Raw genomic sequence first — 56,982 nt, 5'->3', positions numbered from 1 at the left:
TGGTGCTGCGCGACGGCACTGTGGACGGGGCGCCCTGGCGCTTCGCGGTGCTCTCCGACGCCCAGTTCGTCGCCGCGAACCCGGACAGCGACCTGGTCGCCCAGGCCCGCCGTACGCTGCGCGAGGTCCGCGCCGCCCGGCCGGACTTCCTGATCATCAACGGCGACTTCGTGGACACCGCCTACCCGGCCGACTTCGCCCTGGCCAAGCGCATCCTGGACGAGGAACTGGGCGGCGAGGTGCCGTACCACTACGTGCCCGGCAACCACGAGATCATGGGCGCGCCGATCGACAACTTCCGGAGCGTCTTCGGGGACACCTCGCGCGTCTTCGACCACCGGGGCACCCGGTTCCTCACGCTGAGCACCGCCACCGGTTCGCTGCGCGGCGGCGGGTTCGACCAGGTGGAGCTGCTGCGCCGGACGCTCGACCAGGCCGCCGCCGACCGCTCGGTGGGCTCGGTGGCGGTGTTCTTCCACCACCCGCCGCGCGACCCGAGCCCGGCCAAGGCCAGCCAGCTCGGCGACCGCAAGGAGGCGGCACTGGTCGAGCAGTGGCTGGCCGACTTCCAGCACCGCACCGGCAAGGGCGCGGTCATGGTCAACGGCCACGTCGGCACGTTCCACGCCGACCGGGTGGACGGCGTGCCGTACGTGATCAACGGCAACTCGGGCAAGGATCCGTCCACCCCTGCCGCGCTCGGCGGGTTCACCGGCTGGACCGAGTTCGGGGTGGACCCGGTGACGCCGGGCGAGGCCGAGCGGGCCCGCCGTGACCCGCTGGCCGAGGGCCCGGAGTGGGTGAGCGCGGAGATGCACGCGCACGTCGACCGGCTCGCGCTGACCGCACCCGCGCAGGTGTCCCGGCGTACGCCGGCCGACGTCACGGCCACGCTCACCCAGCCCAGCGGCCGGCAGGTGCCGGTGGCCGCGCCGGTCAGCGCCGACTGGTCCGGTTCGCCGAACCTGCACATCGGCGGCGCGGCGGGCGTACGCCCCTGGCACGCCGCCCGCTTCGACCCAGTTACCGGCAAGCTGACCGCCCTGCGCCCCGGCGCCCAGGTCCAGCTGACGGTCACGGTGAACGGAGTGAAGGCCGAGACCCAGGTGACCACGACCCGGTAACCCCCGGGCCCCGCCCCGGTGATCATGAAGTTGGCTCGGACAAAAGCGACAGGAAATGCCGCTAACTTCATGATCGTCGGGGGCGGGCCGGGGTCGGGCCGGGCCCCGGGTGGGAGTGGGTGGGGTGGGGGTGGGAATGCTGACGGGTGGGCCGGCGTTGGAGGTGGCGGACCTCCTGTGCCGGGTGGAAGACGCCCGTGGCAGACTGGTCAATCGGCCACCGGTTCCGGTTCACGCCCGAGCCCGTCGTGACGACGGGGAGCACCGACGGCGACCCGGCGACCACCGACGAAAGGACCGAGGCGACATGAAGCCCAACATCCACCCGGAGTACGTGACCACCGAGGTCCGCTGCTCCTGCGGCAACTCCTTCACGACCCGCAGCACCGCCAAGGGCGGCGCCATCAGCGTCGAGACCTGCAGCGCCTGCCACCCGTTCTACACCGGTAAGCAGCGCGTGCTGGACACCGCCGGTCGGGTCGCGAAGTTCCAGCAGAAGTACGCCAAGGTTCAGGCCAAGAAGGCCAAGTAGCTCCGTCGACGACGCCCGTGTCCGGCTCCTGCCGGGCACGGGCGTTCGTCCGTTTCCGCCGGTTCTTGCGTGAAGGAGCACCCGCAGCATGAGCAGTGAGCGCCTGGCCGCCCTCCTCGACGAGTACGCCGAGCTGGAGAAGCGGCTGGCCGACCCGGCCATCCACGCCGACCAGGGCGCCGCCCGGCGGGTGGGCCGGCGCTACGCCGAGCTGGTCCCGCTGCACAAGGCGGCCGGCGAGCTGGAGCAGGCCCGCGCCGACCTGGCCGCCGCCCGCGAGCTGGCTGCCGAGGACCCGACGTTCACCGGCGAGGCGGACACCATCGCCGCCTCCCTGCCGGCGCTCGAGGAACGGCTCGCCGAACTGCTCATCCCGCGCGACCCGCACGACGCCAAGGACGTGATCGTCGAGATCAAGGCCGGCGAGGGCGGCGAGGAGTCCGCGCTGTTCGCCGGTGACCTGCTGCGGATGTACACCAGGTACGCCGAGCGGCACGGCTGGGTCACCGAGGTGATCGACGCGCAGGACTCCGACCTGGGCGGCGTCAAGGACGTCTCGCTGGCGATCAAGAGCAAGGGCGTACCGGAGGGCGGCAACGGCGTCTGGTCCCGGCTCAAGTGGGAGGGCGGCGTGCACCGGGTGCAGCGCGTCCCGGTCACCGAGTCGCAGGGCCGCATCCACACCAGCGCCGCCGGTGTGCTGGTGCTGCCGGAGGCGGAGGACGTCGACGTCACCATCGACCCGAACGAGCTGCGCATCGACGTGTTCCGCTCCTCCGGGCCCGGTGGGCAGTCGGTGAACACCACCGACTCGGCGGTCCGGATCACCCACGTGCCGACCGGCATAGTGGTCTCCTGCCAGAACGAGAAGTCGCAGCTGCAGAACCGGGAGCAGGCCATGCGCATCCTGCGCGCCCGGCTGCTCGCCGCCGCCCAGGAGCAGGCGGACGCGGCGGCGTCGGACGCCCGCAAGGCGCAGGTCCGCACCGTGGACCGGTCCGAGCGGATCCGCACCTACAACTTCCCGCAGAACCGGATCACCGACCACCGCATCGGCTACACCGCGTACAACCTCGACCTGGCGCTGGCCGGCGAGCTGGACGGGGTGCTCGACGCGCTGACCGAGGCGGACCGCGCGGCCCGGCTGGCCGGCGAGACCGAACTGTCCCGCCGCTGACCGCTTGGGGTGTTAAGCGGGGGCCCCTCCTCTACCGGAGGCGTTAACAGGGGGCCCTTCCTTACCGCTCAGCTCGCCCGCAACCGCGCCTTGGCGCGCAGCATCTCCCGGTCGGCCAGCTCGAACGCGGTGCCGAGCGCCTCCCGCACGCTCACCGTGGTGCTGCCGTCCACCTCGGCGAAGCCGATCGTCACCCCGACCGGCGTGCCCGGCACCAGGGACTCCCAGTCCTCGGTGCGGACCGCCGCCTCGATCCGGCGGGCCACCTCGACCGCCTCCGGCATGCCGGTGTCGGGCAGCACCACGACGAACTCGTCGCCGCCGTAGCGGGCCACGAAGTCGCCCCGCCGCATCACCCGGTTGATCACCCCGGCGACCCGTTGCAGCACCAGGTCGCCGGAGTGGTGGCCGTGGCGGGTGTTCACCGCCTTGAACCCGTCGAGGTCGCAGACGCCGATCACCACCCGCTCGCCCCGGGACACCACGGCGCCCAGGTAGCGCTCCAGCCGGCGCCGGTTGGGCAGGCCGGTGAGCGGGTCGGTGAGCGCCTCGCCCTCGTACCGGGCCGCCTCGCGGCGCATCTCCTCGTGGTCGATCCGGGCGGCGATGCCGTCGATGTAGACGTCCCGCAGCCGGTCGCTGCGCCGCGCCGCCAGCCGGAACGCGTGCCGGTCGGCCCGGTGCGCGCCCGCGTGGTCGCCGGCCCGGGCGAGCGCGATGCTGCGCAGCCGGGGCGGCTCGGCCGCGCCGAGCGTTTCGTCGGAGACCCGCAGCGCGTCCAGCCGGGTGACCGCCTCGATCGGGCGGCCGGCCGCCACCGCCAGGCAGACCTGGCCGAGCTGGCGCAGGTCGCGGGCGCGTGCGCTGTCCCCGCCGTGGCCGAGCAGCCGGTTCGGGTCGGCGTCCCCGGCGGACTCCACCCGGTCGCCGAGCGCGGCCCGGCGGGCGGCGGCGTAGCCGTACGCGGCGAGGCTGCTCGGGCGCAGGTTGCCGGCCCGTCCGCCGCGCAGGAACCGGGCCAGGTCACCGGCGACGTCGCGCAGTACGCGCAGGCAGCCGTCGCTGTCGCCGTTGTGGTCGAGCGCGACCGCGTTGCGCAGCCGGATGCCGGGCGCGGCGAACGTCTCCTCGGGGATGCCGACGCTGAGCCCGACCTCCCGGGCCCGCTCGATCGCGCCGAGCGCGTGACCGTGGAAGCTCAGGTACGAGTACGCCATCGCGAGGTCGTGCCAGCCCCAGGCGGTGTCCCGGTCGGGGGTGTCGTCGGCGCCGAGCGCGCGGGCGGCCCGGACCAGGTGCATCACGCACCTGTCCAGCGCGCCCTGGTGGTGGGCGGCGAGCGCGGCCAGCGCGTTGAGGTGCCCGTGCAGGTAGGGCTCGGCCAGGTCCCGTACGGCGGCGGAGGCGTCCTCGACGGCCCGGGTGAACTCGGCGGTCCGGCCGAGATTGATCAGCGCGGACAGGCGTTGCACGAGCGCGTCGGCGCGGGCGTACGGGTCGTCCGTGGTGCGGATGACGCGGTCGAGCAGGGCGCACGCCTCCGCGGACCGGCTGGCCTCCTGGAGTGACCGAGCGCGTCGGAGAGCGTCAACCTGGTCCTCGACCTGGTCGAGCCAGCCCACTCGCGACCTCCCTGCGGTGTGCGCCCGGACGCACCCGCTCGTGAGGTGAGCCGCGACGCCTCATGATTATTGCGTGACCGCACTCCCGCAACACCCGTCCGAAGGGACAGAACGCGAACGCCCCTCGCTGGTGATCAACCGGGTGGCGCGCGCGCTCGCCGCGGCGGGCGTCGAGGCGCCCCGCGCCGAGGCCGAGCAACTCGCCGCGTACGTCCTTGACGTGCCGCGCGGCCGGCTGGCGCTCGCCGACGGTTTCACCCCGGCGCAGCGCGACCGCCTCGACGAGCTGGTCGGGCGGCGGGTGACCCGCGAGCCGTTGCAGCACCTGCTCGGCTCGGCCGGTTTCCGCCATCTGGAACTGGCGGTCGGGCCGGGCGTATTCGTGCCCCGGCCGGAGACCGAACTGCTGGCCGGCTGGGGGATCGAGCGGGCCCGGGAGCACGCCGCGCCGCTCGTGGTGGACCTGTGCAGTGGTTCCGGCGCGATCGCCCTCGCGGTCGCGCATGAGGTGCCCGCGGCGCGGGTGGTGGCGGTGGAGCGGTCCCCGGCCGCGCTGGCGTGGCTGCGGCGCAACGCGGCGGACCGGGCCGCCGCCGGGGACCGGCCGGTCGAGGTGGTGGCCGCCGACGTGACCGATCCGGACCTGCTGGCCGGCCTGGCCGGGCGGGTCGACGTGCTGCTGTGCAACCCGCCGTACGTGCCGAGGTCGGTGGCGGTGCCGCCGGAGGTGGCCGGGCACGACCCGGACGAGGCGGTGTTCGGCGGCGCGGACGGGCTGGACGTGATCCGGCCGGTGGTCGGCCGGGCCGCCGCGTTGCTGCGCCCGGGCGGCGCGATCGGCATCGAGCACGACGACACGCACGCGGCGGCGGTGCCCGCGCTGCTGCGCGGCGACGGCCGCTACGACCGGGTCGAGGAGCACCGGGACCTCGCCGGGCGGCCGCGCTGGGCGAGCGCGTCCCGGCGGGCGGACGGCACCCACGCCGAGCCCGCCCGGGCGTGGCAGACTGACTCCTCGTGATGCTCTACGACTGTCGGTCGCCCGCCGACCGGGACCGCGGCATCGCCGCTGCCATCGAGGCGGTCAAGAACGGGGAACTCGTCGTCCTGCCGACCGACACGGTCTACGGCATCGGGGCGGACGCCTTCACCCCGTACGCGGTGAAGGCCCTCGCGGACACGAAGGGTGCCGCCCGGCAGGCGCCCCCGGTGCTCATCGGTTCTCGGCACACGCTCGACGGCCTGGTCTTCTCGCTGCCCGGCGCGGCCCGCGACCTGGTCGAGGCGTTCTGGCCCGGTGCGCTGACCATCGTGGTGGAGCACTCGCCGAGCCTGGCGTGGGACCTGGGCGACTCCAGCGGCACGGTGGCGGTGCGGATGCCGCTGCACCCGGTGGCGCTGGAGGTGCTGCGGGAGACCGGGCCGATGGCGGTCGCCTCGGCCAACAAGATCGGCCAGCCCGCCGCGCTCACCGCCGAGGAGGCGCGTGACCAGCTCGGCTACGGCGTCCGGGCGTACCTGGAGGCCGGGCCGGCGGTGGACCCGGTGCCGAGCACCATCGTCGACCTGACCGGCGACGTGCCGCGGGTGCTGCGCGAGGGCGCGGTGACGATGGCGAAGCTGCGCGAGGTCGTGCCCGACATCCTCGACGAGCGGGGGGTCTGAGTGCCGCCCTTCACCGTCCTGCACGTCTGCATGGGCAACATCTGCCGGTCGCCGATGGCCGAGCGGCTGCTGCTGCTCGCGGTCCGGGAGCGGCTGGCCCGCCTCGACGTCGACCCGGCCGGGTCGGACGCGCTCGTGCACAGCCACAGCGCCGGCACCGGCGGCTGGCACGCGGGGGAGGAGATGAACCCGCCCGCCGCGCGGCAGGTGATCTCGCGCGGCGGTGACACCGAGGGGTTCGCCGCCCGGCGGCTGCGCTCCGACCTGATCGACGCCGCCGACCTGGTGCTCACCGCCACCGCCGACCAGCAGGAGTACGTGGTGGCGCTGCGGCCGGACGCCGCCGCGCGCACGTTCGTCCTCGGTGAGTTCGGCCGCCTGCTCGGCGCGCTGGACCGGTCCGCCCTGCCGCCGGCCGAGCCGACGCCGGACGCCGTGTACGCGCGCGGCACCGCGCTCGTCGCGGCCGTCGACGCGGCGCGGCAGAACGCCTCCGCGCTGCCCACAGACGACCTGGACGACCCGTGGGGCCGGGGCGACCAGTGCTTCAGCCGGGTCGCGGACGAGATCGAGGAGACCGTGCAGCCGCTGGCTGCCGTCCTGCTCCCCTGATCGCGGTTCATCCTTCCTCGCGAACTTCCTGCGCATTTCGCGGAAGATGGCGGCGAAAGCGGCCATTCCGGTCATTCTGAACGGGTCCGTACGGCCGGCTCCTGCGGGGAGAGCTGATGAACCGGGCCTATCTCGACAAGCTGTTCACCGTTGTGCTCGCCGGCGTGCTCGCCGGACTGGCCCTGGCCGCAGCCGCGCTGCCGGCCGCGCTGGTCTTCGGGCTGGGCGTGAAGAACCTGATGCCGTACACCGCGTTGCCGGAGGCGCTCAAGACGCCGCAGCCGGCACAGCGGTCCAACCTGTACGCGAACGACGGGCGGACGCTCATCACCTCGTTCTACGTCGAGGACCGGGTGGACGTGCCGGTCGGCGACGTGGCGCCGGTGATGCGCGACGCCATCGTGGCAGCCGAGGACGTGCGCTTCTACGAGCACCACGGCGTCGACGTGCGCGGCGTGGCGCGGGCGTTCACGGCCAACCGCCGGGAGGGCACCCGGCAGGGCGCCTCCACGCTGACCATGCAGTACGTGCGCAACGCGCTCGCCGGTGATCCCCGGCTGACCGAGGAGCAGCGCGCCGCCGCCACCGAGATCACCGTCGGGCGCAAGATCCGCGAGATGCGGTACGCGCTGACGCTGGAACGGCAGGTCGGCAAGGACGAGATCCTCGGGCGCTACCTGAACATCGCGTACTTCGGCGCCGGTGCCTACGGCATCGCCGCCGCAAGTAAGCGCTACTTCTCCACCACCCCGGAGCGGCTCACGCTGGCCCAGGCCGCGCTGCTCGCCGGGCTGGTCCGGTCCCCGGCCGACGACCCGATCAACGGGGAGGCCGACTCGGCGCTGCAACGCCGGGCGTACGTGCTGGACCGGATGGTGGAGACCGGCCGGGTGAGCGCGCCGGACGCCGAGGCGGCGAAGGCCACCGAGCTGGCCCTCAAACCCAACACCACGCCGAACGACTGCGCGGCGGTGCCCGCCGACCACAACGACTGGGGCTTCTTCTGCGACTGGTTCACCCAGTGGTGGAACGCCCAGCCGGCGTTCGGCGAGAACGTGGACGAGCGGCAGCGGACGCTGCGCCGGGGCGGCTGGAAGATCGTGTCCTCGCTCGACCCGGACGTGCAGGCCAAGGCCAGCGAGCAGGTGCGGGCGATCTACCCGGAGACGATCGCGCGGGCGGCGCCGACAGCCGTGGTGCAGCCGGGCACCGGCCGGGTGCTGGCGATGGCGGTGAACCGCACCTACGGCACGGCCGCGAACCCGGACGGGCAGCAGAACTACCCGAACACGGTCAACCAGCTGGTGGCCGGCGGTGGCGGCATCACCGGCTACCAGGCGGGCTCGACGTTCAAGCTGTTCGCGCTGCTGGCCGCGCTGGAGTCGGGTCTGCCGCTGGACACCGAGTTCGACGCGCCGCGCGTCTACGTGACGCAGTACCCGGTCGGCGCCGGCCCGGCGAGCTGCGGCGGCCGGTGGTGCCCGGCGAACGCCAACACGTACTGGATGGACGGCGACCGGGACATGTGGGACGCGTTCGGCCGGTCGGTGAACACGTACTTCGCGTGGCTGACCGAGCGGGTCGGCGCGGACCGGGTGGTCGAGATGGCCCAGCGGCTGGGCATCGTGTTCCGCGCCCCGGCCGACGCCAAGATGGCCCGGGAGGGTGCCAAGAGCTGGGGACCGTTCACGCTCGGCGTCTCCGCCACCACGCCGCTGGACCTGGCCGGCGCGTACGCCGCGGTGGCCGCCGAGGGCACCTGGTGCCGGCCCACGCCGGTCACCTCGATCACCGACCCGGGCGGCCGCAAGGTGGCCGCCGGGAACACCGACTGCCGGCAGGTGCTCGACACCGAGGTGGCCCGCGCGGCGGCGGATGCCAGCCGCTGCCCGGTCGGCGACCAGTCGATGTACCGGCGCTGTGACGGCGGCACCGCCGAGGAACTGGCCCCTGGCCTGCGCCGGCCGGTGGCGGGCAAGACCGGAAGCTCGGAGCGGAACGCCACCGAGACGGTCGTCGCGTTCACCCCGCAGCTGTCGGTGGCGACGATCGCCGCGAACCCGGACGACCCCCGGGACGCGGTCGGCGGCGGCGTGCAGAAGCGGCAGATCGCCGCCGTGGGCCGCATCCTCGCGTGGTCGCTGCGCGACGAGCCGGTACGCGACTTCGTCCCGCCCGGCCAGGCCGTCGCCTTCCAGCACACCAGCCCTCGCACCGGCGACTGACCACCCCACCCCACCCCACCCCACCCCGTCCCCGTCCCCGTCCCCGCGCGATCTTGCACTTACCGCCCCGGCAAGAGGTGCATAACGGGCGCACCCAGGGTCGCAAGTGCAAGATCGCGGGAGCGGGGACGGCGGGGGAGGGCGGTCAGCCCGGGTGTTCGGCGCCCCGGGCGATGTTGCGGGCCATGCCGCCGAAGACGACGGCGTGGAACGGGGCCACCGAGGCCCAGTAGAGGTGGCCGGGCAGGCCGCGCGGGAGGAACACGGCACGCTGGACGTACCTGCTGCGGCCGTCCCCGTCCGGCTCGGCGCGCATCTCCAGCCAGGCCCGCCCGGGCAGCCGCATCTCGGCGCGCAGCCGCAGCAGCTCACCCGGGACGATCTCCTCGACCCGCCAGAAGTCCAGCGCCTCGCCGACCTGCAGCCGGTGCGGGTCGCGCCGGCCGCGGCGCAGCCCGACGCCGCCGACCAGCCGGTCCATCCAGCCGCGCACCGACCAGGCCAGCGGGAACGAGTACCAGCCGTGCTCGCCGCCGACGCCCTCGATGACCCGCCACAGCGCCGACGGCGGCGCGTCCACCGTCCGCTCCCGCAGATCGGTGTACGCGGTGCCGCCGGACCAGTGCGGGTCCGACGGCAACGGCTCGGCGGGCGCGTCCGGCCCGCTCGCGTTCGACCAGCGCGTCTCCACCTGCGCGTCCCGCACCTTCGTCAGCGCCAGCGCGACCGCCTGGTCGAAGCCGATCAGCCCGTCCGGCGGGTCCGGCACGTACCGGGCGATGTCGTGCTCGTGCGCCACCGCCTCGTGCACCAGGCTCTCCACGAGCGGCCGGGCGATCGCGTTCGGCACCGGCGTGATCAGGCCGACCCAGTGCGAGGAGAGCGACGGGGTGAGCGGGCGTACCGGCAGGATGACCCGGCGCCGCAGCCCGGCGACCCGGGCGTACCGCTGCATCATCTCGGCGAACGTCAGCACGTCCGGGCCGCCGATGTCGAAGGCCCGGTTCACGTCGGCCGGCAGGTGCGCGCAGCCGGCCAGGTAGCGCAGCACGTCCCGGACCGCGATCGGCTGGATCCGGTTGCGCACCCAGCGCGGGGTGACCATCGCCGGGAGCCGCTCGGTCAGGTAGCGCAGCATCTCGAACGACGCCGAGCCGGACCCGATGATCACCGCGGCGCGCAGCACCGCCGTGGGCACGCCGCTGTCCAGCAGGATCCGCGCGACCTCCGCCCGGGACCGCAGGTGCGCCGAGGGCAGCCCCTCGCGCTCCGCCGGCTCCGGCCCGCCGAGATACACGATCCGGCGTACGCCCGCGGCGCGCGCCGCCTCGGCGAAGTTCGTCGCCGCCTCCCGGTCGGCCGCCTCGAACCCGCGCTGGCCCAGCGAGTGGACCAGGTAGTACGCCACCTCCACGCCCTCGAACGCGGCCGGCAGCGTCTCCGGCCGGCGCAGGTCACCCTCGACGATCTCCGCCTCGGCCGCCCACGGCACGTCCCGCAGCCGCCCGGCGGTCCGGGCCAGGCAGCGTACGGTGTGCCCCTCGGCCAGCAGCCGGGGCGCGAGGCGTCCGCCGATGTAGCCGGTAGCACCGGTGACGAGGCATCTCACGGCCTCCAGTGTGCGGCTCCGTAGACTCCTTCGCTGTGGAGAACGCGAGGGACACCTTCTGGGGACCGGACTTCCAGCAGCTCAGCACCGTCGACCCGGAGATCGCCGAGGTGGTGCTGGGTGAGCTGGACCGGCTGCGCGGCGGCCTGCAGCTGATCGCCAGCGAGAACCTGACCTCGCCCGCGGTGCTGGCCGCGCTGGGCTCCACGCTCACCAACAAGTACGCCGAGGGCTACCCGGGGCGGCGCTACTACGGTGGCTGCGCCGAGGTGGACCGGGCCGAGGAACTGGCCGTCTCCCGGGCGAAGGAGCTGTTCGGCGCCGAGCACGCGAACGTGCAGCCGCACTCCGGGGCGAGCGCCAACCTGGCCGCGTACGCCGCCCTGGTGCAGCCGGGCGACACGGTGCTGGCGATGGACCTGCCGCACGGCGGGCACCTGACCCACGGCAGCCGGGTGAACTTCTCCGGCAAGTGGTTCCACCCGGTCGGCTACACCGTCCGGCGGGACACCGGGAGGATCGACTACGACGAGGTGCGCGACCTGGCCCGCGCGCACCGGCCGAAGATGATCATCTGCGGCGCGACCGCGTACCCGCGCCTGATCGACTTCGCCCGCTTCCGGGAGATCGCCGACGAGGTCGACGCGTACCTGATGGTGGACGCCGCCCACTTCATCGGCCTGGTGGCCGGCGGCGCGATCCCGTCCCCGGTGCCGTACGCCGACGTGGTCACCGCGACCACCCACAAGGTGCTGCGCGGCCCGCGCGGCGGCATGATCCTCTCCCGCGAGCCGCTCGCGGCCCGGGTCGACAAGGCGGTCTTCCCCTTCACCCAGGGCGGCCCGCTGATGCACGCCGTCGCCGCCAAGGCGGTCGCGCTGCGCGAGGCCGCGCAGCCCGAGTTCCGCACGTACGCCGCCCAGGTGGTCACCAACGCCCGCGCGCTCGCCGACGGGCTGGCCGCGGAGGGGCTGCCGCCGGTCTCCGGCGGCACCGACACCCACCTGGCCCTGCTCGACCTGCGCGAGACCGGCGTGACCGGCGCCCAGGCCGAGGCCCGCTGCGACGCCGCCGGCATCACGCTCAACAAGAACGCGATCCCGTACGACCCGCAGCCGCCCTCGGTCGCCTCCGGCGTCCGGGTGGGCTCGCCGAGCGTCACCACCCAGGGCATGCGCGAGGGGGAGATGCGCCGGATCGCCACGCTGATCGGGCGGGCGGTGCGGACCGATCCGGAGTCCCCCGGCGGCGGCGACGAGCTGACCCGGATCGCCGCCGACGTGACCGAGCTGGTCACCGAGTTCCCGGCGTACCCCCGTGGCTGAGCCCGGGACGCACGCGGCGGAGGCGGCCGCGGACCGCGGCTGGCGACTGCGCCACCTGCCGGTGCTGCTGGCGGCGGTCGCGGTGCTCGCTGCTGCCGCGGCGGTGGCCGGCGGGGTGTGGCGTGGCGCGGACGGCGCGCTCGGCGCGGCGGCCGGGGTGGCCGTCACGGCTGCCAGCTACACGCTCACCACAGTGGTCCTGGCCTGGGCGGACTCCAAGGACCCGCAGCTCGTGCTGCCGTTCGGCCTGGGCCTGTACGTCGCCAAGATCACCGCGCTCGGCGGCGTGATGGTGCTGGTGGCGTCGACCGGCTGGCCGGGACTGATCCCGTTCGCGCTCGGCATCGCCGCGGGTGTCGTGGTGTGGACCGGTGTGCACGTCTGGTGGCTCACGACCGTCCATGCCCGACGGATGCCGCGCTGAGGCGTCCCACCCTTCGGGCGACGCGCGGTTCTGTCCGCGATCGGTCATTCTCTCAGTGGCGGGGGAGGAGTACCGTGCCTCCAGACGACTTCGCCCGCCCGTGTCCCACACAACCAGGTTGTGCGGGGGGTGAGGCACAGCCTCTTCTGCTCGACTGATATCGTTCGCCCCGTCATGGCCGGTGACCAGAAACCCCCCAGCACTGGCGGCCCGGGCGACGTTCCGTCCGGTGCCGGTCAGGGTTGGACCGCGCTCTCATACCTCATCGGGGGCATGCTCGTCTGGGGTTTCATCGGCTGGCTGGTCGACCGTTGGCTCGACACCGGCGGCGTCGCCACCGGTATCGGGGTCGTGCTCGGCATGGCCGGGGGGATCATCCTGGTCGTCCGCCGACTGGGCACGCCTACTTAGGAAGGGACGCGGTGTTCGGACAGGCGAACGTCCTGGCTCAGGGCCAGGCGGAATTCCCACCCAGTGTGGGGGACTTCTACCTGCCCAGCATCCTGCCCTGGGGTGCGGAGAACTCGTACTGGTTCACCAAGATCACGGCGATGGTGTGGATCGCCGTCGGTATCTTGATCATCTTCTTCCTGGCGACGTACCGGAAGCCGCAGCTCGTCCCCACCAAGAAGCAGTGGTTCGCCGAGTCGATCTACGGCTTCGTGCGCAACAACATCGCAGTGGACATGATCGGGCACGCGGGAGTGCGGTTCGCGCCGTACTTCACCACGCTCTTCTGCTTCATCCTGCTGACGAACTTCTTCGCGATCGTGCCGTTCTTCCAGATCTCGCCGAACTCGCACATCGCGTTCCCGGCCATCCTCGCCGTGATCAGCTACGTGATGTTCATCTGGGTCGGCATCCGGCACCACGGCTTCGTGAAGTACGTCAAGGCCTCTCTGGTCCCGCCGGCGCCCTGGTACATCCTGCCGCTGCTGGTCCCGATCGAGTTCTTCTCGACGTTCCTGGTCCGGCCGTTCTCGCTGGCCGTCCGTCTCTTCGCGAACATGTTCGCCGGCCACATGCTCCTGCTGGTCTTCACGCTCGGCGGGTTCGCCATGCTCAGCGCCAACGTCTGGCTGGCACCGGTGTCGGTGCTGTCCTGGGTGATGACGATCGCGCTGACCTTCCTCGAGTTCCTGGTGATCTGTCTGCAGGCGTACGTCTTCACGGTGCTGACCGCCAGCTACGTGCAGGGCGCCCTCGCCGACGAGCACTGATCCGATCTTTCGCACCAACCGTTGTCGTCCCGCGTGACCGTCACGCGTGATAACCAGGAGGAACCAACCAATGGACATCTACGCCGCGGTAGAGGGCAGCACCGCCGCCATCGGCTACGGTCTCGCGGCCATCGGCCCGGGCATCGGCGTGGGCCTGGTCTTCTCGGCCTACATCCAGTCGACCGCCCGCCAGCCGGAGTCGTCCCGGATGACCCTTCCGTACGTCTGGATCGGCTTCGCCGTCATCGAGGCGCTGGCGCTGCTGGGCATCGCCTTCGGCTTCATCTGGGCCGGCTGAACCAGCCCCTTTGACCGGGAGGTTTTCCCATGTACTTCCTCGCCGCTGAGGGTGGTGAGACGACCCACAACCCGATCATCCCTGTCTGGCAGGAGATCGTGGTCGGGCTGGTCGCCTTCGGTGTCCTCTGCTTCGTGCTGATGAAGTTCGTCTTCCCGCGCATGGAGCAGACGTTCCAGGCCCGGGTGGACGCGATCGAGGGCGGCATCAAGCGAGCCGAGGCCGCGCAGGCCGAGGCGAACCAGCTGCTCGAGCAGTACCGGGCCCAGCTCGCGGAGGCGCGTACCGACGCCGCCAAGATCCGTGACGACGCCCGTGCCGACGCCGAGGGCATCCGCCAGGACATCCTCGCCAAGGCGCGCGAGGAGTCCGACCGGATCATCGCCGCCGGCAAGGAGCAGCTCGCCGCGGAGCGGGCCACCATCGTGCGCGAGCTGCGCACCGAGGTCGGCACCATCGCGGTGGACCTGGCCAGCAAGATCGTCGGTGAGTCGCTCGCCGACGAGGCGCGTCGCAAGGGCACCGTCGACCGGTTCCTGAGCGGTCTCGAGAGCACGGGGGCCCGCTGATGCAGGCCGCCAGCCGGGAGTCGTACTCCGCCGGGGCCGAGCGCCTCGACGCGTACGCCCGCGGCGCGGAGCCGTCGGCGGTGGCCTCCACCGCCGACGACATCCTCTCCGTCGCCGCCCTGCTGCGGCGCGAGCCGCGGCTGCGCCGGGCGCTGTCCGACCCGGCGCGCTCGGGTGAGGACCGCACCGCTCTGCTCACCGGGATCCTGAGCGGCAAGGTCGGCGCGGACGCGGTCGACCTGCTCACCGTGCTGGTCTCCGGTCGCTGGTCGGCCTCGTCGGAGCTGCTCGACGGCGTCGAGCGGCTCGGCGTGGAGGCGCTCCTGGCGAGCGCCGACTCGACCGGCGAGCTGGGCGAGGTCGAGGACGAGCTGTTCCGCTTCGGGCAGGTCGTCTCCGGCTCCGGCGAGCTGTCCAACGCGCTCTCCGACCCGATGGCCTCGGTGCAGCGGCGGGCCGAACTGGCCCGGCAGCTGCTCGCCGGCAAGGCCCGGCCGGTCACCGTCCGCCTCGTCGAGGCCGCGCTCGCCGGCTTCGGGGGACGCTCCTTCACCGGTGCGCTCACCCGGCTGGTCGAGCTGGCCGCCGACCGGCGGGACCGTCAGGTCGCTTACGTGACCGTGGCGGCTCCGCTGAACGACGAGGAGGAGCGACGCCTCGGCGCCCGCCTCTCCCAGATGTACGGTCGGGAGGTGTCCGTCAAGCAGACGGTCGACCCCGACGTGCTCGGCGGAGTGCGCGTACAAGTCGGATCCGACCTGTACGACGGGACCGTCCTGCGCCGCCTCAACGAGACCCGCAACGCGCTCGCGAAGCGCTGACCAGCGTCTTAGCAGCCCTGATTCGACGCCATCGGACCGGTCGGTACTAGGTATCCCGGGCCCCTGATACTTAAGGAAGCAGAGGATGGCCGAGCTGACCATCTCGACGGAGGAGATCCGCGGCGCCCTGGAGCGCTACGTCTCCTCCTACACGGCCGACGTCTCCCGCGAGGAGGTCGGCACCGTCGCCGACGCCGGTGACGGCATCGCCCACGTCGAGGGTCTCCCCTCGACCATGACCAACGAGCTCCTGGAGTTCGAGGACGGCACGCTCGGCGTGGCGCTGAACCTCGACGTCCGGGAGATCGGTGTCGTCGTCCTCGGTGACTTCGGCGGGATCGAAGAGGGTCAGCGCGTCAAGCGCACCGGCCGCGTGCTCTCCGTGCCGGTCGGCGACGCCTTCCTCGGGCGCGTGGTGAACGCGCTCGGCGAGCCGATCGACGGCCTCGGCGACATCGCCAACGAGGGCTTCCGCGAGCTGGAGCTCCAGGCTCCGAACGTGATGTCCCGCAAGTCGGTCGACGAGCCGCTCCAGACGGGTATCAAGGCCGTCGACGCGATGACCCCGATCGGCCGCGGCCAGCGCCAGCTGATCATCGGTGACCGCAAGACCGGCAAGACCACCGTCGCGCTGGACACCATCCTGAACCAGCGTGAGAACTGGCGCTCCGGCGACCCGAAGAAGCAGGTCCGCTGCATCTACGTCGCGATCGGCCAGAAGGCCTCCACCATCGCCTCCATCAAGGGGACGCTGGAGGAGGCGGGCGCGATGGAGTACACCACCATCGTCGCCTCCCCGGCCTCCGACCCGGCCGGCTTCAAGTACCTCGCCCCCTACACCGGCTCGTCCATCGGGCAGCACTGGATGTACGGCGGCAAGCACGTCCTGATCGTCTTCGACGACCTGAGCAAGCAGGCCGAGGCGTACCGCGCCGTGTCGCTGCTGCTGCGCCGCCCGCCGGGCCGTGAGGCCTACCCGGGTGACGTCTTCTACCTGCACTCGCGTCTGCTGGAGCGCTGCGCCAAGCTCTCCGACGAGCTGGGTGGCGGCTCGATGACCGGTCTGCCGATCATCGAGACCAAGGCGAACGACATCTCGGCGTTCATCCCGACCAACGTCATCTCCATCACCGACGGCCAGATCTTCCTCGAGACCGACCTGTTCAACCAGGGCGTCCGGCCGGCCATCAACGTCGGCACCTCGGTCTCCCGGGTCGGTGGCGCCGCGCAGGTGAAGCCGATGAAGAAGGTCGCCGGCTCGCTGCGGCTGAACCTGGCCCAGTTCCGCGAGCTGGAGGCGTTCGCCGCCTTCGCCTCCGACCTGGACCGGGCCTCGCGGGCCCAGCTGGACCGCGGCTCCCGCCTGGTCGAGCTGCTCAAGCAGCCGAACTACTCGCCGTACCCGGTGCAGGAGCAGGTCGTCTCCGTCTGGGCCGGCACCGAGGGCAAGCTGGACGACGTCCCGGTCGGCGAGGTCCGCCGCTTCGAGTCGGAGTTCCTCCAGTACCTCCGGCACAAGCACGAGGGCGTCCTGGCCGGGATCGCGGACAACAAGTGGGACGACGACATCATCTCCTCGCTCGACTCCGCGATCGCCGAGTTCAAGCAGGTCTTCCTGGGCAAGGAGGACGAGGTCCGGGTCAACGACGCGCCGGCGAAGCCGCTGGAGGGCGACCAGACCCGCGAGACGGTGACCCGCTTCCGCGACGGCACCACCGACCGCCCGGCCGAGAGCTGATCCGATGGCCGCCCAGGTACGCGTTCTCCGGCAGCGGATCCGTTCCGCCAAGGGGATGAAGAAGATCACCAAGGCGATGGAGCTCGTCGCGACGAGCCGCATCGCCAAGGCCCAGGCCAAGGTGGCGGCGTCGCTGCCGTACGCCGAGGCGATCACCGGCGTGCTGACGGCGCTGGCCTCGAACGCGCGGATCGACCACCCGCTGCTCACCCCGCGCGAGCGGGTGCGGCGGGCGGGCGTCCTGCTGGTCACCGCCGACCGGGGCCTGGCCGGTGGTTACAGCTCGAACGCGATCCGGACCGCCGAGTCGCTGATCGCCCGCCTGCGTGCCGACGGCAAGGAGCCCGTGCTCTACGTCATCGGCCGCAAGGGCGTGGCGTTCTACCGGTTCCGCAACCGGCAGATCGCCGCCAGCTGGACGGGCTTCTCCGAGCAGCCGTCGTTCGAGGACGCCCGCGAGGTCGGTGAGACGCTGATCAAGGCGTTCACCGCCGGCGCGGACGACACCGACAACGACGCCGGTGCCGACGGGATCCTCGGCGTGGACGAACTGCACATCGTCTACACCGAGTTCAAGTCCCTGATGACGCAGAACCCGGTGACCCGGATCGTCGGTCCGATGCAGGTCGAGGACCGGCCCCGGTCCGAGGGCCTGCTGCCGGCGTACGAGTTCGAGCCGGAGCCGGAGTCGCTGCTCGACGCCCTGCTGCCGAAGTACATCAACACGCGGATCTACGCGGCGTTGCTGGAGTCGGCGGCCAGTGAGTCGGCCGCCCGTCGGCGGGCGATGAAGAGCGCCACCGACAACGCCGAAGAGATGATCGAGAAGTACACGCGTGAGATGAACTCGGCCCGTCAGGCCGGCATCACCCAGGAGATCAGTGAGATCGTCGGCGGCGCGAACGCGCTGGCCGCGTCGGGAAGTGAAGTGTGATGACTGTATCCGCAGTTGAGACCAAGACGGCCACGGGTCGCGTGGTCCGGGTCATCGGCCCGGTCGTCGACGCCGAGTTCCCGCGCGACGGCATGCCGGAGCTGTTCAACGCCCTGCACGTCAACGTGACGCTCTCCGGCGGCGAGAAGACGCTGACCCTGGAGGTCGCCCAGCACCTGGGTGACAACCTGGTCCGCGCCATCTCGATGCAGCCGACCGACGGCCTGGTCCGCGGCACCGAGGTGCGCGACACCGGTGCGCCGATCAGCGTGCCGGTGGGCGACGCGGTCAAGGGCCACGTGTTCAACGCGATCGGCGAGTGCCTCAACCTCACCGAGGGCGAGACCATCCAGGCCGACGACCGGTGGGGCATCCACCGCAAGGCCCCGGCCTTCGCGGACCTGGAGCCGAAGACCGAGATGCTGGAGACCGGCATCAAGGTCATCGACCTGCTCGCCCCGTACGTCAAGGGCGGCAAGATCGGCCTGTTCGGCGGCGCGGGCGTGGGCAAGACGGTGCTCATCCAGGAGATGATCACCCGTGTGGCCCGGAACTTCGGTGGTACCTCGGTCTTCGCCGGCGTGGGTGAGCGCACCCGCGAGGGCAACGACCTCATCGCCGAGATGACCGAGTCGGGCGTCATCGACAAGACCGCGCTGGTCTACGGCCAGATGGACGAGCCGCCGGGCACCCGCCTGCGGGTCGCGCTGTCGGCCCTGACCATGGCGGAGTACTTCCGTGACGTGAAGAAGCAGGAGGTGCTGCTCTTCATCGACAACATCTTCCGCTTCACCCAGGCCGGTTCCGAGGTGTCCACGCTGCTCGGCCGTATGCCGAGCGCCGTGGGTTACCAGCCGACCCTGGCCGACGAGATGGGCGAGCTCCAGGAGCGGATCACCTCCGTCCGGGGCCAGGCCATCACCTCGATGCAGGCGATCTACGTGCCCGCCGACGACTACACCGACCCGGCGCCGGCCACCACGTTCGCCCACCTCGACGCGACCACCAACCTGGAGCGGTCGATCTCCGACAAGGGCATCTACCCGGCCGTGGACCCGCTGGCGTCCTCGTCCCGGATCCTCGCCCCGGAGTTCGTCGGCGAGGAGCACTTCGCCGTCGCCACCGAGGTGAAGCGGATCCTGCAGCGCTACAAGGACCTGCAGGACATCATCGCCATCCTCGGTATCGAGGAGCTCTCCGAGGAGGACAAGCTCACCGTCGGCCGCGCCCGCCGGATCGAGCGGTTCCTCTCGCAGAACACGTACGCGGCGGAGCAGTTCACCGGCGTGCCCGGCTCGACGGTCCCGATCGCCGAGACCATCGACGCCTTCCGCCGGATCAGCGAGGGGGAGTTCGACCACTTCCCGGAGCAGGCGTTCTTCATGTGCGGCGGCCTGGACGACCTTCGGGCCAAGGCCAAGGAGCTGATGGGCGAGGAGGGCTGAGAGCCCGCTCACAACCCACGAGGGCCGTCCCGGCGAAAGCCGGGGCGGCCTTCGCCTTTTCGGGCCCCCGCACTACCAGATGCCCGGTTCTCCAGCAAGCAGTTCGCCGGATCGCGCGGTACCGTTCCTGACACGACTTCACATCCGGCCGTTGATCTCTGCAACCAAACGGACCCCCGCGCCCGTCTTCCTACCCGTGGGCGCGACGATTGGAGATGCTCGTGGGTGGTAAGGGCGGCGCCGATCGCGGCAAGCGGTCCATGTGGCGCGGCGTGCCCCGGTGGGCCCGCGTCTGCACGATCCTGGGCATCGTCATGGTGGTGCTCAGCGGCTCCGTGCTGATCGGCTCCCGCGCCCTCGTCGCCCGCTACGAGGGATCTGTCGGCAAGGCCGACCTCTTCGGTGACCAGGCCGCCGGCGCCAACGAGAAGAAGAGCGACATCAAGGGCCCGCTCAACATCCTGCTCGTCGGTGTGGATCCCCGCACGTCGACCGCCCGCCCGCTCGCCGACTCGATCATGGTCCTGCACGTGCCCGCCACCATGGACCGCGGCTACCTCTTCTCGCTCCCGCGCGACCTGCGGGTGGACATCCCGGAGTTCCCCAAGGCCGACTACTCGGGCGCCAACGACCGGCTCAACGCGGCCATGTCGCACGGCAGCAACGTGCCCGGGCAGAACCCCAGCACCGCGCAGGGCTTCGAGCTGCTCGCCAAGACCGTGCAGGGGGTCACCGGCATCAAGCGCTTCGACGCCGGGGCGATCATCAACTTCAGCGGCTTCAAGAAGATCGTCGACGCCATGGGCGGCGTCGACATGTACATCGAGCGGGAGGTGCGCTCCGAGCACCTCCAGCCGGACGGCACGCCGCGCCAGCTCAAGCCCGGCGGCGGTGGCTACCTGGGCCCGCAGGCCGTGTACAAGAAGGGCAACGCCCACCTCGAGGGCTGGCAGGCGCTGGACTACGTCCGGCAGCGCTACCCGAAGAACGGTGTGCCGGACGCCGACTACGGCCGGCAGCGGCACCAGCAGCAGTTCGTCAAGGCGATGGTGAGCCAGGCGTTCAGCGCCGACGTGGTGGCCAACCCGGTCAAGCTGGACCGGGTGCTGCGCGCGGCCGGGAAGTCCCTGGTGTTCAACGGCCGGGGCAGCAGCGTCGTCGACTTCGGCCTGGCGCTGAAGGACATCCGGCCCGAGGCGATCGAGACGATCAAACTGCCGGGCGGCCCGATCGGCAGCGGCAGCAACTACCGGGGCGAACAACTGCTCGAGCCGGCGGAGGACTTCTTCACCGCTCTGCGTACCGAACAGCTCGACGCGTTCCTGCTGGAGCACCCCGACTTCAAGCAGAAGACCAAGTAGCCTGAGCGGGTGCGGGGCCGTGGTGGTCCGGCTCTCACCACCCGCGTTGGGTGGGCTGCGGGGTCGCGACTAGACTTTCGGCAATCCGCCGCCGCAGCAAGGAGACAGCGTGGCACAGCAGCTTCACGTCGAGCTCGTAGCCGTCGAGGAGAAGGTCTGGACCGGCGAGGCCGAGATGGTCGTCGCCCGGACGACCGAGGGTGAGCTCGGTGTGCTGCCAGGGCACGCACCGCTGCTCGGCCAGCTCGCCGAACCCAGCCAGGTACGCATCAAGCAGGCCGGTGGTCAGCAGGTCGCGTACGACGTGGCCGGCGGCTTCCTGTCGGTGACCGGTGAGGGCGTCACGGTCCTCGCCGAGAGCGCAACCCCCGCCACCCCGGCCCGCTGAGCCGACCCGCCGATGGAGATCGTCGAAGGGATCGGAATCGGCGTCGCGATCGTCGTCGTCGCGCTTCTGATCCTCTTCATCCGGCGGGCCCTGTTCACGCGTAGCGGTGGCATCATCCGGCTGAGCGTCCGGGTCAACACGATCCTCGACGGTCGTGGCTGGTCACCCGGGTTCGGTCGCTTCGTGGGCGACGAACTCCGCTGGTACCGCATGTTCAGCTTCGCGCTGCGCCCCAAGCGGGTGCTCTCCCGCAAGGGGCTGGCGGTCGAGCGCCGTCGGCTGCCCGAGGGGCAGGAGCGCATGTCCATGCCCGCCGAGTGGGTGATCCTGCGCTGTACCAGCCACCACGCGCCGATCGAGATCGCCATGGCGCGATCCACTGTCACCGGATTCCTGTCCTGGCTCGAGGCCGCCCCACCCGGGGCGGTCTCGCCGCGTCTGGCCTCCCAGGACTGGCCCGCCGCCTGACCCCCCGCCCTCCCCGGGTCACGCGGGGCGTGCCGGGGCGCCGCCGCTGACGCCGATCTTGGAGTTGTGGCGCCACAAGATGCCCGTTTCGCACCGTTAGCGAGGCACCACAACTCCAAGATCGCCGCACCCCCCCCCGGGCCCCCCGCGATCTTGCACTTGAGGCCCCGGCAAACCTCGCGAACGGGACGCCTGGAGGGCTCGAACTGCAAGATCGCGCGGGCGATCCTTCGGGCGAGTGCTGGCGTCGCGCTCCCGCCCGGCCAGCCCTGCCCGGGCCAGCCCCGCCTGGGTCGGGTCGATCATGAACTTGGCGGCGTTTGGTGTCCGGTTTGTCGCCGCTAACCTCATGATCGACGGCCCGGGGGCGGGTGGCTGTGGTGCCGCCCGTGCACGCGAGCCCGTCCCAGGCGCCCTCCGCCGCCTCGGCGACCCGAGCCATCCGTAGATCTTGGTACGAAACGGCCCCTCTGAGGGCACTTTCGTACCAAGATCTACGGCTGTTCCTGAAATGCGGACATGTGTCTCGGTGGTGCCGGGTCCGGGGGCGTGTGGGTGGGGGTGTTCGGTTCGGGGGTGGTGGGCGGCACTCTGAGGGCGGAATCGTGGGCGGGTGGGTGGCGTTGTAACCGGGTGAACGACCGAGCACCGGCCGCGCCCCTGAGAGGCCGGCAGGCCTGTGGGAACAGACCCGGCGGGCTGGTCGTTGAACACGGTTCCGACGACGTGAGCCGGCCCGGGAATGATGCCGGGTGGTGGGTCGTTGGACATGCTTCCGGCGCCGCGTAGTGGCACCCCCTGTGCCCCGCGAGCAGCCGGGATCCCCTCGAAGACTTTTTGAGCGCCTGACGGTGCCACGCGCCCTTCCCCCGGGTGCGTCGACCCCCGAATGGAGCACTTGTGATGAACACGATTCTGCGTAAGAGCGTTCTGGGTATTGCTGGTCTGGCTTTCACCGGTGGCGTGTTCGCCGGTCCGGTGGCCGCCCATGCCGCAGACACCACCGCGCACACGAAGCCGGTTGCGGTGAGTGTGCAGGGTGACAAGCTGATCCCGCATGGCGTGCAGGGTGAGCAGTCGCGGATCGAGTTGAACGACGAGCAGACCAAGAACGTCAAGGCGATCATCGCGGCGACGAAGAAGGCCGGCATGGACGAGCGTGCCGCGGTCGTCTCGATCGCCACCGCGTTGCAGGAGTCGAAGCTGGAGAACCTCGGCCACCTCGGCGAGCGTAACGACCACGACTCGCAGGGCCTGTTCCAGCAGCGTCCGTCCAGTGGTTGGGGCACGGTGGAGCAGATCACCGATCCTGAGTACTCCACGACGGCGTTCCTGAAGGGTCTGAAGCAGGTCGACGGCTGGCAGGACATGCCGCTGACCAAGGCCGCCCAGACCGTCCAGGTGTCGGCCTACCCCGACCACTACGCCCAGTGGGAGCAGCAGGCCGCCGACCTCGTCGCCCAGCACTGGAACAGCTAAGACGAACAAGTAACAGACACGAGCTGAAGGCCGGCACCCCGAACCAACGGGGTGCCGGCCTTTTCACGTCTGCGCGACCAGCTCGACCTCGTACCCCTGCCCGTCGGTGAGGTACGCGGCGTAGCTGTCGGGGCCGCCGGCGTACGGGTGCCGGTCCGGGAACAGCAGCGTCCAGCCGTACTCTCCGGCGGCAGTGACCAGCCGCTCGACGGCGGCCGGCGGGCCAGCGTGGAAGGCCAGGTGGTTCAGGCCGGGCGCGCGTCTGTCGTGGGTGCGGCCGGTGAGCGCGGGTGACTCCTCCAGCACGATGTAGGTCGCGCCGAGCCGCCAGGAGCGGCCGGCGGGCCAGTCCTGGTAGAGCGTCCAGCCCAGCTCGCCGAGAAGCCAGCCCCAGGAACGACTGGCCGCCGCCAGGTCGGGTACCCAGACCTCCACGTGATGGAGGCCGCCGATGGTCAGCGCTTCCCGCCCGGTACCCATAGCACGTCGCCGTCCGGATTTGCCGTTCTTGACAGGATAAAGAGCAAATCGGAGAGCCGGTTGAGATACTTTGCCGGGAGGGGACTGGTCCGATCGGGGTCGTGTGCGACCAGCGCCCATGCCGCACGCTCGGCGCGCCGGGCGGTCGTCCGTGCCACGTGCAGCAGTGCCGCACCAGCGGTGCCGCCGGGGAGGATGAAGGAGTCGAGCTTGCTCAGGCGCGCGTTGTACTCGTCGCACCAGCCCTCGAGGCGCTCGACGTACTCCTCGGTCACCCGCAGCGGCGGGTACTTCGGATCCGGTTCGACAGGCGTCGCCAGGTCCGCGCCGACGTCGAACATGTCGTTCTGCACGGACTCCAGCACGGCCCGCAGCTCGTCCGAGAGCTGCCCCAGGGCGAGCGCGACGCCGATCGAGGCGTTGCACTCGTCCACGTCCGCGTACGCGGCGATACGCGGATCGGTCTTCGGCACCTGCTCGTTGTTGCTCAGCCTGGTCATGCCGGCGTCGCCGGCCTTGGTGTAGATGCGCGTGAGGTGGACGGCCATGACGCACAGCCTACGGATACCGGACCTGACCATCCCGGCCCGGCCGAGCCCGGTGGGGCCGGGGGACGCGGGAGATCCGGCGGTCAACGACGTCGACGTCATCCGGGTACGCGGTGACGCCCGGCTCGCCGGCACCGTGCACGTGGTGGGTGCGAAGAACTCCGCGCTGAAACTGATGGCCGCCGCGCTCCTCGCGCCCGGCCGCAGCATGATCACCAACGTGCCCCGGATCACCGACATCGCGATCATGGGCGAGGTGCTGCGGCGGCTCGGCTGCGGCGTACGTTTCGGGCCGGACGACCCGGTCGACCCGATGGTGGCCCACGGCGGTGTGGCGCGGTCCCGCTCGGTGCTCATCGACGTGCCGGAGCAGCCGGGTGCGGAGGCCGACTACGACCTGGTCCGGCGGCTGCGCGCGTCGATCTGCGTGCTGGGTCCGCTGCTGGCCCGCCGGGGGTACGTCCGGGTGGCGCACCCGGGCGGCGACGCCATCGGCTCGCGCGGCCTGGACATGCACATCGCCGGGCTGGCCCGGATGGGCGCGGAGATCTCCGGTGAGCACGGCTTCGTCATCGCCGAGGCGCCGGGCGGCCTGCACGGCGCCGACATCGTGCTGGACTTCCCGAGCGTGGGCGCGACCGAGAACCTGGTGATGGCGGCGGTGCTGGCCCGGGGCGCCACGACTATCGACAACGCGGCCCGGGAGCCGGAGATCGTCGACATCTGCACGATGCTGAACCGGATGGGTGCGCGGATCGAAGGGGCCGGCACGTCGACGCTGCACATCGTCGGCGTACCCGAGCTGCGCCCGGTCCGGCACGCCACGGTGGGGGACCGGATCGTGGCCGGCACCTGGGCGTTCGCCGCCGCGATGACCCGTGGGGACGTGACGGTGACGGGCCTGGACCCGGCGTACCTGGAGGTCGCGCTGGACAAGCTGGTCGCGGCCGGCGGCCTGGTGGAGACCCGGGGCGACGCCTTCCGGGTACGCATGGACGACCGCCCGAGGGCGGTCGACGTGGTCACACTGCCCTACCCGGGCTTCGCCACCGACCTGCTGCCGATGGCGATCGGACTCGCGGCGGTGAGCGAGGGCGGCTCGCTGATCACCGAGAACATCTTCGACGGCCGGTTCATGTTCGCCAACGAGATGATGCGGCTGGGCGCGGAGATCCGTACCGACGGCCACCATGCCCTGGTGTGCGGCCGGGAGCGGCTGTCCGGCGCCCCGGTACGCGCCACCGACATCCGGGCCGGCGCCGGGCTGATCATCGCCGGGCTCTGCGCCGACGGGCTGACCGAGGTCTCGCACGTGCACCACGTCGACCGGGGCTACCCGGACTTCGTGGCGGACCTGCGGGCGCTCGGCGTCGAGGTGGAGCGCGGCACCGCGCCGGAGGAGCCGGACCTGGCCATCTGACGGCCGGGGCTTATCCCTCGTTAAGTAGGGTTCTCCCAGACGTTGCAGAACACGGCGAGGGAGAAGCAGATGGCGGGTCGACTCGCGGTCGTCGGTGCCGGGCTGATGGGCTCGGGCATCGCCCAGGTGGCGGCGCAGGCGGGCTGGCAGGTGACGCTGCGCGACATCGACGACGCGGCCACGAAGCGCGGTGTGGACGGCATCCGGAAGTCGCTGACGAAGTTCGCCGAGAAGGGCAAGATCGAGGCGTCCGAGGTCGAGGCGACGCTGGCCCGGATCACCCCGACCACCGAGCTGGAGGCCGCCGCCGACGCGGACATCGTGGTCGAGGCGGTCTTCGAGAAGATCGAGATCAAGCACGAGGTGTTCCGCGCGCTCGACAAGATCTGCAAGGCGGACGCGGTGCTCGCCACCAACACGTCGGCCATCCCGGTGACCCAGATCGCCACCGCCACCGAGCGCCCGGAGTCGGTCGTCGGCACGCACTTCTTCTCGCCGGTGCCGATGATGAAGCTCTGCGAGCTGGTACGCGGCTACAAGACCAGCGACGCGACCATGGACACCGTCAAGTCGTTCGCCGAGGGAATCGGCAAGACCGTGGTGGTGGTCAACCGGGACATCGCCGGTTTCGTCACCACCCGGCTGATCTGCGCGCTGGCGATGGAGGCGGTCAAGCTCGTCGAGTCCGGCGTGATCTCCGCCGAGGACCTGGACACCGCCTGCAAGCTGGGCTTCGGCCACGCCATGGGCCCGCTCGCCACCGTCGACCTGACCGGCGTGGACGTGCTGCTCAACGCCACCCGCAACATCTACACCGACACCGCCGACGAGAAGTTCTTCCCGCCGGAGCTGCTCCAGCGCATGGCCACCGCCGGCGACCTGGGCCGCAAGACCGGCCAGGGCTTCTACTCGTACTGACCGGCCCGTCCCGCCCCCGGCCCGCGCGGCCGGGGGCGGTTCACGTCCGGTGCCGGTTCACGTCCGGGGCGGGCTGAGCGCGGCGCCGATCAGCGCGAACGCGTCCGGGATCACGGTGCCCCAGTAGCCGAAGTTGTGCCGCCCGTCGGCCCAGGCGGCGCGTACCGGCTCCTCGGGCAGCACCCGGGCCAGCGCACGGACGTCGGAGAGGAAGTTGTCCTGCCGCCCGCACCAGAGCCCGACCGGGGTGCCGCGCAGCTTCTCCACGTCGGTGAAGACCGCGTCGCCGGGGCTCACCGCGGGGGAGAAGGCCGCCGCCATCCGCAGCCACTTCGGGTACGTCTCGGCGAGCAGCAAGGCGCCGAAGCCCCCCATCGACCAGCCCCACACGGCCAGCCGGCTGCTGTCGAACCCGCGCCGGGCGCACCAGGTGGGCACCTCCTCGCGCACCATCCGCTGCGGGTCGTCGTCACCGGCGGCGCGCCAGGACAGCCGCCCGCCGGTGGCGCCCGCGAGCGCGAACGGCGGGGCGCCCCGGCGTACCGCGTCGGTGAGGAAGCGGGCCAGCCCGAACCGTCCGTAGTCGCGCGGGGTGGCCGACGCGCCGTGCAGCACCAGGCAGACGGGCAGGCCGCGGCCGTCGCCGTACCCCTCGGGGACCGCCGTCCAGAAGTCCACCTCGCGGCCGCGCGCGCCGGACGCGATGCGGATCAGCCGCTCGTCGCCGGGCGGGGCGTCCGGCAGGGCCGGCGCCGGTCCCGGGCGGGGGCCGGAGAGCTGCCTGGCGGCGAGGCCGCCGACCATCACGGCGCCGGCCACGCCGGCGGCGGCGCCGAGCAGGGTACGCCGGGTCAGCGTCGATGCCATGCGGGCGAGTGTGCCACCGCCAGGCGCGCGTTAAGAAGGGGCCCTTCCTCTACCGCAGGCGTTAAGAGGGGGCCCTTCCTTACACCTCAGCCGTCGCGCTTGGTGGTCCAGCGGAACGTGGTCAGGCAGAGCACCAGGCCGATGACGCACCAGGCGCCCAGCACCAGCGCGACGGTGCCCAGCTCGAACGAGCCGCCCGGCTCCCGGGCGCCGAAGCTGTCCGGCAGGAAGACCGAGCGCAGCCCCTGGCACATCCACTTGAGCGGGAAGATCGCCGCGACCTGCTGCATCCAGGTGGGCAGGCTGGTGAAGACGAAGAACACGCCGGAGATGAACTGGAGCACCAGAGCGACCGGGGTGACCACGGCCGAGCCGCTGCGGGCGGTGCGGGCCAGCGACGAGATGGCGATGCCGCAGAGCGTGCAGGCGGTGACGCCGAGGACGGAGACCCAGGCGAACGTCAGCCACTTGGTGGTGGTCTGCGGCAGGTCCAGGTCGAACATCGCCACCGAGACGGCGAGCAGCAGCACGGTCTCGGCGATGCCGATGACCACCACCATGATCACCTTGCCGGCGAACCAGACCCACTTCGGCATCGGCGTACCGCGGTAGCGCTTGAGCACGCCCCGGTCCCGCTCGATCGGGATCCAGATGCCGAGGTTCTGGAAGCTGACTGTCATCAGGCCGGTCGCGATCATGCCGGTGATGAAGTACTGCGTGTAGCTGACCCCGGGCGCGATCTCGTCGCTGAAGATCGCCGCGAAGATCAGGATCATGATGATCGGGAAGCCCATCGTGAACACGACGGACTCCCGGCTGCGCAGGAACTGGGTGATCTCCAGCCGCCCCTGGCGCAGCGCCAGCGCGCCCGCGCCGGGCCGCCGGGCCGCGGCGGCGGTGACCGGGGCCGCGGGGTTCGTCGTGGTGGTCATGAGTGTCCGATCATCCGCAGGTAGACGTCTTCCAGGGTCGGCCGGGTCACGGTCAGGCCCGGTACCTCGCCGCCGAAGTACGCAGCCAGGTCGTGCACCAGGGCCGTCGGGGTCGCGGTCTCCCTCGATCCCGGCGTGCCGTCGGGGTTGATCCAGGAGACGCTCGCCAGCGCCTCCTGCCGGTTGCCCAGCCGGTTGGGCGGCGCGACCTCGATCACCCGTCCGGCGGCGATCACGCCGACCCGGTCGGCGAGCGCCTCGGCCTCGTCCAGGTAGTGGGTGGTGAGCACGATCGTGGTGCCGGCGGCGGACAGGTCCCGGATCAGCTCCCAGAACTCGCGCCGGGCCTCCGGGTCGAAGCCGGTGGTCGGCTCGTCGAGGAAGAGCAGCTCGGGGCGGCCGATGATGCCCAGCGCCACGTCCAGGCGGCGCTTCTGCCCGCCGGAGAGCGTGTGCGTACGGGCCTTGGCCTTGGCGCCCAGCCCGACCCGCTCGACCACCTTGTCCGGGTCGTCGGCGCCCGGGTAGAAGCCGGAGAAGTGCCGGACCACCTCGATGACGCTGAGCTCGTCGAACTCGCCGGTGCCCTGAAGCACGATGCCGACCCGGGAGCGCCAGCCGGCGTCCGGGTGGGCCGGGTCCGCGCCGAGGACGCGTACCTCGCCCGCGTCGCGCTGCCGGTAGCCCTCCAGGATCTCGACCGTTGTGGTCTTGCCGGCGCCGTTGGGGCCGAGTAGGGCGAACACCTCGCCCCGGCGGACGTCCAGGTCCACCGACGCGACGGCGACGTTGTCGCCGTACGCCTTGCGCAGCCCTCGCACGGAAATCGCGAGCTCGTTCTCCATGACGTCAAGTGTGCGTCGTGCGGTAGCCCGTTCCACTGCCGGGTCAGCTATATACGCGAGGTATACACTCGGTGTAGTCTCTGGTCATGACGGTTCCCCTGACCCTGCTCGGCCTGCTCGAACGCGAACCGAGCCACGGCTACGACCTCAAGCGCGACTACGACACCTTCTTCGGACGCGGCAAGCCGCTGCCGTACGGGCAGGTCTACTCGACGCTGAGCCGGCTGGCCCGCGACGGCAAGGTGGTGGTCGGCGACGTCGCTCCGGGCGCCGGGCCGGACCGCAAGCGCTACGTCATCACCGACGTGGGCGCCACCGAGGTGGAGCACTGGCTGACCGAGCCGGTCGAACCGGAACCACACCTGCAGACCCTGTTGTTCACCAAGGTCGTGCTCGCGCTGATGCTCGACCGCCCGGCCGAGGAGTACCTGGACACCCAGCGCGCCGCGCACCTGCGCCGGATGCGCGAACTCACCGAGATCAAGCGCAGCGGCGAACTCGTCGACGTGATGCTGGCCGACCACGGCCTCTACCACCTCGAGGCGGACCTGCGGTGGATCGAGACGACGGGCGCCCGGCTGGACGCCCTGCGAAAGGCGGTACGGGCATGAGCCCGATGATCGAGGCACGCGACGTCACGTACGCGTTCGGCGAGACACCCGCCCTGCGCGGCGCGAACCTCGCCGTGGCCGCCGGCGAGGTCGTCGCCGTGATGGGACCGAGCGGTTCCGGCAAGTCGACGTTGCTGCACTGCCTGGCCGGCATCCTGCGCCCCGACTCCGGTGAGGTCCGGTTCGACGGCACCCGGATCGACACGCTCGGCGAGGCCGACCGCAGCGCGCTGCGCCGCGACAGCTTCGGCTTCGTCTTCCAGTTCGGCCAGCTCGTGCCGGAACTCACCGCGGCGGAGAACGTGGCGCTGCCGCTGCTGCTGCGCGGTGTCCGCCGCACTCCGGCGCTGCGCACCGCGCGGGGCTGGTTCGAGCGGCTCGGCCTGGCCGGCATGGAGCACCGCCGCTCGGGCGAACTGTCCGGCGGGCAGGCCCAGCGGGTCGCGCTGGCCCGCGGCTTGGTCGCCGAGCCCCGGGTGCTGTTCGCCGACGAGCCCACCGGCGCGCTCGACTCGCTCACCGGCGAGGAGGTGATGACGCTGCTGGTGGAGGCCGCCCGCGAGAAGGGCACCACAGTCGTCCTGGTGACGCACGAGGCGCGCATCGCGGCGTACGCCGACCGGGAGGTCATGGTGCGGGACGGCCGGGTCAACGCCCCCGCCGGGGTCGCCTCGTGATCGGGCTCGCGCTCCGGCTCGCCGTCGCCGGTGGCCGGGAGGCGCTGGTCCGGCTGGTCGCCATCGCCGCCGCCGTCGCGGTCGGCACCGGCCTGCTGCTCACCACGCTCGCCGGTGTGAACGCCACCGACGCCCAGCTCACCCGCTACGCGTCGATGTACCCGCAGGAGACGGCGGGCGGGTCCGCCGACCCGCTGCTGTGGTCGACCCGGTTTGACTACTTCCGGGGCGATCAGATCGTTCGCATCGACGTCGCCGCCACCGGTCCGGACGCGCCCACGCCGATCGGCGTCCCCCGCGCGCCGGGACCCGGCGAGTACTACGCCTCCCCGGCGCTGCGCAAGCTGCTGGCCACCACCCCCGCCGACCAGCTCGCCGACCGCTACCCGGGCCGGGACCTCGGCGTCGTCGGGCCGGCGGCGCTCACCTCGCCGGACACCCTGCTCGTCCTGGTCGGCGGCACCCCGGAGCAGGTCGGGAAGCTGGACCAGGTTCGCAAGGTCACCCGGCTCGACGACAACCGGGCTCCGCTGCCGAGGGCGGCGATCGACCTCATCCTCGGCGTGGCCGCGGGCGGACTGCTGTTTCCCGTACTCGTCTTCATCGGCACGGCGACCCGGCTCGGCGCTGCCCGCCGGGAGCAGCGGTTCGCCGCGATGCGACTGGTCGGGGCCACGCCCCGGCAGATCTCGGCGGTCGCGGCCGTCGAGGCCGCGCTCGCGGCGGTGGCCGGCGCGGCGGCCGGCTTCGCGGTGTTCTTCGCGTTCCGCGGGCAGCTCGCCGGCATCCCGTTCACCGGCATGCCGTTCTTCCCCGGCGACATGGCCATCGGCGCGCCGGAGGCCCTCCTGGTGGCGCTCGGCGTGCCGGCGGGCGCGGCGGCCGCGGCCTGGGTCGCGCTGCGCCGGGTCCGGATCTCCCCACTCGGTGTCAGCCGCCGCGTCACACCCCGGCCGCCCCGGGTGTACCGGCTGATTCCGCTCGCGCTCGGCCTGGCCGGGCTGGGCTTCGCCCTGGTGTACCGGCCGCCCACGTCGGACGGGCAGACCGCGCTGTTCCTGCCCGCGCTGCTGCTGGTCATGGTCGGGCTGCTCACCGGCGGCCCGTGGCTGACCATGGTCGGTGCCCGGGCGATGGCCGCCCGGGCCAACCGGCCGGCCGCGTTGATCGCCGCGCGCCGGCTCGCCGACAACCCGTCCGCCGGGTTCCGGGCGGTGAGCGGCGTGATGCTCGCGCTGTTCGTCACGACGGTGGCCGTGGGCGTGATGGGGACGATCACGTACGAGCGCGGTCCGGCGCCCCGGGGGTCGCTGGAGGCCGGCCGGCTGTCGATGGTCCTCACCGACGACCCGCCCGTGCCGGGCACGCTGCTGGCCGACCTCGCCGCGACTCCCGGCGTCCGCAACCCGGTGCTCGTCCGGGAGAACCCGGTACGCGGTGACGGCCGCGACTCCGGGGTGATCGCCTGCGCGGACATCCCGCCCGCGTACGGGCGGTGCGCCGCCGGCGCGAGCGTCGCCGAGGTGCCGCCGGACCTGATCCCCTGGCGGGAGTCCGCCTCGGCCGACCGGATCTGGCCGTCGTCCCCGGTGGACCCGGCTGCCCTCGCGGGACTCCCGGCGGGTTCGGTGGCGGTCGAGGCGGAGGATCCGGTCGCGGTGGAGCGGGCCCGGACGGTCCTCGAAGCCGCGTTCCCGACGTTCTACGTGGCGCCGAACGTGCCCGGCGACTTCGAGGCCGACTTCGCCGACACCATGCGGGGCTGGCAGCGGCTGGCCGACCTCGTCGTGGTGGCCGGTCTCGTGCTCGCCGGGTGCAGCCTGGCCGTGGCCGTGGCGGCCGGCCTCAGCGAACGGAAACGGCCGTTCAGCCTGCTGCGGCTCAGTGGCGCTCCGGTACGGCTGCTGCGCCGGGTGGTAGCAGTGGAGAGCACGGTGCCGCTGTTGACCGTCGCCGTGGTCGCGGTCGGGATGGGACTGGCCGCCGCGCACCTGTTCCTGCGCGCGCAGATGCAGTACGACCTGCGCGTACCGGGGATCGGGTTCGCCGCTGTGGTGGCCCTCGGCGTGCTGGGCTGTCTCGCGGTCATCGCGGCCACGCTGCCGCTGCTGGAACGGATCACCGGCCCGGAGACCGCCCGCAGCGAATGACCCGTACGGTGGGCCGGCCGCACGCCGGCCCACCGGCACGGGCATCGGGTTGTGTGGTTTTCCACACTCTCTTTTACTGAACGGTAACTTAAACTCCGGCCATGGACGACGCGATGCCGGGACGGCTGCCCGAGCGGGACCGCCCGTGGGTGATGCGCACGTACGCCGGGCACTCCTCCGCCGCGGCCACCAACGCGCTCTTCCGCCGCAACCTGGCGAAGGGGCAGACCGGCCTGTCGGTCGCCTTCGACCTGCCCACCCAGACCGGGTACGACCCGGACCACGAGCTGGCCTCCGGTGAGGTGGGCCGGGTCGGCGTGCCGGTGGCGCACCTGGGCGACATGCGGGCGCTGTTCCAGGGCATCCCGCTCGCCGAGATGAACACCTCGATGACCATCAACGCTCCGGCGATGTGGCTGCTCGGCCTCTACGGCACCGTCGCCGCCGAGCAGGGCGCCGAGCTGAGCCGCTGCGCCGGCACCACGCAGAACGACATCATCAAGGAGTACCTGTCCCGGGGGACGTACATCTTCCCGCCGGCGGCGTCGCTGCGGCTGACCGCCGACGTGATCGCGTACACGCTGCGTGAGATGCCCCGGTGGAACCCGGTGAACATCTGCTCGTACCACCTCCAGGAGGCCGGGGCCACGCCGGTGCAGGAGGTCGGCTTCGCGCTCGCCACCGCCGTCGCCGTGCTCGACACCGTCCGCGACTCCGGCCAGGTGCCGCCCGAGCGGATGGGCGACGTGGTCCAGCGGATCTCGTTCTTCGTCAACGCCGGGGTGCGCTTCGTCGAGGAGATCGCCAAGATGCGCGCGTTCGGCGCGCTCTGGGACGAGATCACCCGCGACCGCTACGGCGTGGCGGACCCGAAGCAACGCCGGTTCCGCTACGGCGTCCAGGTCAACTCGCTGGGCCTGACCGAGGCGCAGCCGGAGAACAACATCCAGCGCATCGTGCTGGAGATGCTCGGCGTCACGCTGTCCCGCGACGCCCGCGCCCGGGCCGTGCAGCTGCCCGCCTGGAACGAGGCGCTCGGCCTGCCCCGCCCGTGGGACCAGCAGTGGTCGCTGCGCATGCAGCAGGTGCTGGCGTACGAGTCGGACCTGCTGGAGTACCCGGACCTGTTCGCCGGCTCGCACGTGATGACCGCGCTCGTCGACGAGATCGTCTCCGGTGCCCGCGTCGAGCTGGAGAAGGTGCTGGAGATGGGCGGCGTGGTCACCGCCGTCGAGACCGGCTACCTGAAGAGCGCGCTGGTGGCCTCGCTCGCCGACCGGCGCCGCCGGATGGAGTCCGGCTCGGACGTCGTGGTCGGCGTCAACCGGTTCACCGAGACCGAGCCGTCGCCGCTGACCGCTGCGGGTGCCGAGGCGGTCGAGCAGGTGGACCCGGCCGTCGAGGAGGCGGCCACCGACGGCGTACGCCGGTGGCGGGCCGACCGGGACGCGGCGGCCGTCGAGGCGGCGCTGGACCGGCTGCGTGCCGACGCCGCCACCACGGCGAACCTGATGCCCGCGACGCTGGACTGCGTGCGGGCCGGGGTCACCACCGGCGAGTGGGCGGGCGCGCTGCGCCAGGTGTACGGCGAGTACCGCGCGCCGACCGGCCTGGCCGGGGCGGTCGGCACAACCGGTGACGCCACCCTCGCCGGGGTCCGGGAGCGGGTCGCCGCGACCGCCCGGGAGCTGGGCAGCGGCCGGCTGCGGCTGCTGGTCGGCAAGCCGGGGCTGGACGGGCACTCGAACGGCGCGGAGCAGATCGCGGTACGCGCCCGTGACGCCGGCTTCGAGGTGGTCTACCAGGGCATCCGGCTGACCGCCGGGCAGATCGTGGCGGCGGCGGTGGAGGAGGACGTCGACCTGGTCGGCCTCTCCGTGCTGTCCGGCTCGCACCTGGCCGCCGTGCCGGCGGTGCTGGACGGGTTGCGCGCGGCTGGGCGCGGCGACCTGCCGGTGGTGGTGGGCGGGATCATCCCGGCCGCCGACGCCGACGCGCTGCGCTCAGCCGGGGTGGCCCGGGTGTTCACGCCGAAGGACTTCGCGCTCACCGGCATCATCGACGAGCTGGTCACAGTGATCCGCGAGGCCAACGCGCTGAGCTGAACGCCCTCGCGGGTGGGTCAGCGGCTCTCGTAGGTCATGCAGTCGGCCATGTCCATGTCCGGGCCGACGGTGATGGCCGGGGCGTGACACTCCAGGTCGGCGTTGTGCCGGCAGTCGGCGCGCGAGCACGCGCCCACCTGCGCGACCAACTGGTCGAGGCCGCCGCGCACCGGCATCTCCACGAACGTGTGGCAGTGCGCGTGGTCGCTGCTGCCGATCGTGATGGCGAACGCGTGGCAGTCGTTCGTGTGGTTGTAGGCGCAGGACCGGACGGCGCACTCCTGGACCCGGGGCATCTCCAACGACGCGGTCATCTCCCGTACCTCCTTGGGTGTCTTGCCCCGATTTTAGAGGTTTCGGGAGTCGGTGCGGGTCAGACGCGGAAGCCGGCCGCGCGGGCCGCGGCGCGCTCGCGGCGCCGCTCCCGGCGGCGGCGGAACAGCCACGGTACGAAGAACACCAGGGCGACCAGGAACACCAGCACCAGCACCGGCAGCAGCAGCGCCACCACCGACATGACCACGCTCGTCGCGTCCTCGGCGGTGCTGGCCACCGGCGCGCCCACCCCGGCGGTGGTCGCGTTGATGACCGGCCGGGCGACGGCCTTGAGCAGGTGTACGCCGAGCGCGATCAGCACGCCGACCACCACCGGCACCCACTGGTGGGTGGAGAAGAACGTGTCCGGGTCGCTCACGGTGACCGTCTCCGAGCCGGCGCCCGCGCCGAACGCGAGCCCGCCCGCGGTCGGCCGGACCACCGTCTGCACCACGTCGTTGACGTGGTCGACCACCGGCACCTTGTCGGCCACCACCTCCACCGCGAGCAGGACGGCGAGGATCAGCACCACCCAGCCGTTGCCGAGCCACTGCCAGCCGCTCGGCAGCTCGACCAGATCGGTGTAGCGGGACAGCAGCCCCATCAGCAGCAGCGGGATGTAGGCGTTCAGGCCCGCCGAGGCGGCCAGACCGGAACCGGTGAGGACTTCGAGCACGATCTCAATATGGCACCGGTACGCCAGTGGCGCTCGTCGGCGTCCGCCGGGGCCTCGGCTACCCTCGGCGGGTGCGGTTGGTGATTGCGAAGTGCTCGGTGGACTACGTCGGACGGCTCTCGGCCCACCTGCCCCCGGCGACCCGGTTGCTGATGGTGAAGGCGGACGGGTCGGTGTCGATCCACGCGGACGACCGGGCCTACAAGCCGTTGAACTGGATGAGCCCGCCCTGCCGGCTGGAGGAGGCACCGGGCGTCTGGCGGGTGGTGAACAAGGCCGGCGAGGAACTGCGCATCACCCTGGAGGAGATCTTCCAGGACACCTCGTACGAGCTGGGCGTGGACCCGGGCCTGCGCAAGGACGGCGTCGAGGCGCACCTGCAGGAGCTGCTCGCCGCGAACCCGGAGACGCTGGGGGAGGGCTTCACGCTGGTCCGGCGCGAGTACATGACCGCGATCGGGCCGGTCGACCTGCTCTGCCGGGACGCGGTCGGCGGCGCGGTGGCGGTCGAGGTGAAGCGGCGCGGCGAGATCGACGGCGTCGAGCAGCTCACCCGCTACCTGGAGCTGATGAACCGCGATCCGCTGCTCGCGCCGGTGGCCGGCGTGTTCGCCGCGCAGGAGATCAAGCCGCAGGCACGGGTACTCGCCACCGACCGGGGGATCCGGTGCGTGGTGGTCGACTACGACAAGCTGCGCGGCATCGAGCGCGACGAGCTGACGTTGTTCTGAGGCGTTGCCTCAGCGGCCCCGGCCGTACATCAGCTTGGCGATCTTGATGATCCGGGCGATGTCGGCCGGGGTGCGCTCGAACGTCATCGCCGGCAGCAGCGACCGGGCCCGGCGGCGGGTGACCGACTTGGGCCGGCCGAACTCGCGCAACCCCTCCTCGCCGTGGATGCGGCCGAAGCCGGACTCGCCGGTGCCGCCGAACGGCAGCGTCGACATGCCGGCGAAGGTCAGCGCCGAGTTGACCGAGGCCATCCCGGAGCGCAGCCGCCGCGCGACCGCCACCGCCCGCGCCCGGCCGAAGACCGAACCCCCGAGCCCGTACGGCAGCGCGTTGGTCCGCTCGACCGCCTCGTCCACGTCCCGGACGCGGTTGACCACGAGCGTCGGGCCGAACGTCTCCTCCCGCACGGCGGCCGAGTCCTCCGGCACGTCGACCAGCACCGTCGGGTGCACGTACGGCGGCTGGACCGCCTCCGGGCCGCCCAGCACCGCCCGGCCGCCCCGGTCGATCGCGTCGTCGATGTGCCGGCGGATGACGTCGATCTGCGACGGCATGGTGATCGGGCCGAGGTCGGAGCCGTCGGCGCCCACGGTGAGCCGCCCGGCCTTCGCCACCACCTTCTCCACGAAGGCGTCGAAGACCTGGTCGACCGCGTAGACCCGCTCGATGCCGATGCACGTCTGGCCGGCGTTCGTCATCCCGCCCCACACGCACGCGTCGGCGGCGGCGTCCAGGTCGGCGTCGCTGTCCACGATCATCGCGTCCTTGCCGCCGGCCTCCAGCAGCACCGGCGTGAGCGTCTCGGCGCAGGCGGCCATCACCCGCTTCGCGGTGGCGGTCGAGCCGGTGAACGCGACCTTGCCGACCCCGGAGCGGCACAGCGCCGCGCCGACCGCGCCGAAGCCGTGCACCACCTGGAACACCGGCTGCTCCGGCACCACCTCGGCGAACCTGTCGACCAGCCACTGGCCGACGGCCGGGGTGTACTCGCTGGGCTTGAACACCACCGCGTTGCCGGCGGCGAGCGCGTACGCGGCGGAGCCGATCGGGGTGAAGACCGGGTAGTTCCACGGGCCGATCACGCCGATCACGCCGTACGGCTGGTATTCGAGGTGACCGCTGAACTCGGCGAGGACCAGGCGGGAGCGGACCCGGCGCGGCTCGAGCACCCGCTGCGCGTTGCGGGCCGCCCAGTCGATGTGCTCCAGCGCGGTGAGGATCTCCACCACCGCGTCACCGACCGGCTTGCCGCCCTCGGTGTGCATCAGGTCGGCCAGTTCCTCGATCCGCCGGGCGAGCACGCCGCGCCAGCGCTGGAGGCGGTCGCGCCGGCCGGCGAAGCCGAGCCCGGCCCACCAGTCACCGGCCGCCCGGGCGCGGTCGACGGCGGCGCGCACGTCCGCCTCGGTGGCCAGCGGAAATCGGCCCGCCTCGGCGCCGGTGGCCGGGCTGGTCGACACCAATTGACCCTCGGAGATGAGCGGGGCGCCCGGCACATGTACAGCGGTCATGGCCGAAGTCTAGACCCGAGGATTACTCGCCGGTAGGTGTCGAACGCGCCGTACGCTGCGCGGACGATCAGCCGTCGCATCGACGGAGGTGCCGTCCGAAACGGCGAACGGGAGATGACCGGCCGGGGTCGCGGGGGTGACCGCGCGGTGGTGCAAGCCACTACGGTGAGGTGGCAGGCTGACGCCGCGGGGCGATGTGGGGTGGAGGTCGACTGTCCATGGAGGAGCATCCTGAGCTGATGCCGTTGCTGACGGTGTCGGGCGGGGCGATGCGGGGGCTCACGTTCCGGGTCGGCCAGGAGGCGCAGGTGATCGGCCGTGCGCCGACCGCCGACATCGTGCTCGCCGACCCGCATCTGAGCCGGCGGCACGCCACCGTCCGGGCCACCCCGGAGGGGGTGCTGCTCACCGACCTCGGCTCGACGAACGGCACCTGGCTCAACGACACCCGGGTAACCGGCAGCGTGGCGATCGCCGACGGCGACGTGGTCCGGCTCGGCCGCACCGATCTGCGCCTCTACGACCCGGGTGTGGCCCGCACCGACCCGGTCGGGATGAGCTTCGGCGCGATGCGCCGCGACCAGCGCCCCACAGTGCCGCTGCCCGTCCCCGGGCCGCGCCAGCCGATCGAGGCGTGCGTGGCGCAGCCGGCCGACGTCAGCTAGCGGCCCCGGCCGTCGCTGCGCCCTCGAGGCCGCTGACTCCCGGCACCCGCCCGTTGGGCCCTCCACGGCCGCTGAGTGCCGGCACCCGTTGGGCCGTCGAGGCCATGCGAACCCTCGACGGCCGCTGATTCCAGGTGCTCGCTGAGCCCTCGCGTCCGCGCTGACCCCGGCCTCGCGCCGCCCGCGCGCTCAGCCCGCGCGCTCAGCCCGGCGGTGCCTGGGCGCGCCCCGCCACCCGCCCGCCTTCCCGGCGCCCCTCCCCGGCCCGCCCACTCACGGTGATCAAGGAGTTTGGGTACGGGAAGGGCTCCTTCGGTGACACAAACTCCTTGATCACCGCTGCCGATGGGCCGCCGGTGTGGTCGCCGACGGACCGGCGACGGGGCCGGCGGACGGGTGGGCTGGGCGGGGTTGGCGCTCCCAGGTCTCGTCGATCATGAAGTTGGCGGCGTTCTGCGTCCGATTTGTCGCCGCCAACTTCATGATCGACGCGGTGAAGGCTGGGGGAGGGCGGGGCGGCGGGGGTGTGGGCCACGTGCGCGTCGGGCGGTGTGTCTGTGGGGCACATGGACCGGGGGCGGGGGCGCGTGCCAGCATGCGCGGATGCGTAGCGCTCGGCTCACGGTCCAGGCCAACGGCATCACCCAGGCGGTCCGCGTGGCCGGTCCACCGGACGGCGTACCGGTCCTGCTGGTGCACGGCAACGTCTCCTCCTCCGCATTCTGGGAACCGCTGCTGGCCCGGCTGCCGGAGACGCTGCGGGTGGTCGCCCCCGACCTGCGCGGCTACGGCGAGACCGACACCGCGCCGGTCGACGCCACCCGGGGTCTGGACGACTTCGCCGACGACGTGGCCGCGCTGCTGGACGCCCCGGGGCTGTTCGCGCCCGGCGCCCGGCCGGTGGTGGCGGGGCACTCGCTGGGCGGCGGCGTGGCGATGCGGCTGCTCGTCGGCCAGCCCGATCGGGTGGCGGGGCTGCTGCTGGAGGCGCCGGTGTCCCCGTACGGCTTCGGCGGCACCCGGGACCTCGACGGCACCCCCACCACGTCCGACTTCGCCGGCACCGGCGCGGGCGGCGCGAACCCCGACTTCGTGGCCCGGCTCGCCGCCGGTGACCGGAGCGCCGACGGCCCGACCAGCCCGCGGGCGGTGCTGCGTGCCGCGTACGTGGCCGACCCGGCCTCCCTCGGCGACGACGAGGACCTGCTGCTGGAGAGCATGCTGACCACCGCCACCGGCGACGACAACTACCCGGGCACCGCTGTCGCCTCGCCGCACTGGCCGGGGACCGCCGCCGGGCCGCGCGGCGTCCTCAACGCGCTGGCCCCGGCCCACTTCCGGCTCGCCGACGAGCTCGTCGCCGTGCCGGTCAAGCCGCCGGTGACCTGGGTACGCGGCGACGCCGACGTGATCGTCTCGGACACCTCGCTGTTCGACCTGGCGTACCTCGGCCGGCTCGGTGTGGTGCCCGGCTGGCCCGGCGACGGGGAGTGCCCGCCGCAGCCGATGGTGGGGCAGACCCGCGCGGTGCTGGACCGGTACGCGGCGGCCGGCGGGACGTACCGGGAGGTGGTGCTGCCCGGCTGCGGGCACAGCCCGCACCTGGAGCGACCGGCGGAGTTCGTCGCCGAACTACTGGCGCTGGCCGGGGAGAACGCCACCGGGTGAGGCGCGGTGCGTGAAATATCCCACGGCGTCTCGACAACACAGCGTCACGTGGCAGACTCCGGCGCATAACCTTAGCGGCCGTTCATGTCGCGGACGGCGGAGTCGAGCCAGGGGAGGCCGGTCGTGGCGCGGGAGTTCACCAGGGTGGGCGTGGTGGGTCTGGGCACCATGGGTGCCGGCATCGTGGAGGTGTTCGCCCGCAACGGCGTCGACGTCACAGCCGTCGAGATCTCCGACGCGGCGCTGGAGCGCGGCCGGGTCACGCTGACCGGCTCCACCGACCGGGCCGTCGCCAAGGGCAAGCTCGCCGAGGCCGAGCGGGACGCCCTGCTCGCGCGGGTCGACTTCCGGGTCGGCCTGGACGCGCTGCACGACGTGGACCTGGTGATCGAGGCGGTGCCCGAGCACCTGGACCTCAAGCAGCGGATCTTCGCCGAGCTGGACCGGGTCTGCAAGCCCGAGGCGATCCTCGCCACCAACACGTCCTCGCTGAGCGTCACCGAGATCTCCGTCGCCACCACCCGGCCCAACCAGGTCATCGGCATCCACTTCTTCAACCCGGCCCCGGTGATGAAGCTGGTCGAGGTGGTCCGCACGGTGGTCACCTCCGCCGACGTGGTCGCCGACGTGGAGGCGCTCTGCGAGCGGCTCGGCAAGGTCGACGTGACGATCAGCGACCGGGCCGGGTTCATCGCCAACGCGCTGCTGTTCGGCTACCTGAACCACGCGGTCGGCATGTTCGAGGCCCGGTACGCCACCCGCGAGGACATCGACGCCGCCATGAAGCTCGGCTGCGGCCTGCCGATGGGCCCGCTGGCGCTGATGGACCTGATCGGCCTGGACACCGCGTACGAGATCCTCGACACCATGTACCGGCGCGGCGGCCGGGACCGGCGGCACGCCCCGGCCCCGCTGCTCAAGCAGATGGTCACCGCCGGGCTGCTCGGCCGGAAGTCCGGTCGCGGCTTCTACACCTACGAGCGGCCGGGCTCGCCGAAGGTCGTACCCGACGAGTACACGCCGCTCGCCGCGGACGCCGCGCTCGCCGACGGCGCCCGCGCCATCGCGAAGGTCGGCGTGGTCGGCTCCGGCACCATGGCCACCGGCATCATCGAGGTGTTCGCCAAGGCCGGCTACGAGGTCATCTCGGTGACCCGGGGCGCGGAGAAGTCCGCGAAGGTCTGCGAGGCGGTGAAGACCTCGCTGAACAAGGGCGTGGTACGCGGCAAGCTCAGCGAGACCGACCGGGACGAGGCGCTCGGCCGAATCACCTGGTCCGCGACGCTGGAGCACCTGGCCGACGTCGACCTGGTGGTCGAGGCCGTGATCGAGGAGCTGAGCGTCAAGAAGGCGCTGTTCGCCAGCCTCGACGAGATCTGCAAGCCCGGCGTCGTGCTCGCCACCACCACCTCGTCGCTGCCGGTGATCGACGTGGCGATGGCGACCCAGCGCCCCGCCGACGTGGTCGGCCTGCACTTCTTCAACCCGGCGCCGATCATGCCGCTGGTGGAGATCGTGCAGACCATCCGCACCTCCGCCGAGACGTCGGCCACCGCCCGCGCGGTCTGCGCGAAGCTCGGCAAGACCGGCGTGGTCTGCGGCGACCGGTCCGGCTTCATCGTCAACGCGCTGCTGTTCCCGTACCTGAACGACGCGGTGAAGATGCTGGAGGCCAGCTACTCGACCGCCGACGACATCGACTACGCGATGAAGCTCGGCTGCGGCTACCCGATGGGCCCGTTCGAGCTGCTCGACGTGGTCGGCCTGGACGTCTCGCTGGCCATCCAGCGGGAGCTGTACCTGGAACTGCGCGAGCCCGGCTTCGCCCCGGCGCCGCTGCTGGAGCACCTGGTCACGGCCGGCTATCTGGGCCGCAAGTCCGGCCGCGGGTTCCGCGACCACACCCGGCGCTGACCGCTGTCAACAGCCGGGCCCGGTGACGGCGTCTTCGGGGTGTGACCTTCGAGGAGTACGTCGGCAGCCGCGGCCCGGCTCTGTTGCGTCTGGCCCGGCTGCTGACCGGCGACGCGCACCGCGCCGAAGACCTGACCCAGGACGTGCTGGCGCGCGCGTACGTGCACTGGCGGAAGATCGCCCGGGTCGACCGGCCCGACGTGTATGTGCGCCGGATGCTCGTCAACGCGAACACGTCCTGGTGGCGGCGGCGGTCCAGCCGCGAGCTGGCGGTGGACACGTTCGCCGACCGGCCCGAACGCGGAGACCTGAGCGGCGAGGCGGCTGACCGGGACGAGATGTGGGGGCTGATCCGCGCCCTCCCGGACCGCCAGCGCGCCGTGCTGGTGCTGCGCTACTACGAGGACCTGGACGACGCCACGATCGCCCAGATCCTCGACTGCTCCCCGGTCACCGTCCGCACCCACGCGATGCGGGCGCTCGCCCACCTCCGGGAGCGCTGCGGCGTCCCGATGACCAAGGGGAGCCGGCCGTGACCGACCTCGACCAGCGAATCGTCTCGGTGTTGCGGGAGCACGCCGAGGGCGAGACAGACACCGGGCGCCTGCTGCGTCGCTCCCGCGCGCTCGGCCGGCGCCGGCAGGTACGCCGCCGACTCACCGCCGGCACCGCGCTCGCCCTGGTCGGCGTGCTCGGCTTCACCGGCGCGATACGCGCGGACGTGGGCGGGCTGGCCGGGCGGATGCCCTGGACGGCCGCAACCCCGGAGGCGGCGCCACCGCCGGTGCCGCCGCTCGCCGACGGGGTGCCCGGGGCGCTTCAGCGTCCCGATCTGGTGGGTACCGACCCGCAGGTGCTGCACCTAGGCGTCGACACCACCCGGGCCCGCTATCTGGGCTGGTCCGTCCACAGCTCCAACCTGGTCGAGTCGATCCGGTTCAGCGTCGGTGACGGACACCCGGTCCTGCTCGAGGTCAGCCCGGTGGCGAAGACCCTCGACGACACCTCGATCGAAGGCTTCCCGGTGCAGGCCGTCAGCGGCCGGCTGACCTTCGACGGTGGCGTGCTGCGCGTCGCCGGTACGGACGGTCTGGTCAAGTCGTGGCAGCCCTTCCCCGGCCTCTACGCCCGCGCGGCCACGCTTCGCGGTGACGTAGCCGCCTTGGACCGGGTGGCCGGACTGGTGCGCTGGGACGAAGCCCGGCGATGCACCGGGCCGGTCCGACCGACCACGTTGCCGGCGAACGCGGCGGTGACGAGATGCTCGGTGGACGCGGCCGCCTTCCCGAAGGCCCTCACGGTTCAGCTCACCGTCTTCCGGGCACCCTCTTCGAACATGTGGATGAAGCTGGTCTACGGGGCGGAGATGGGGGAGGACACGGGCCGCGCCAGCAACCGCGACCTGGGTGGCCGTCCGGGCTTCCGGTATCCGGACGGCAACCGCCTGGAACTGCTCGGCCTGCCGAAGGTGCGGTTGACAGTCGACTTCGCCTGGCCGTTCCCCGGCTACGGACCCCCGGGCCAGGTGAACTTCACCGAGGCCGACGCGGCGACCGTGCTGGGCGGTGCGAAGGTGGCGAAGGACCTCACCCGTCCGCAGACCTGGCCCTGACCGGCCGGCATTCCTGGTACGGAACGGCCCGCCCATGGGCCGTTCCGTACCAAGATCGCCCCGGTTCGGGGCACCGGCAGTACGGTGGGGAGGGGCCGTAGGCTGGGATCGTGAGTCCCCGTCGAAATCGGGCCCGCCGGGAGGAGAACCCCGGCCTGGACGCCGAGCGTGCCCGCCACGGCGTGCCGACAGTGCAGCAGTGGCGCGACGGCGACTGGCAGATACGCGCGATCAGCGGCGGGGCATCGGTCAAGACGTACCGCTGTCCCGGCTGTGACCAGGAGATCCGCCCCGGCGTGGCGCACCTGGTGGCCTGGCCGGCCGACGACCGGGGTGACCTGACCGACCGCCGGCACTGGCACTCCGGCTGCTGGCGGGCCCGGGACCGGCGCGGGCCGAACCTCCAGCGCGGCCGGGGCGCCCCGCGCTACGGCTGAGCGATCTGGATCACCCGGTTCCCGTCCCACTGGGCGGCGGGGCCGCCGACGCGGGAGACTGGCAGGCGTGAGCACTCCGATTCGCGCGTCGTCGATCCTGCCCGGCCGCCGGGAGGACATCGAGCTGCACACCGCCGACGGGCTGACGCTCGTCGGCGAGCTGGCCCGGCCGCTGGACCGCGAACCGGCCGCCACACTCGTCTGCCTGCACCCGCTGCCCACACACGGCGGGATGATGGACAGCCACGTGTTCCGCAAGGCGGCCTGGCGGCTGCCCGCGCTGGCCGGCCTCGCCGTCCTCCGGTTCAACACCCGGGGCACCAGCAGCGTCCGCGGCACCAGCGAGGGAGCGTTCGACGGCGCGGTCGGCGAGCGGTTCGACGTGGCCGCCGCGATCGAGTACGCCGAGTTCCACGAGCTGCCGAACATCTGGCTGGTCGGGTGGTCGTTCGGCACCGACCTGGCGCTGAAGTACGGCTGCGACCCGGCGGTGGCCGGCGCGATCCTGCTCTCCCCGCCGCTGCGCTACTCCGCGCCGGAGGACCTGACGGTCTGGGCCGAGACGGGCAAGCCGCTCACCGCCCTGGTGCCCGAGTTCGACGACTACCTGCGCCCGGAGGAGGCCCGGGAGCGGTTCGCCGCCGTGCCGCAGGCCGAGGTGGTGGGCGTGGACGGCGCCAAGCACCTCTGGGTCGGCGACGCGGAGAAGGTGCTGGACGAGATCGTCCGGCGGGTCGCCCCGGGCGTACCGCTGCCGCTTCCGACCACCTGGGACGGCCCGATGGAGGCCGGCGACGTCAGCGCGTATGCCGACCGCACGGTCGCCGCGTTCGCCGACACCCCGGTGCCCGGCCCGGCCCGGCGGCGGGCCGAGTAACCGGTCAGCGGGCGTCCTGGCGGGGTAGCACCACCTCGCGCAGGATCAGCTGCAACGCGGCCACCGTGGGGATCGCGATGAGCGCGCCCACCACGCCCAGCAGCGCCACCCCGAGCAGCGCGGCCAGCAACGCGGCCACCTCGTTTACCGACACCGCCCGGCGCATGATCTTCGGATAGATCAGGTAGTTCTCCACCTGCTGGTAGATCACGAAGAACACCAGGCAGGCGATGCCCACCGGCAGGTCCGTGGCGAGCCCGACGAGCGTCACCACCACCGCGCCCAGCGTCGCGCCGATCTGCGGGATCAGGTCGGTCACCGCGACCACCACGGCCAGGGCGAACGGGTACGGCAGACCGACCGCCAGCGCGAACACGAACGTGCTCACCCCGGCCAGCACCGCGATGGCGAGCGCGCCGACCATGTACGCGCCGACCCGGGTGAGGATCTCGTCGCCGATCAGCCGGACCCGCTCCCGGCGTGAGCGCGGCGCCAGCGCGTACCCGAGTTCGCGCAGCTTGTCGAAGTACGCCAGGAAGTAGATCGTCAGCACCAGCACGGTGAGCAGGCGGAAGACCGTCCCGAAGATCAGTTGCGCGCCGCCGAGCACCCCGCCGAGCGCCCGCCCGACGTTGTCCGCGTTCGCCGCCGCCTGGACCCGCTCCATCACGTCGTACCGGATCACCAGGTCGTTGACTGTGGGGTTGCGGCGCAGCTCCTCGACGTACCCGGGCAGCTGCTGGATGAACTGGCCGGACTGGGTCACCACGGGCGGCACCAGCGCCAGCAGCCCGGCGACGATCAGCAGCAGCAGGGTGAGCGTCACGACCGCCACCGCCAGGCCGCGCGGCACGCCCCACTTGCGCAGCCGGACCACCGCGGGGTGCAGGCCGACCGCGAGGAACAGCGCGATCACCACGAGCACCAGGATGCCGGCGGCGTTGCGGATGCCCAGGAACAACGCGTACGCGAGCAGCACGCCGAGCGCGCCGGTGAACCCGACCAGGAAGGCGCTGGGTCGCAGCGGCCGTCCCGGTACGCCGAAGCGCCCGCTCGGCTCGAACTCACCCGGCTCGACGTCGACGGGCCGCTCGCTGCTCACGCCGGTCCGCGCATGCTCCGCCGTGCGCGTCGTCTCACTCGCGGTGCCCTTGGTGTCGCTCGTGGGCTTCGCGCCGCCGGAGGTCTTCCCGTCCGCGGGCTCGTCGTCCCGGGCCGCGGAACCCTCCTGTGACACCCGTGCCTCCCCGCTGCCCGGCTCGCTCGCCGCTGACGTCCACGGCCGCCGCGCGGCCCTCTGCCCGCAGGGTAGTCGCCGCCGTCCGCCCCGACCATCCCACCACCGCCACCCGCCGGGCCGTCCCGCCGTGCCGCCCTGGCGCGGGCCGCCCGCCAGTTCGGGGAGGTGGTGTGGTCCGGGTGGGTGGGATGCCGCCCCTTCGCCGACGTGGCGCTGGGCCCGCCAGCTCGGGGAAGTGGTGTGGTCCGGGTGGGGCGGATGCCACCACCTCCCCGATCCGGCGCGGCGGGTGGATCAGTCCTTGTCGACCGTCACCGTGCTGGGCTTGGCGCTGCGCTCGTCGGTGGTCGGCTTGGTCGGGCGCTTGCCGTTCTCGCCGGTGCTGGTGATCTTCGTCGGGGTGGCGCCCCGGCCGCCCTCGCCCGGTACGGCGGCCACAGTGGGCTCCCCGTCGACGCCCGCGCCGGCGGGGGAGTCCATCGTGGTCACCGGTTCGCCGACCGGCTTCGCCTTGCCCGCGTCGGCGGGCTCGCCGTCACCCTTGGCCGGCCCGGTGCCGTTGGGGACCGCGGTGGCGGTGCCCTTCGCGGCCACCGGCGCACCGCCGCCTGCCGGGGTGTCGCCGGGGCTCTCCGCGCCGCCGGTGACCGGCGTGCCCTCTCCCGCCGGCGTGCCGTCGCCGGTGGACCGGCCGACGGAGGCGGCGGTGGCGAGGTCGTCCGGGTCGACCGGGGTGGCCGCGATCCCGGCCGAGTCGGCGTCGCGCCGCAGGTCGGTGAGGCGGCGCTGCAGGTCGTCGGACTCCTGCCGCGACTTCCAGGTCTCGGTACGCAGGTCGGCCAGCTCCTGCTGGGCCTTGGCGATCTCCAGCATGACCCCGGCGAGCTGCTGCCGGCCGGCGGCCACCTCCTGCTGCGTGGCGGCCAGGTGCTGCTGCGTGGTGGCGAGGTGCTGCTGGGTGGTGGCCGCGTACTCCTCGAACTGGCGTCGCGAGGCCGCGACGTGCTCGTCGGCCTTGCGGCGCTGCGCGCCGGCGTCCGCCTCGGCGCGGCGCAGCAGCTCCGCGGCCTCCAACTCGGCCTGCTGCCGCATGCTCAGCGCGTCGGCCTCGGCGGCCTGCCGGACGTCGGCGGCGGTGCGCTCGATCTCGTCGCGCCGCGTCGTGTACGCCTGCTCCAGCTCCTCCTGCCGCTTGGCGTGCTGCTTGTCCAGCTCGTCGCGGCGCTTGGCGAACTCCTGCTCGGCGGCGGCCCGGCGCTGGGCCAGCTCCTTCTCCGCGCCGTCCCGCCGCTCCGCGACCTCCTTCTCCACCCCGGCCCGCCACGCGCCCAGCTCCTGCTGGGTCTGCGCGCGGGCCTGCTGCACGTACGCCTCGGTCTCGGTGCGCATGCGCTGCACGTACGCCTCGACCTCGGCGCGGTTGCGCTTGCCGGCCTCGGCGGCCTCGGTGGTGAGCCGGTTGGCCTCGCTGCGGGCCCGGCCGCGGGTGGCCTTGGCGGCCTCCTCCGCGTCGTCCACGATCTTCTTGGCCTCGGCCAGCGCCTTGGCGTGCGTGGCCCGGCCGGCCTCGGCGGCGGCGTCGGTGAGCCGCTTGGCCTCCTGCTGGCCCTTGGCGTGCACCTCCTTGGCCGCCTCGCGGAGCTGGTTCGCCTCCTGCTGGGCCTTGGCCAGCGCCTCCTTGGCCGACTCCCGCAGCCGCGCGGCCTCCTGCTGTGCCCGGGAGTGGATCTCCTTGGCGGTGTCGCGGAGCTGGGTGGCCTCCTGCTGGGCCTTCGCCAGCGCGTCCTGGGCGGTCCGGCGCAGCTTCTCGGCCTCGTCCTGGGCTGCCGTCCGCAGCTTCGTCGACTCGTCCTGCGCGTCCTTGCGCAGCTTCGCCGACTCGTCCTTGGCGGCCTTCAGCGTGGCCTCGGCCTCGGCCTTGCGGGCGGCGGTGTGCCGCTCCTCCTCGGTCCGGCGGGCCGCAAGCGCGATCTCGAAGTCCTTGAGCGCCTGGTTGGCCTGCTCCCGGGCCTCCTCGACGATGTGCTCGGCGGCGGCGCGGCGGGCCTCGATCTCCTCGTTGGCGGCGGCCAGGATGTCGTCGGCCTGCTCTTCGGCCATGGTGAGGATCTGCTCGACGCGCGGACCCAGGTGCCGGAACGACGCCCGGTCCACCACCGCCGCCTGCTTGCGCACCTGGGCCAGGTCGCGCTGGAGCACCTCGACCTGACCGGCCAGCTTGTGGATCTGGGTGTATGCCTGTTCCCGCTCGGTGGTCAACGCCGCGATCTCGTGCTCCGCGCGAGCGACGTAGCGGTCGACCTGCCGTTTCTCGTATCCCCGCAGGGCGGACTCGAAGCTGGGCTCCGTCGTCACGTCCCCGCCGAGCGCGAACAGTTCCTCGCCGTGCGACATGCCCCCATCCTCACACGCATCCGGCTCTGCTGGGGCGATACGGACGCCCCTTCTGGGAGCTACTTCACCCTCCTGGCGAAACGGGCCGCACAAGCATGACGGCGCGGGGTGACACCGGTCACCCGGCGTCACCCCGCGCCGTGGCTCATGCCCCCGACAGCGGGTGTAGCGGTCAGCCGGCCGACTCGGCCGTCACCTTCTGCGCGGCGGCGTCGCCCTTCGGCGCCTCGGTCTTGCCGCCGGCCGGCACGCCCGGCACGATGCCGGCCAGGCCGGACAGCATCTGCCCGAGCTGCGAGGTGACCGCGTCCTTCTGACGGGTCAGGTCCTCGACCTCGCGGCGGGCCGCCTGCGTGGTCAGCTCGGCCTCGGTGCGGGCCTCGTTGAGCACCCGCTGCGCCTCGGCGCGCGCCTCGTTGAGCGTCTTGTCGGCCAGCGCCTTGGCCTTGTCGACGGTCTCGTTGGCGGTGCGCTCGGACTCGACCCGCCGGGCCTCGGCCCGCTGCTCGATCTCCTTGGCCCGCTCCTGCGCGGCGCGGGCGCGCTGCTCGGCCTCGTTCACCAGCTTCTGGGTCTGCGCGACCTGGGCGGCGTGCCGCTCCGACTCCTCGCGCTCGGCCTTCTCCCGCCGCTCGGCGAGCTGCAGCTCCAGGGCCTGCAGGTCCTTGTCGCGCTTGTCGCGCGCGTCGGTGAGCAGCTTGGTCGCCTCGGCCCGCTTCTCCTCGGCCTCCCGGGCGGCCTTGGCGCGCTGCTGGGTGATCTCCCGCTCGGCGGTGGCGCGTAGCGTGGCGACCTCGCGCTCGACCGTGGACTTCAGCTCGGCCACCTCGTGGGCGGTGACCGTACGCAGCTGCTTGGTCTCCCGGTCGGCGTCGGCGCGCAGCGTGTCGGCCTCGCGGCGGGCCTGCACGCGGACCTCGGCGGCCTCGCGCTCGGCGGCGGTACGGACGCTGCCGGCCTCGCGCTCGGCGGTGGCCTTCATGGCGGCGGCCTCGGCGCGGGCCTTGTCGGTGATCTCACGCGCCTCGAGGCGGGCGGCGGAGAGGATGCCCTCCGACTCGCGCTTGGCCTCGTTGCGGTGGTCGTTCGCCTGCTCCTCGGCCAGCCGCAGGATCTGCTCGACGCGAGTGCCCAGGCCGGAGAGCGTCGGCCGGCTGTTCTCCTCGAGCTGCTTGTTGGTCTCGGTGAGCTTCTGCTCCAGCGCGCTCTGGCGCTGCTCGGCCTGCCGCAGCCGGCGCTGGGCGTCGTTCATCCGCTGCTCGGCCTCGGCGCGGGCCTGCTCGGACTGGCTCAGGGCGGCGCTGAGGCGGCCGATGAAGTCGTCGACCTGGTTGGTGTTGTAACCACGCAGGCCAACGGTGAAATCGGGCTGTGAGTTCGCGTTATCGAAGAACGCAAGAGGGGAGGACTGCTGCTGGGGCATTGGGACATACTGGCAGACGCCCCAGGGTGGTTCGCAAGAGCGGTGGGCACCTTTCGCGTCCTGTTTACATGGTCAACTCGGTCGGCCGGTGAGACCGGACCAATTGGCGATCTTGGCAGCTCCCGGGCGGGTGGGGCGGGTCGGGCTTCTGCGGGGAAGGCGGCGCGAAAAGGGCCGCGGGTCGGTACCCGCGGCCCTTTGTGCGTACGCCGGTCGAATGGTGCCCGGCTCGGCCGGAAAGGCAATCCGGTGCGACCGTACGGTCAGTGACCGCGGAACCGGTTGATGGCGCTTTCGTGGCGCGAACGCATCTCGATGTCCCGGACGCCGAGCCCGTCGGCGGGGGCGAGGCACCGCACGCCGACCTTGCCCTGGTGCGCGTTGCGGTGCACCTCGTACGCGGCCTGGCCGGTCTGCTCCAGCGCGTACGTCTTCGACACGGTCGGGTGCACCTTGCCCAGCGCGACCAGCCGGTTGGCCTGCCACGCCTCGTGGTAGTTGGCGAAGTGGCTGCCGACGATGCGCTTGAGGTGCATCCACAGGTAGCGGTTGTCGTACTGGTGGTTGAAGCCGCTGGTGGAGGCGCAGGTGACGATCGTGCCGCCCTTCTTGGCGACGTAGACGCTGGCGCCGAACGTCTCCCGGCCCGGGTGCTCGAAGACGATGTCCGGGTCCTCGCCGCCGGTCAGCTCGCGGATGCGCTCACCGAAGCGCCGCCACTCGTCCTGGTCCTGGGTGTGCTCGTCGGACCAGAACTTGAACCCCTCGGCGGTGCGGTCGATGACCAGCTCGGCGCCCATCTTGCGGCACAGCTCGGCCTTCTCCGGCGAGGAGACCACGCAGACCGGGATCGCGCCGCCGTTGAGCGCCATCTGGGTGGCGTAGCCGCCGAGGCCGCCGGAGGCGCCCCAGATCAGCACGACGTCGCCCTGCTTCATGTTCGCGCCGTGGTGCGAGACGAGCTGCCGGTACGCGGTGGAGTTGACAAGCCCCGGGCTTGCCGCCTCCTCCCAGCTCAGGTGGCGCGGCTTCGGCATCAGCTGGTTGGCCTTCACGATCGCCAGCTCGGCCAGGCCGCCGAAGTTGGTCTCGAAGCCCCAGATCCGCTGCTGCGGGTCGAGCATCGTGTCGTCGTGGCCGGCGGAGTCCTCCAGCTCGACCGAGAGGCAGTGCGCGACCACCTCGTCGCCGGCCTTCCACTTGGTCACGCCCGGCCCGGTGCGCAGCACCACGCCCGCGGCGTCCGAGCCGACCACGTGGTACGGCAGGTCGTGGCGGCGGGTCAGCTCGGAGAGCCGGCCGTAGCGCTGGAGGAACTTGAAGGTGGGCAGCGGCTCGAAGATGCTCGTCCACACCGTGTTGTAGTTGATCGCGCTGGCCATCACCGCGACGAGCGCCTCACCCGGGCCCAGTTCGGGGGTGGGCACCTCCTGCACGTGCAGCGCCTTGCGCGGGTCCTTGTCGCGGGTGGCCATGCCCTCGAACATGCGGGTGTCCTCGGCACGCACCACCACGCCCCGGTAGCTCTCCGGCACGGGCAGGCCGGCGAGGCCGGCGAGCTCCTGCTCCGGCTGCGACGAACCCTCCGCCGCCATGATCGCTTCGAGGATGTCCTGCACGGTGACCTCCCGTTTGTCCGCACCCGCACGACGCGGGCAGGGGTGCTGCCATCGTCGGCGCCGGTGCGACGGGACCGCCATGTCGGCAATCGACACATTCGGCAACCGGTCGCCGCTGCTGTTCGGGCGGACGTTACTGAACGGTAGCTAAAGCGGGAACCCCTCTGTGAAAAACTGCATCCACCGATGCGTGGAGGTGTCCGTGGGAACGTGCAAGTGCGCACTGCCGCGCGCCTTCCCGCATGCCGGGAGGGGGCCGCGACCGGCCCCCTCCGCGCGCGTCAGGCCGGCTGGACCAGCTCGATCAGCACGCCACCGGCGTCCTTGGGGTGCACGAAGTTGACCCGGGAGTCCGACGTGCCGCGCCGGGGTGCGTCGTAGAGCAGCCGGACGCCGCGCTCACGCAGCGCCGCGCAGGCCACGTCGATGTCCGCCACCGTGTACGCCACCTGCTGGATGCCGGGACCGCGCCTGTCCAGGAACTTGCCGATCGTGGTGTCCGGGGACAGCGGCGCGAGCAGCTGCACCATGCCGCCGGAGGCGTCCGGCCCGACCGCGAGCATCGCCTCGCGTACGCCCTGCTCGGCGTTGGTCTCGGTGTGCACGCAGCGCATCCCGAACGTGCGCTGGTAGAAGTCGATCGCGGCGTCCAGGTCGGCCACGGCGATCCCGACGTGGTCGATGCGGCGCAGGCCGATGTCTGTGACAAACTCGGCAGCGGGCTCGACGGGGGAGTTCTCAGCCATGACGCTAGTCTGACCGAACAATCGTTAAGGCGTACAGGTCGGCACCCCCTCGGAGGCAGGCAATGGCTTCGGTGATCGTCAGCGGCGCGCGGACCCCCATGGGGCGCCTGCTGGGCAACCTCAAGGACCTCCCCGCGACCAAGCTCGGTGGCATCGCGATCAAGGCGGCCCTGGAGCGCGCCGGCGTCGCGCCCGAGCAGGTCCAGTACGTGATCATGGGCCAGGTGCTCCAGGCCGGCGCCGGGCAGATCCCGGCCCGGCAGGCGGCCGTCGAGGCCGGCATCCCGATGTCCACCCCGGCGCTGACCATCAACAAGGTCTGCCTCTCCGGGCTGGACGCGATCGCGCTCGCCGACCAGCTCATCCGGGCCGGTGAGTTCGACGTCGTGGTGGCCGGTGGCATGGAGTCGATGACGAACGCCCCGCACCTGCTGCTCGGTCAGCGCTCCGGCTACAAGTACGGCGACGTGACGGTCAAGGACCACATGGCCCTCGACGGCCTCACCGACGCCTGGGACTGCTGCTCGATGGGCGAGTCCACTGAGCGCCACGGCGCGAAGCACGGCATCACCCGCGAGGAGCAGGACGCGTTCTCCGCGGCCAGCCACCAGCGTGCCGCCGCCGCGCAGAAGAACGGCCACTTCGGCGACGAGATCACCCCGGTGGTCATCCCGCAGCGCAAGGGCGACCCGCTGGTGATCAGCGAGGACGAGGGCATCCGTCCGGACACCACCGCCGAGTCGCTCGGCAAGCTGCGTCCCGCCTTCACCAAGGACGGCACCATCACCGCCGGCAGCTCCTCGCCGATCTCCGACGGCGCGGCCGCCGTGGTCGTGATGAGCAAGGCCAAGGCCAAGGAGCTGGGCCTGACCTGGCTGGCCGAGATCGGCGCCCACGGCAACGTGGCCGGCCCGGACAACTCCCTGCACTCGCAGCCGTCGAACGCGATCAACCACGCCCTGAAGAAGGGCGGCCTGAGCATCGAGGACCTCGACCTCATCGAGATCAACGAGGCGTTCGCTGCGGTGGGCATCCAGTCCACCCGTGACCTCGGCATCAGCCCCGACAAGGTCAACGTCAACGGCGGCGCGATCGCGCTCGGCCACCCGATCGGCATGTCCGGCGCCCGCCTCGTACTCACGCTCGCGATGGAGCTGAAGCGGCGCGGCGGCGGCACCGGCGCGGCGGCGCTCTGCGGCGGTGGCGGGCAGGGCGACGCGCTGATCATCCACGTGCCGAACGGCGCCGAGAGCTGATTGCTGATACCTGTGAACGATGCACAGAACGCCCCGGCGGCGGCCACCGGCCCGGTGCGCCGCAGCCGGGACGTACCCATGCTGGTGGAACGGGCCCGCGCGGGTGACCCCCGCGCGGTGGCCCGCCTGATCACCCTGGTCGAGTCCGGCGACGAGGTGCTGCCGCAGGTGGCGGCGGCGCTCGCGCCGTACGCCGGGCAGGCCCAGGTGGTCGGCCTGACCGGCTCGCCCGGCGTGGGCAAGTCGACCACCACGAACGAGCTGGTACGGGCGCTGCGGGCGCGCGGGCACCGGGTGGGCGTGCTGGCGATCGACCCGTCCAGCCCGTTCACCGGCGGCGCGATCCTCGGCGACCGGGTCCGGATGCAGGACCACGCGACCGACCCGGGCGTCTACATCCGCTCGATGTCCAGCCGGGGCCACCTGGGCGGGCTCTCCGCGGCCACGCCGCAGGCGGTGCGCGTGCTGGAGGGCGCGGGCTGCGACGTGGTGCTGGTCGAGACCGTCGGCGTCGGGCAGGCCGAGGTGGAGGTGGCCTCGCTGGCCGACACCACGCTGGTGCTGCTCGCGCCGGGCATGGGCGACGCGATCCAGGCCGTGAAGGCCGGCATCCTGGAGATCGCCGACGTCTTCGTGGTCAACAAGGCCGACCGGGACGGCGCGGACGCCACCGTCCGCGACATCCAGGGCATGATCGCGCTGGGCGAGCGCGGGCCGGGGGAGTGGCGACCGCAGGTGGTCCGCTCGATCGCCGCCCGTGCCGAGGGCATCGACGACATCGCCGCCGCGATCGACAAGCACCGCGACTGGCTGGAGCGCCACGGCGAGCTGCGCCGCCGCCGGGAGGCACGGGCCGCCGCCGAGATCGAGGCGATCGCGCTGGGCGTGCTGCGCGCCCGGATCGGCTCACTGCGCGACGGTACGCAGCTGCCGACGCTCGCGGCCAAGGTGGCCGAGGGCGCCATCGACCCGTACGCGGCGGCCGACGAGCTGCTGGCCCAGCTCGGTTCCTGAAGGCGCGGCCGCCGGGTTCGGCCGGCCCGCCTCCGGGCTCAGAGTTCCGCGTCGGTGAGCGGGTTGGCGGCTCCGGGCCGGCTGACCGGAGCCGCCAGCATGCCGGCGATGGCGTCGGCGAGGAAGTCGCCGACGTCCAGCCAGCGCGGGTCCTGCCCCTCCTGCTCGGCCCGGGCCTCGACCTCGGCGGTGGCGGTCATGACGATGCGGGCGATCAGCGCCGACCGGCCGGCCACCACTCCCCGGTCGAGGTGCGCCAGGCGCGACGCCAGCGACGCGCGGGCCGGCAGGTCGACGAAGGCCGACTCGAACGCCTCGCGCATCAGCACCCGCAGCGTCGGGTCGTGCAGGGCCTGGGCGAGGAAGCGGGCCCGCCAGCTCGGCCGGGGCAGGCTCGCGAGCACCGCCATGGACGGCTGTACGAGACTGCGCACGTCGCCGAGGACCGAGTCGGGCTGCTCGGGCATCGCCCGGCGGGGTTCGGCGAGGGCGTCCATGTGCCGGGCGACCAGTGCCCGGAGCAGGCCCTCCCGGCCGCCGAAGTAGTAGCGCACCGCCGAGTGGTTGGTGTTGCCGGCCACCTCGGCCACCCGGCGGTCGGAGACCTGGGCGATCCCCTCCTCGGCGAACAGGCGTTCGGCCGCGTCGAGCAGCGCGACGCGGGCTGCCTCCGACCGTGCCATGACCGCACCCCTCCTCGTGGACCGCGCGACTGTGGCGCAGGCCAAACCTAGTCGTTTCGTGGTCCGGCGCCGGCGTCACCTACACTACGTAAGTCAGTTGACTTACATTCTGGCCCGACGCGGCCGCGAACCCAGTCCGGAGCATGCCTGTGCCGTCCACCACCGACCCGGCGACCGCCGAGCCGAACGCCGCCGACCGCAAGGAACGGATCATCCGCTCGGTCGCCCTCTTCGTCATGCCGTTCCTCATGGTCACGATGATGTTCGCGACCTACGTGGCGACGATGCACTCCCCACACCCCCGGCAGATGCCGGTGGCGGTGGTCGGCAGCGGCGACCAGGCGCAGGGCGTCGTCGACGCGCTCAACGCCACCCCCGGCGAGCCGGTCGAGGCCCGGCTGGTGACGTCCCGGGACGCCGCGGTCGAGCTGCTGCGGGACCGGGAGATCAGCGGCGCGCTGCAACTCCCGGCCGCCGGGTCGGACCAGGCGACGATCTTCACGGCCTCGGCGGCCGGGGCCTCCGGCGCCGCCACCGCCCAGCAGCTTCTCGCCCCGGTCGCGGTGCAGCAGCAGTGGACGTCAACGGTCGAGGAGGTCGCGGCGCTGCCCGACGAGGACCGGGCCGGCATCGCCGTGCTGTTCGCCGCGATGGGCATGATGCTCGCCGGGTACGTGCCGCTGAGCCTGCTCCTGATGGCCACCCCCCACCTGCTGCGCCTGCGGCGGTTCGTCCCGCTGGTCGCCGGCTGGTCCGCGCTGACCAGCACGATCGTCTGGCTGATCCTCGGCCCGGTCGTCGGCGCGGTGGACGGCCACTACCTCACGTTCCTCGGCGTCGGCATGCTCGCCACCGCCGCCGTCGGTCTCGCCCAGCTTCTGTTCACCAAGCTGATGGGGCCGCTGGCGGTCCTGCTCGGGATGCTGCTCTTCGTCGTGTTCGGCATGCCCGCGTCGAACCTGGCGCTGCCGGTCCACACGATGCCCGGGTTCTTCCCGTTCCTGCACGGCGTACTGCCCCTGCCGGCGGCCGGCGAGGCGCTGCGGTCGGCGCTCTACTTCGACGGCCGGGGCGTCGGCGTCCACCTGCTGACGCTCGCCGCGTGGATCGTCGCCGCCGTGGCGCTCTGCCTGCTCAAGGAGCGCGGTGGGGCACCCATCCCGCAGGCGCCGCAGGTCGACGGCCCGGACACGCCGCTGCCCGCGCTGGCCGGCGGGCCGCCGCGGTCCAAGCGATTCCGGTACGCGACGGTCGCGGCGTTCCCGCTGAGCATCCTCGTCGTCGTGGTGGGCCTGATGAGCTTCTCCATGCACAAGCCGGAGCCCCAGGACATCCCGGTCGCGGTGGTCGCCGCCGTCCCGGAGCAGGCCGAGCGGGCCGCCGCCGGGCTGCGGGCGGGCCTGAACGGCGTCGTCGACATCTCCGTGGCCGCGTCGGTGGACGAGGCCCGCGAGCGCATCCTCGCGCGTGACCTGGTCGCCGCGTACGTGCTGCCGTCCACGCCCGGTGGCGAGGCCACGCTGTACTCGTCCTCGGCCGCCGGGTCCAGCCAGCACACCATGGTCCAGACCATGTTCCAGCAGGTCGCGGCCGGGCAGCAGATGCCACTGG

54 protein-coding genes (2 of these 54 cut by a window edge) are annotated in these 56,982 nt (G+C 72.4%); 38 read left to right on the top strand and 16 right to left on the bottom strand.

All coding sequences use genetic code 11. From position 1 onward, the window contains the following. The 3 genes from SM452_RS00800 to prfA form a co-directional block, all read left to right on the top strand. A protein-coding gene (locus SM452_RS00800) for a phosphodiester glycosidase family protein (RefSeq protein WP_463839159.1) crosses the window boundary here: on the top strand, positions 1–1,124 show its 3' end. The gene continues 2,305 nt to the left of window position 1, outside the view; 1,124 of the gene's 3,429 nt are visible here — the last part of the coding sequence; the start codon falls outside the window, past its left edge; its stop codon occupies positions 1,122–1,124. A 307-nt stretch (positions 1,125–1,431) separates the two neighbouring features. After that, positions 1,432–1,656 carry a 50S ribosomal protein L31 gene (gene rpmE / locus SM452_RS00795; RefSeq protein WP_046563792.1) on the top strand — a complete coding sequence of 75 codons (225 nt, stop codon included), beginning with the start codon at positions 1,432–1,434 and terminating at the stop codon, positions 1,654–1,656. An 88-nt stretch (positions 1,657–1,744) separates the two neighbouring features. After that, complete coding sequence (gene prfA, locus SM452_RS00790; protein WP_262013866.1) at positions 1,745–2,833, top strand: peptide chain release factor 1; 1,089 nt, start codon at positions 1,745–1,747, stop codon at positions 2,831–2,833. A gap of 68 nt (positions 2,834–2,901) precedes the next feature. On the opposite strand, the gene SM452_RS00785 is transcribed toward prfA, so the two are convergent. Further along, positions 2,902–4,455 (bottom strand): GGDEF domain-containing protein, encoded by a 1,554-nt coding sequence (locus SM452_RS00785; protein WP_262013865.1) that lies wholly within the window; start codon positions 4,453–4,455, stop codon positions 2,902–2,904. Positions 4,456–4,585: 130 nt separating this feature from the next. Here SM452_RS00785 and prmC point away from each other — a divergent pair, with 130 nt between their 5' ends. The 4 genes from prmC (at position 4,586) to SM452_RS00765 (ending at position 8,957) form a co-directional block, all read left to right on the top strand. Further along, entirely contained in the window at positions 4,586–5,476 is an 891-nt protein-coding gene (gene prmC / locus SM452_RS00780) for a peptide chain release factor N(5)-glutamine methyltransferase (protein ID WP_410054928.1), read from the top strand. Next, positions 5,476–6,120: an L-threonylcarbamoyladenylate synthase gene (locus tag SM452_RS00775; protein WP_436798921.1), complete on the top strand. Its 645-nt coding sequence runs from the start codon at positions 5,476–5,478 to the stop codon at positions 6,118–6,120. Before prmC ends, SM452_RS00775 begins: the two co-directional genes overlap by 1 nt. Beyond that, positions 6,121–6,732 carry an arsenate reductase/protein-tyrosine-phosphatase family protein gene (locus SM452_RS00770; RefSeq protein ID WP_262013862.1) on the top strand — a complete coding sequence of 204 codons (612 nt, stop codon included), beginning with the start codon at positions 6,121–6,123 and terminating at the stop codon, positions 6,730–6,732. Positions 6,733–6,848: 116 nt separating this feature from the next. Further along, positions 6,849–8,957: a transglycosylase domain-containing protein gene (locus SM452_RS00765; protein WP_355512452.1), complete on the top strand. Its 2,109-nt coding sequence runs from the start codon at positions 6,849–6,851 to the stop codon at positions 8,955–8,957. Between the two features lie 145 nt (positions 8,958–9,102). Here SM452_RS00765 and SM452_RS00760 read toward each other — a convergent pair whose 3' ends face one another. After that, positions 9,103–10,566 carry an SDR family oxidoreductase gene (locus tag SM452_RS00760; RefSeq protein WP_262013860.1) on the bottom strand — a complete coding sequence of 488 codons (1,464 nt, stop codon included), beginning with the start codon at positions 10,564–10,566 and terminating at the stop codon, positions 9,103–9,105. Positions 10,567–10,601: 35 nt separating this feature from the next. On the opposite strand from SM452_RS00760, the gene SM452_RS00755 reads away from it, so the two are divergent. The 14 genes from SM452_RS00755 (at position 10,602) to SM452_RS00690 (ending at position 23,036) form a co-directional block, all read left to right on the top strand. Beyond that, positions 10,602–11,891, top strand: a complete 1,290-nt coding sequence (locus SM452_RS00755; RefSeq protein WP_355512450.1) for a serine hydroxymethyltransferase — start codon at positions 10,602–10,604, stop codon at positions 11,889–11,891. Beyond that, a complete protein-coding gene (locus tag SM452_RS00750; protein ID WP_135241804.1) occupies positions 11,884–12,315 on the top strand; it encodes a hypothetical protein in 432 nt (143 codons plus the stop codon). The genes SM452_RS00755 and SM452_RS00750 overlap by 8 nt, the downstream gene beginning before the upstream one ends. Before the next feature lie 174 nt (positions 12,316–12,489). Continuing rightward, entirely contained in the window at positions 12,490–12,726 is a 237-nt protein-coding gene (locus tag SM452_RS00745; protein ID WP_194800586.1) for an AtpZ/AtpI family protein, read from the top strand. An 11-nt stretch (positions 12,727–12,737) separates the two neighbouring features. Beyond that, the gene (gene atpB, locus SM452_RS00740; protein ID WP_091422597.1) at positions 12,738–13,535 is read left to right on the top strand and encodes a F0F1 ATP synthase subunit A; all 798 of its coding nucleotides are present in this window, start codon (positions 12,738–12,740) and stop codon (positions 13,533–13,535) included. Between the two features lie 70 nt (positions 13,536–13,605). Continuing rightward, positions 13,606–13,833, top strand: coding sequence for an ATP synthase F0 subunit C (locus tag SM452_RS00735; RefSeq protein WP_091422600.1), 228 nt, complete (start codon positions 13,606–13,608; stop codon positions 13,831–13,833). 29 nt (positions 13,834–13,862) lie between these two features. Then, positions 13,863–14,402, top strand: coding sequence for a F0F1 ATP synthase subunit B (locus SM452_RS00730; protein WP_091422605.1), 540 nt, complete (start codon positions 13,863–13,865; stop codon positions 14,400–14,402). Beyond that, positions 14,402–15,223, top strand: coding sequence for a F0F1 ATP synthase subunit delta (locus SM452_RS00725; protein ID WP_463839158.1), 822 nt, complete (start codon positions 14,402–14,404; stop codon positions 15,221–15,223). Before SM452_RS00730 ends, SM452_RS00725 begins: the two co-directional genes overlap by 1 nt. Positions 15,224–15,308: 85 nt before the next feature. Beyond that, complete coding sequence (gene atpA / locus SM452_RS00720; protein WP_262013857.1) at positions 15,309–16,961, top strand: F0F1 ATP synthase subunit alpha; 1,653 nt, start codon at positions 15,309–15,311, stop codon at positions 16,959–16,961. A gap of 4 nt (positions 16,962–16,965) precedes the next feature. After that, entirely contained in the window at positions 16,966–17,895 is a 930-nt protein-coding gene (locus SM452_RS00715; RefSeq protein ID WP_194800591.1) for a F0F1 ATP synthase subunit gamma, read from the top strand. Beyond that, positions 17,895–19,340 (top strand): F0F1 ATP synthase subunit beta, encoded by a 1,446-nt coding sequence (gene atpD / locus SM452_RS00710; RefSeq protein WP_194800592.1) that lies wholly within the window; start codon positions 17,895–17,897, stop codon positions 19,338–19,340. The genes SM452_RS00715 and atpD overlap by 1 nt, the downstream gene beginning before the upstream one ends. A gap of 215 nt (positions 19,341–19,555) precedes the next feature. Beyond that, on the top strand, positions 19,556–20,701 hold the full coding sequence (locus tag SM452_RS00705; RefSeq protein WP_262013856.1) for an LCP family protein: 1,146 nt from the start codon (positions 19,556–19,558) through the stop codon (positions 20,699–20,701). A 109-nt stretch (positions 20,702–20,810) separates the two neighbouring features. After that, complete coding sequence (locus SM452_RS00700) at positions 20,811–21,089, top strand: F0F1 ATP synthase subunit epsilon (protein WP_047893558.1); 279 nt, start codon at positions 20,811–20,813, stop codon at positions 21,087–21,089. 12 nt (positions 21,090–21,101) lie between these two features. Further along, positions 21,102–21,557, top strand: coding sequence for a DUF2550 domain-containing protein (locus SM452_RS00695; protein WP_120573385.1), 456 nt, complete (start codon positions 21,102–21,104; stop codon positions 21,555–21,557). Positions 21,558–22,460: 903 nt separating this feature from the next. Further along, positions 22,461–23,036, top strand: a complete 576-nt coding sequence (locus tag SM452_RS00690) for a hypothetical protein (protein WP_463839157.1) — start codon at positions 22,461–22,463, stop codon at positions 23,034–23,036. A 63-nt stretch (positions 23,037–23,099) separates the two neighbouring features. Here the strand turns inward: SM452_RS00690 and SM452_RS00685 are convergent, their stop codons facing one another. Then, a complete protein-coding gene (locus tag SM452_RS00685; RefSeq protein ID WP_357209791.1) occupies positions 23,100–23,516 on the bottom strand; it encodes a VOC family protein in 417 nt (138 codons plus the stop codon). Beyond that, positions 23,492–24,064, bottom strand: coding sequence for a cob(I)yrinic acid a,c-diamide adenosyltransferase (locus tag SM452_RS00680; RefSeq protein WP_013475364.1), 573 nt, complete (start codon positions 24,062–24,064; stop codon positions 23,492–23,494). The genes SM452_RS00685 and SM452_RS00680 overlap by 25 nt, the downstream gene beginning before the upstream one ends. On the opposite strand from SM452_RS00680, the gene murA reads away from it, so the two are divergent. Both murA and SM452_RS00670 read left to right on the top strand, forming a co-directional pair. Continuing rightward, positions 24,063–25,484 carry a UDP-N-acetylglucosamine 1-carboxyvinyltransferase gene (gene murA / locus SM452_RS00675; RefSeq protein ID WP_262014010.1) on the top strand — a complete coding sequence of 474 codons (1,422 nt, stop codon included), beginning with the start codon at positions 24,063–24,065 and terminating at the stop codon, positions 25,482–25,484. The genes SM452_RS00680 and murA overlap by 2 nt on opposite strands. A 69-nt stretch (positions 25,485–25,553) precedes the next feature. Further along, the gene (locus SM452_RS00670; protein WP_120573389.1) at positions 25,554–26,402 is read left to right on the top strand and encodes a 3-hydroxyacyl-CoA dehydrogenase family protein; all 849 of its coding nucleotides are present in this window, start codon (positions 25,554–25,556) and stop codon (positions 26,400–26,402) included. Positions 26,403–26,459: 57 nt separating this feature from the next. Here SM452_RS00670 and SM452_RS00665 read toward each other — a convergent pair whose 3' ends face one another. The 3 genes from SM452_RS00665 to SM452_RS00655 all read right to left on the bottom strand — a co-directional run bounded on the left by SM452_RS00665 (position 26,460) and on the right by SM452_RS00655 (position 29,046). Next, positions 26,460–27,269, bottom strand: coding sequence for an alpha/beta hydrolase (locus SM452_RS00665; protein WP_262014012.1), 810 nt, complete (start codon positions 27,267–27,269; stop codon positions 26,460–26,462). An 86-nt stretch (positions 27,270–27,355) separates the two neighbouring features. After that, positions 27,356–28,201: an ABC transporter permease gene (locus tag SM452_RS00660; RefSeq protein WP_210893836.1), complete on the bottom strand. Its 846-nt coding sequence runs from the start codon at positions 28,199–28,201 to the stop codon at positions 27,356–27,358. After that, entirely contained in the window at positions 28,198–29,046 is an 849-nt protein-coding gene (locus tag SM452_RS00655; RefSeq protein ID WP_262014013.1) for an ABC transporter ATP-binding protein, read from the bottom strand. The genes SM452_RS00660 and SM452_RS00655 overlap by 4 nt, the downstream gene beginning before the upstream one ends. A gap of 86 nt (positions 29,047–29,132) precedes the next feature. Between SM452_RS00655 and SM452_RS00650 the strand changes: the two genes are divergently transcribed. The 4 genes from SM452_RS00650 (at position 29,133) to SM452_RS00635 (ending at position 34,589) form a co-directional block, all read left to right on the top strand. Continuing rightward, positions 29,133–29,657 (top strand): PadR family transcriptional regulator, encoded by a 525-nt coding sequence (locus SM452_RS00650; RefSeq protein WP_355514524.1) that lies wholly within the window; start codon positions 29,133–29,135, stop codon positions 29,655–29,657. Continuing rightward, complete coding sequence (locus SM452_RS00645) at positions 29,654–30,334, top strand: ABC transporter ATP-binding protein (RefSeq protein ID WP_355514527.1); 681 nt, start codon at positions 29,654–29,656, stop codon at positions 30,332–30,334. The genes SM452_RS00650 and SM452_RS00645 overlap by 4 nt, the downstream gene beginning before the upstream one ends. Continuing rightward, on the top strand, positions 30,331–32,484 hold the full coding sequence (locus SM452_RS00640) for an FtsX-like permease family protein (protein WP_262014015.1): 2,154 nt from the start codon (positions 30,331–30,333) through the stop codon (positions 32,482–32,484). The genes SM452_RS00645 and SM452_RS00640 overlap by 4 nt, the downstream gene beginning before the upstream one ends. A 101-nt stretch (positions 32,485–32,585) precedes the next feature. Continuing rightward, complete coding sequence (locus tag SM452_RS00635) at positions 32,586–34,589, top strand: methylmalonyl-CoA mutase family protein (protein WP_463839156.1); 2,004 nt, start codon at positions 32,586–32,588, stop codon at positions 34,587–34,589. Positions 34,590–34,606: 17 nt separating this feature from the next. Here SM452_RS00635 and SM452_RS00630 read toward each other — a convergent pair whose 3' ends face one another. Together SM452_RS00630 and SM452_RS00625 are read right to left on the bottom strand one after the other, a co-directional pair. Beyond that, a complete protein-coding gene (locus tag SM452_RS00630) occupies positions 34,607–34,903 on the bottom strand; it encodes a DUF1540 domain-containing protein (protein WP_013288237.1) in 297 nt (98 codons plus the stop codon). Positions 34,904–34,962: 59 nt separating this feature from the next. Next, entirely contained in the window at positions 34,963–35,580 is a 618-nt protein-coding gene (locus tag SM452_RS00625) for a DUF4126 domain-containing protein (protein WP_262014017.1), read from the bottom strand. 71 nt (positions 35,581–35,651) lie between these two features. On the opposite strand from SM452_RS00625, the gene nucS reads away from it, so the two are divergent. Further along, positions 35,652–36,311 (top strand): endonuclease NucS, encoded by a 660-nt coding sequence (gene nucS / locus SM452_RS00620; RefSeq protein ID WP_030503891.1) that lies wholly within the window; start codon positions 35,652–35,654, stop codon positions 36,309–36,311. Positions 36,312–36,320: 9 nt separating this feature from the next. On the opposite strand, the gene SM452_RS00615 is transcribed toward nucS, so the two are convergent. After that, positions 36,321–37,823 (bottom strand): aldehyde dehydrogenase family protein, encoded by a 1,503-nt coding sequence (locus SM452_RS00615; RefSeq protein ID WP_355514537.1) that lies wholly within the window; start codon positions 37,821–37,823, stop codon positions 36,321–36,323. Between the two features lie 218 nt (positions 37,824–38,041). Here SM452_RS00615 and SM452_RS00610 point away from each other — a divergent pair, with 218 nt between their 5' ends. The 7 genes from SM452_RS00610 to SM452_RS00580 all read left to right on the top strand — a co-directional run bounded on the left by SM452_RS00610 (position 38,042) and on the right by SM452_RS00580 (position 44,996). Further along, the gene (locus SM452_RS00610) at positions 38,042–38,488 is read left to right on the top strand and encodes an FHA domain-containing protein (RefSeq protein WP_262014019.1); all 447 of its coding nucleotides are present in this window, start codon (positions 38,042–38,044) and stop codon (positions 38,486–38,488) included. Positions 38,489–39,091: 603 nt separating this feature from the next. After that, positions 39,092–40,156, top strand: coding sequence for an alpha/beta fold hydrolase (locus tag SM452_RS00605; protein ID WP_463839155.1), 1,065 nt, complete (start codon positions 39,092–39,094; stop codon positions 40,154–40,156). Between the two features lie 123 nt (positions 40,157–40,279). Next, positions 40,280–42,070, top strand: coding sequence for a 3-hydroxyacyl-CoA dehydrogenase family protein (locus SM452_RS00600; RefSeq protein WP_262014021.1), 1,791 nt, complete (start codon positions 40,280–40,282; stop codon positions 42,068–42,070). Positions 42,071–42,111: 41 nt separating this feature from the next. Next, the gene (locus SM452_RS00595) at positions 42,112–42,606 is read left to right on the top strand and encodes a SigE family RNA polymerase sigma factor (RefSeq protein WP_262014022.1); all 495 of its coding nucleotides are present in this window, start codon (positions 42,112–42,114) and stop codon (positions 42,604–42,606) included. After that, positions 42,603–43,682, top strand: a complete 1,080-nt coding sequence (locus SM452_RS00590; RefSeq protein ID WP_463839154.1) for a hypothetical protein — start codon at positions 42,603–42,605, stop codon at positions 43,680–43,682. Before SM452_RS00595 ends, SM452_RS00590 begins: the two co-directional genes overlap by 4 nt. 110 nt (positions 43,683–43,792) lie before the next feature. Further along, positions 43,793–44,119: a hypothetical protein gene (locus SM452_RS00585; RefSeq protein WP_262014024.1), complete on the top strand. Its 327-nt coding sequence runs from the start codon at positions 43,793–43,795 to the stop codon at positions 44,117–44,119. Between the two features lie 67 nt (positions 44,120–44,186). Further along, the gene (locus tag SM452_RS00580; RefSeq protein ID WP_355508872.1) at positions 44,187–44,996 is read left to right on the top strand and encodes an alpha/beta hydrolase; all 810 of its coding nucleotides are present in this window, start codon (positions 44,187–44,189) and stop codon (positions 44,994–44,996) included. 4 nt (positions 44,997–45,000) lie between these two features. Here SM452_RS00580 and SM452_RS00575 read toward each other — a convergent pair whose 3' ends face one another. The 5 genes from SM452_RS00575 to mce all read right to left on the bottom strand — a co-directional run bounded on the left by SM452_RS00575 (position 45,001) and on the right by mce (position 52,418). Then, entirely contained in the window at positions 45,001–46,098 is a 1,098-nt protein-coding gene (locus tag SM452_RS00575) for an AI-2E family transporter (RefSeq protein ID WP_463839378.1), read from the bottom strand. Positions 46,099–46,530: 432 nt separating this feature from the next. Next, on the bottom strand, positions 46,531–48,630 hold the full coding sequence (locus SM452_RS00570; protein WP_463839153.1) for a coiled-coil domain-containing protein: 2,100 nt from the start codon (positions 48,628–48,630) through the stop codon (positions 46,531–46,533). A 172-nt stretch (positions 48,631–48,802) separates the two neighbouring features. Then, positions 48,803–50,053: a DivIVA domain-containing protein gene (locus SM452_RS00565; protein WP_194800613.1), complete on the bottom strand. Its 1,251-nt coding sequence runs from the start codon at positions 50,051–50,053 to the stop codon at positions 48,803–48,805. Positions 50,054–50,316: 263 nt separating this feature from the next. Further along, positions 50,317–51,672 carry a crotonyl-CoA carboxylase/reductase gene (ccrA, locus tag SM452_RS00560; RefSeq protein WP_463839152.1) on the bottom strand — a complete coding sequence of 452 codons (1,356 nt, stop codon included), beginning with the start codon at positions 51,670–51,672 and terminating at the stop codon, positions 50,317–50,319. A gap of 281 nt (positions 51,673–51,953) precedes the next feature. After that, the gene (gene mce, locus SM452_RS00555; RefSeq protein ID WP_463839151.1) at positions 51,954–52,418 is read right to left on the bottom strand and encodes a methylmalonyl-CoA epimerase; all 465 of its coding nucleotides are present in this window, start codon (positions 52,416–52,418) and stop codon (positions 51,954–51,956) included. A gap of 62 nt (positions 52,419–52,480) precedes the next feature. Between mce and SM452_RS00550 the strand changes: the two genes are divergently transcribed. Continuing rightward, positions 52,481–53,674, top strand: coding sequence for an acetyl-CoA C-acetyltransferase (locus SM452_RS00550; RefSeq protein ID WP_194800615.1), 1,194 nt, complete (start codon positions 52,481–52,483; stop codon positions 53,672–53,674). 12 nt (positions 53,675–53,686) lie between these two features. Beyond that, a complete protein-coding gene (gene meaB, locus SM452_RS00545; RefSeq protein ID WP_387188182.1) occupies positions 53,687–54,688 on the top strand; it encodes a methylmalonyl Co-A mutase-associated GTPase MeaB in 1,002 nt (333 codons plus the stop codon). A 38-nt stretch (positions 54,689–54,726) separates the two neighbouring features. Here the strand turns inward: meaB and SM452_RS00540 are convergent, their stop codons facing one another. Continuing rightward, positions 54,727–55,371 carry a TetR family transcriptional regulator gene (locus SM452_RS00540; protein ID WP_262014029.1) on the bottom strand — a complete coding sequence of 215 codons (645 nt, stop codon included), beginning with the start codon at positions 55,369–55,371 and terminating at the stop codon, positions 54,727–54,729. A gap of 143 nt (positions 55,372–55,514) precedes the next feature. Here SM452_RS00540 and SM452_RS00535 point away from each other — a divergent pair, with 143 nt between their 5' ends. Further along, on the top strand, positions 55,515–56,982 hold the 5' portion of the coding sequence (locus SM452_RS00535; RefSeq protein WP_463839150.1) for an ABC transporter permease. Its footprint extends 671 nt past the window's final position; 1,468 of the gene's 2,139 nt are visible here — the first part of the coding sequence; its start codon is at positions 55,515–55,517; its stop codon lies beyond the right edge, outside the window.

The sequence above is a fragment of the Micromonospora sp. SYSU B005 genome, from assembly GCF_055362685.1.
Note: the sequence above shows the minus strand (reverse complement) of the source record. Positions and strands in the feature narration are given on the sequence as shown.

Coding starts and splice junctions, on each gene's coding strand:
- rpmE (WP_046563792.1), top strand. CDS start 1,432: ATGAAGCCCAACATCCACCCGGAGTACGTGACCACCGAGGTCCGCTGC.
- prfA (WP_262013866.1), top strand. CDS start 1,745: ATGAGCAGTGAGCGCCTGGCCGCCCTCCTCGACGAGTACGCCGAGCTG.
- SM452_RS00775 (WP_436798921.1), top strand. CDS start 5,476: ATGCTCTACGACTGTCGGTCGCCCGCCGACCGGGACCGCGGCATCGCC.
- SM452_RS00765 (WP_355512452.1), top strand. CDS start 6,849: ATGAACCGGGCCTATCTCGACAAGCTGTTCACCGTTGTGCTCGCCGGC.
- SM452_RS00745 (WP_194800586.1), top strand. CDS start 12,490: ATGGCCGGTGACCAGAAACCCCCCAGCACTGGCGGCCCGGGCGACGTT.
- SM452_RS00735 (WP_091422600.1), top strand. CDS start 13,606: ATGGACATCTACGCCGCGGTAGAGGGCAGCACCGCCGCCATCGGCTAC.
- SM452_RS00730 (WP_091422605.1), top strand. CDS start 13,863: ATGTACTTCCTCGCCGCTGAGGGTGGTGAGACGACCCACAACCCGATC.
- SM452_RS00725 (WP_463839158.1), top strand. CDS start 14,402: ATGCAGGCCGCCAGCCGGGAGTCGTACTCCGCCGGGGCCGAGCGCCTC.
- atpA (WP_262013857.1), top strand. CDS start 15,309: ATGGCCGAGCTGACCATCTCGACGGAGGAGATCCGCGGCGCCCTGGAG.
- SM452_RS00715 (WP_194800591.1), top strand. CDS start 16,966: ATGGCCGCCCAGGTACGCGTTCTCCGGCAGCGGATCCGTTCCGCCAAG.
- atpD (WP_194800592.1), top strand. CDS start 17,895: ATGACTGTATCCGCAGTTGAGACCAAGACGGCCACGGGTCGCGTGGTC.
- SM452_RS00705 (WP_262013856.1), top strand. CDS start 19,556: ATGCTCGTGGGTGGTAAGGGCGGCGCCGATCGCGGCAAGCGGTCCATG.
- SM452_RS00695 (WP_120573385.1), top strand. CDS start 21,102: ATGGAGATCGTCGAAGGGATCGGAATCGGCGTCGCGATCGTCGTCGTC.
- SM452_RS00690 (WP_463839157.1), top strand. CDS start 22,461: ATGAACACGATTCTGCGTAAGAGCGTTCTGGGTATTGCTGGTCTGGCT.
- SM452_RS00685 (WP_357209791.1), bottom strand. CDS start 23,516: ATGGGTACCGGGCGGGAAGCGCTGACCATCGGCGGCCTCCATCACGTG.
- murA (WP_262014010.1), top strand. CDS start 24,063: ATGACGCACAGCCTACGGATACCGGACCTGACCATCCCGGCCCGGCCG.
- SM452_RS00680 (WP_013475364.1), bottom strand. CDS start 24,064: ATGGCCGTCCACCTCACGCGCATCTACACCAAGGCCGGCGACGCCGGC.
- SM452_RS00670 (WP_120573389.1), top strand. CDS start 25,554: ATGGCGGGTCGACTCGCGGTCGTCGGTGCCGGGCTGATGGGCTCGGGC.
- SM452_RS00665 (WP_262014012.1), bottom strand. CDS start 27,269: ATGGCATCGACGCTGACCCGGCGTACCCTGCTCGGCGCCGCCGCCGGC.
- SM452_RS00660 (WP_210893836.1), bottom strand. CDS start 28,201: ATGACCACCACGACGAACCCCGCGGCCCCGGTCACCGCCGCCGCGGCC.
- SM452_RS00655 (WP_262014013.1), bottom strand. CDS start 29,046: ATGGAGAACGAGCTCGCGATTTCCGTGCGAGGGCTGCGCAAGGCGTAC.
- SM452_RS00650 (WP_355514524.1), top strand. CDS start 29,133: ATGACGGTTCCCCTGACCCTGCTCGGCCTGCTCGAACGCGAACCGAGC.
- SM452_RS00645 (WP_355514527.1), top strand. CDS start 29,654: ATGAGCCCGATGATCGAGGCACGCGACGTCACGTACGCGTTCGGCGAG.
- SM452_RS00635 (WP_463839156.1), top strand. CDS start 32,586: ATGGACGACGCGATGCCGGGACGGCTGCCCGAGCGGGACCGCCCGTGG.
- SM452_RS00630 (WP_013288237.1), bottom strand. CDS start 34,903: ATGACCGCGTCGTTGGAGATGCCCCGGGTCCAGGAGTGCGCCGTCCGG.
- SM452_RS00615 (WP_355514537.1), bottom strand. CDS start 37,823: ATGACCGCTGTACATGTGCCGGGCGCCCCGCTCATCTCCGAGGGTCAA.
- SM452_RS00610 (WP_262014019.1), top strand. CDS start 38,042: ATGGAGGAGCATCCTGAGCTGATGCCGTTGCTGACGGTGTCGGGCGGG.
- SM452_RS00605 (WP_463839155.1), top strand. CDS start 39,092: ATGCGTAGCGCTCGGCTCACGGTCCAGGCCAACGGCATCACCCAGGCG.
- SM452_RS00570 (WP_463839153.1), bottom strand. CDS start 48,630: ATGTCGCACGGCGAGGAACTGTTCGCGCTCGGCGGGGACGTGACGACG.
- SM452_RS00565 (WP_194800613.1), bottom strand. CDS start 50,053: ATGCCCCAGCAGCAGTCCTCCCCTCTTGCGTTCTTCGATAACGCGAAC.
- mce (WP_463839151.1), bottom strand. CDS start 52,418: ATGGCTGAGAACTCCCCCGTCGAGCCCGCTGCCGAGTTTGTCACAGAC.
- SM452_RS00550 (WP_194800615.1), top strand. CDS start 52,481: ATGGCTTCGGTGATCGTCAGCGGCGCGCGGACCCCCATGGGGCGCCTG.
- SM452_RS00540 (WP_262014029.1), bottom strand. CDS start 55,371: ATGGCACGGTCGGAGGCAGCCCGCGTCGCGCTGCTCGACGCGGCCGAA.